The sequence below is a fragment of the Desulfoluna sp. CLI2B genome, from assembly GCF_056847375.1.
The window spans coordinates 1950300-2007970 of record NZ_CP186557.1 but is presented as its reverse complement, the minus strand read 5'-3'; the positions used below and the strand labels follow the sequence as shown (position 1 = coordinate 2007970).

Sequence of the window (57671 nt, the reverse complement as noted above, 5' to 3'; positions counted from 1 at the left end):
TTTCACAATGGCTTCGGGGAGCTTGGCCATGTCTGTGAAGGAGGCGTCCAGGGTCAGGGTGGGCATGGTCAGGGAAGAGCCTTCGAATTCAAAGGAGCCGTCCACCTTAAGCTCGAACCCTTTGGGATCGACGGAAAGGGCAAGGTCTGTGAGAAACCCGACATCGAGGTGGATCGTGCCCAGGTTCACCCCGAGGACAACCAGGGGGCCGATGTCCGCCTTCAAGGCGAGGTTGAATCCGGCCGATGCGGAAAAGCCCGAGGTGGATTTCAGGGAACATGCCAACTTGAAATCGGCGATGGCGCCGATGGTGTACTCCAACTCGAAGCTCATCCCCTTGTCCGAGATCTCCACGTCGATCTCTTCGCTGTACAGCCCCAGGAGATTGGCCCGGATGCTCGCCGCAAAATACGGTGAGCGTAAGGTATTGAACTGCAAAAAGGGACCGCCCGGAGGAATCAACCGGTAGGTCCGGGTCTCACGGGGCGACCGATCGGTGCTCGGCGGGAACCGGTCCACGGTCTCCCACTGGCCGTTGACGTAGACCTGATTGACCGTAACCCCTTTTCCCCGCCCCGTGATGGAGACCCCCGGCAGGTTGATGGGCGGCATCTCCGCGTCCCCGGAGATCCCCTGGGAGGCCTTGACCATAAGCCCCGCATGGGCGGCAAACCCGTAGATATCGATAAAACCGTTGAATCCGAAGCCCTGGGAGGCCAGGGTCCCGTCCGGCAGATACTGATCGCTTTCGGACCAGTAGATCGTCAGGTCGGACATCTGGATGTCGTTGATAAACGGAGGAAGGCTCACGCTGGTATCCAGGCAGGCGGTGACCAGATCTTCCATGGAGAGTTCGGCGATGTGGCAATACAGAAGGGTCGGGTTGGGCACCTCCCCTTCAAGGTCGAGCACCACGGCGAATTTGTCGTCCCCCACAGGCTCGCCACCGATGTGGAACTGACCTTCGAGCCCCAAGTCAATGCCCGGGGGTTCCCATATGGCCCCAAACTCCACGGCCATGGCGTCCAGCTTGATCCCGGGGAGCCCCATGGGAGCGTCAAGGGATGCCGGAACCGGTGTGCCGTCCGGTCCGGGAAGGCTTGCGGAGACGTCCAGCATGGCCTCGATTTCCGCGTCGGTAATGCCGATGCGACCGATGGCGTAAAGGGTCTCTTTTCCCGATGAAATGGAAAAGGGAATCTGGATATCCCCGGAAACAGAAAACGAAAGCGGGCTGCTGGTAAGCTTAACGGCCGCATCGCCAAAGGCAAGCTTGGAACCCCCATGGCCAGCGATGACAACATCGCCCTGGAGCTTGGCCTCAAGATCCACCGCATCGCGGGTTTCATCGATCTCGCAAGCCAAGAGCAACTTAGGCTCCGGCAGGATGCCCCCCAGGTGTTTCACCCGTGCATCACCGGTGTGCTGGTTGAAATCGATGGTGCAGCCCAGGTTGATCCCTTTCACCAGCGTCATGCCTTTGTTGGTGCCGTTGGCCGGAGCAAGGGCAAAGGTTTTGTTTTTCGGCAGTCCGGGAATGGTGAAATTGTTGAGGGCCAGGCTGGAGACGATGAGGCATCCATGCTCAAAGTCCAGAAAATCGAAGGGTGCCATCAGCTTGCCCACTGTCCCGGGGATGTCGCTAAATCGCCAGGCATCGGGCAGCATGAGCCCGAAGATCACCTCCCAGGACTCGGACACGGTCTGACTGGCTTCCCTGGCCGTGTTGTCGAAGATCTTCCCGACCTGAATAAACCCTTCTCCAAGAGAACAACTGTCCACAACTGCCGTCAGCACCTCTTTGGTGGCGTTGTAAGCAAAGGAAACCGCCTTGAGGGAAAGGTCGATGCCTTCCGGAAGGGTGAGGGAGTCGGGTACGCCCATGGTCGACAGAAAATCATTGATGGAAAGGGGCTTTCCCGTGCCCTGACGCCACTGCCCCTCGATGACATGCTCTGCCTTTCCAAAGGCGTAGCTCAGCTCGAACACGGCATGGGTCACCTCAAGGTCTGCGGAAAAACGCCCGCTGAATCGGCGTTTCCCTGTCTGCGGGTCCACAACAGACGAGCACGCCACCCGGGCATCCAGGTCCAGATTGACGTTGCACAGGGGCACGGAGGCCTTGGTGAGGCACTCTCCGGAAAAATCAAAGGCCTTGCTCTCCGTATGGAAGGTCAGATCCAGGTCCTTTAAGTCCACCTCCGGCACCGAGGCCGGCAGGGTCGGAAGGCCGAATGTGGTGAGGAGACCGTCCACAAACGCACTGAGATTGATTTGGCTCTGCCGGGCCGCGCTGCCGCTGAACACCCACCCCTTGGTGTCGGTATCGTGGGTTGCCTCCAGGTCGAAATCGATGCCCGCCAGGATCAGCTGGCCGTCGAACCAGGCATTGGTTTGATCTTCGTGGTGATCGATGGAAAAGCCGATGCCTGTCAGGGCCACGGGAAAATGGGCATTTACCAGGGGCCAGTCCCCCTTGGCGATGCACTTTACCGCGTAATGGTCAGAGGCCACATCCATGTCCAGGCCGTAGATGTCTATTTCGGGGATCTCGTTGTCGGTGCCGAGAAACAGGTTCGTCAACTCGCCCAGATTGAGAACCGTCCCCCCCTTGAGATATGCCTGGGCCTCCCATGCCGGGTAGTGGGCATGGATACACACCGTTCCCCTTGCTGAGATAAAATCCCCGGACACGGCAACAAAGGGGCTCTTTTCCCCAAAGGGATCTCGAATGGCAAAATCAAACGCCACATTCGCCGCCTGGATCTTCTGCTTTGTCTCCGGCAATGAGAGGACGGTCCAGGGGTTGGTGCTGTTCACCTTGATGGAGATCAACACTATTTTTTTCTGCCGGAGGTCGTAATCAAAGGCAAATTGCGACACCTTGACCACCTCTTCGATGGAAAACCCGTGCTTTGGAAGCAGCCCGGAGAGCCCCGCATGGTTGACCAGCACCTCCAGTTCATCCAGGGCCGCATCGATTCCGTCGTTGATGTCCGCGCTGAACCGAATGGGCGTGTCCACATTGGAGATCTCCACGGAGAGCGGAAGGGTATGCTCGACGCCCCGTGCCTTAAAGGGAATGGTCGTGGTGAGACGGAGAAAAGGCACCGACACCGTGGTGTTGTCAAAGCCGTTTTCATATTGATGGATCCCCACGGCGCACCCCACCGTGCACGACTTGGCGATCAACAGGTCCACAGGTCTTATCTCAGGCCCTTTAAACACCACATCGCTGAGCTTCGCGCCGTTTTTCGCGTAGCCAAGGGTCCCGTCAAGGGCAACGGAGGATTCCCCCAAAAGCTCCGCCAATGACGGCTGGGTGGCCTTCAAGTCCATCAGAGCGTGAAAAGCCATGGCAGGTGCCTCGGGGTTGGTTTGGTCCGAGGCCAGGGTCAGGATGGGTGCAGATGTTTGCTCCAGCGTGATGCGGTCCCCCAACGTCCCTTTCAGATCGGGAATGACCCCGGACAGGGCCACCCCTTGATCTACCTTGGCGGTGAGTGCCACGGAGGCGTTGCCGCTGCTGTCCAGCCCAAAGGTCACCTCCAGGAAGAACGGGTGAAAAGGCGCATCGATTCCTTTGCCCGCAACGGTGATGCCCTTGTCATCTTCCCGGACACTTTCCGTTGAAGAGTCCAGGGTTAGTTTGAGGACGCTCTCTTTGAAATAGGCGGAAGCCAAACGAGAAACCGACTCTGAGTGAAGCAGGCTTGTGTCCAGATTAAATGCGCCCGGTGTGATGCTTTTTCGGACAATGTTTTTCAGGTCTTGGATATCCATCACATACGTTCCCTAATCAGGATATTTCATGTGAAAGCAGTTAGCCAAAACGGCAACCACATAATTTCGTATAGTTACACGAAAACTGTCAGCTATTTTTGCAAATACAAAATGTAAATCAGCGTTTGCTGTTCTAACCCTTCGGGCGAGCCGTGCTAAGGCAAGGTATAACCAATGGTTCCGTACACACCGGTTTCCGCGATCTCTTTGGATGAGGTTGTCCTGTACAGATAAAACCCGTTACTGGTTACACCGTAAAAATTGTTGGCTCCGGCTTTGGCAGGCTTGTCCAACCAGAAAAACGTGCCGCTGTTGTTGTTATGCACTGTAAAATGACTCTTCCAGTGAGCGACGATTGCGCTGATATCGCTATAGGTCAGGGGGTTGGCCAATTCATGGTTGGACAACCAGTAGTCAATCACGATTTTGCTTGGATTAAGCTTTGGACAGCTCAGCCAATTGCTCAGGACGCTGTACCTGGGAAGATGGAAGGTATCGTTGAGCATGCCGACGCTAACGTAAAGATTCTCCGGGTTGACCAGCTGCCTGAAGGCGGGCCTCGAATCACATTCCGCACTGCCGTGGTGGGGTATCTGGAAGAGTTCGAGGTCGGAGATTGTCTTGGATTTTTGAAAGGTCGTACCGAGATAATCCTGTGTGGAAAGGGTTGCGTCCCCGGTAAGCAGAATTTTCCTGGTATCAAACTCAATGAGGGTCACAAGGCTGGCCGAGTTGGTCTTGTCCGCATCACTTTTGGAATACGGAGGCACATTGCCCGCGATCACAGAGACGGCCCATTTTTTCTTCTTTGGGGTGATGCCTGAGATAACCGGATAGCCCGACGTGGTGAGCGCCGTTGTCACAGGGACCGGGGTCGGATGGGACAGGTCCCAGGTTTTGCTCTGTTTGGTTGCCGCGTTGAGGGTCACCTCCACCAACTTGGGGTAACCAAAGCAATACCCATAGATATGGCCGCTGACGCTGTTTTCCTTGTACCTGGCCAGGGGGCTCTGATCGTTGTAGCTCATGCTGAAAACCACCTGGTTGACCGCCAGGAACGTCTTGGATTTGTAGTTGTAGAGCATGTTGACGACCTGATTGTAATGGTCTCGGTCAGGATGCGTCAAAATAAGTGAATGCAGAGGGTTGCCCTTCAGGGCAGCATTCAGCGAGCTATTGGCCTTGTTGAAGGCGTCCACCTCCAGATGGGCGCTGCACCCGCAGTCCACCATGACGACATTGCCGTCCGGGCACTTGATGATGGCGCAATCCCCCTGCCCCATATCCACAAACTTGATTTGAAATTTTTCCATGCCGTGTGTTCCGTATTAACCGTTGATACCAAAGAGCCTCATGGCCCGGATATCCGCAAAAACAGCCGAACAAGTAAAAAATCAATGATCACAGAAAATAGCTATCAAGCCATTTATTCGGATCAAAAAACAACATATCGCCTGTTTTGCTTTCACACTTCGGATGGGTTAAATGAACCCAACCCTGTGTTATCGGAGCCTTGCCCATAGGCAAATCCGGCCCGTGAAATATCCGGGTTCGTCAGGGCCGCAGGTGTTTACTCAAAAAAGACCTGCGCATCCCCCATGGTCACGAGCTGCCCTGCGCTGGTGTGCTCTTCCGTAAGGTTAAAGGCCTCCCGGGGCTCGGCGTGGAGGGCAAGGAGCTTATGGTTTGCCTCCTGGGCATCATTCAAGTTGTCCCCGCCGACAATTTTCATGTAATTGGGCGTCACACTTCCCCCGGACGGCCAGGGCACGTTTTCAGGCAGGGTAATGGTCACCACCAGATTGCCTTCGAAGTTGGCCGGGAGCGTGGATTCGGTGTAGAGAAACTCCATCTCATCGCCGGAGAGCACCTTGGTGGCGTTGATCTGCGGATACGGTCCCGTGGCCCCGCAAGCCAGGTTGACAACCGTCCCCTTGGGCATTTTTGCGCACTTGGCCATTACCGCGTACTTCTCCTCAAACCCATCGAGATTGGCAAACGTGAGCAGGTAGGTCGTCGTCGGGATGGTCTGGGGTTTCTGGATAAACACGTTTCGCCAGGCAATGGCCGGATTGTTTCTGACCCAGTTAACAAACCCGCCGGACGAATGAAAATCGTCGGGAATGGGGTTGGGGTGTTTTTCCGTCACGATCTGGGACACAAGGCAGTAGTGCCAGCCCCGGGGCTGCGGGGGAGCATTCCATAAAAAAGTGTTGTCCCCGAGCACCCGCTCGTTGTGGATCCGTGCTGAAAATTTTGGCTGTGAGCCTCCCGAAGACGGCAGGCTGTTGTAACGCCAGTCCTGGGGACGCAGTAAAATGGAACTCGGCGCATTATAGAGGTAGACCTCCCCTTCGGCCACGTTGGGGGCCTTGTTCGTGCCACGGACGTAGATGTAGTTGTAACTGCCCTGAACGATCTCCCCCCCTCTGTCGCGATCCCAGTCGTTTTGCACAAGGTCCAGGGGCTCGGCCAGGGGTTGTGTGCCCACGGGCACGATATCGGGCGACATGCATAAGCATCGGTCGGAAGATGGGATGAACCCCTGGTCGTCCATGGTATCTCTCATGAATAAATCGTTGTAACCACCCATGTACTTCTCCTTACATCTTGGAATATTGCAACATCACGACAAAAAACGGCTTGTCCTCTTATTTCTCATTTTATCATTGCGCATACCCGTTTATCCCGGATATTTCACGAGTTGAGTTCACCCATATTCAAGGCATCAGAGCTGCAGATGTAGTGGTTTACCTCAAAGCTCTGATAGCGCAGAAGATGGGTTCACCCGGCTCGCCCGAAGGGTGAGAAAATCAAACAGCAAACGTCGATTTACATTTTGCATTTTCAAAGTAGCTGACATTTTTATTGTAGCCATCCAAAATCATAGTATTTTCTTTTTTACCGATTGTTTTCTCATGAAATATCCGGGTTATCTCCGGCGCGGTGTATCCATGATTGATTTCCCCATCCCAATAATGATCGCATGAACGACAAGGCTTCAGACCGCCTATACCCTTGGAAGTATGGTTCGATTTGCTCTGTATTTAAAAGAAGGTAGATTTTTGTTTTCTCACCTTTTCGGACATGATGGTTGCACAATCATCGCAGCAGTGTATTTCGGCCCCACAACAAAGGCATCCTACACGGATTCATTGAAGGAAAGTTTTTCTTACATCGTCAGAAGAATAATTACAAGAAGACAAGCACAAAATATCTAACTTAACAAATCCAACCCAACATTCTTTAGCCTCTCTGCATGGAGGGTTAGGGTCAAATCTTATCTAATCCCAACCCATACGACGCGCTTCAGAGAGAGCCCATCCCTAAGCCAAATAACAAACCACCCTTCTCACCAATCAAACCGACAAAAAAGGTAGTCAAGCTACGTTACGCGTATTCCTTTAAAGCCAGCACCTGTACCTTGGTACATTTTTTTATCCATAAAAATGAAATACAACGGGTATACCTGTGAAAGGCTTATGCCCACGCAGGCTGGACAAGCAAGCAACGCTTCAGCGTATTTATATTTGTGTTATCGGAGGACAATATGGCTCAAGTCGGTATCATCACATCCCTTTCCGGATCTGCTACAGCAAAGACACCCCAGGGAGACACACGTATCCTGGCACCCGGGGACACCCTGCATGAAAATGAGGTCATTGAGACCTCCGAAGGTGCCGTGCTGTCCATTCGCCAGAATGACGGAACCCTTCTGGAGCTTTCTGAAAACTCAACCCTGGTTCTGGATGAGACCGTCACAGAGACCGTTGACCCTCTGGATGCCGTCATCAGCGAAGCCGAGGCCATGCAACAGGCCCTTGAAAGCGGCGACGAGATCGATGACATCGAGCAGGACACCGCCGCGGGTGAAGAGATCCCCGACACCCATGATTTTGAACTGGCATCCCTCGATGGCGACCAGTCCAGCGGAGAAATCGGGAGTTATCTCATCGACTCCGACACCGACACAAACACTGCAGCAACCACCTACGACCCGTTCAATGTCGACGACGAGAACCTGCCTCCCCTCGTTGCCCCGACATTGAGCCTGTCCACCGACATCACAGCCGACGACATCATCAACGCCTCCGAGGCAGCCTCCACCCTGACCATCACAGGCACCGTGGTCGGTAATTTCCCCACCGACGCCACCGTAACCCTCACCGTCAACGGCACCGACTACCAGGGAACGGTCAATGCCGACGGCACCTTTGCCGTGGATGTGGCAGGCTCCGACCTCGTCCAGGACCCGGACCACACCATCGACGCAAAAATCACGGTAACGGATTCAGCGGGGAATACGGCGACTGCGACGGCGAGTGAGGGGTATGAAGTTGATACCGTCGCTGACGCTTCCGAGGTTCGCATCGCAGATTCCGGTAACGACGGTGTGATAAGCTCCACGGATGACCTGGGCCACACCCAGCTGTCCGGTTCCATCGAGGCCGGCGGTCGTATCACCGGGCTCACCATCTCCGACGGCGACACCACCATCACCCTGCACGAGGGCGACTACACCCTTCTGCCCGACGGCACCTGGACCGCCAACGTGGATGTCTCCTCGTTCAACGACGGCACCCTGACCGTGACCCTCGATGCCGAAGACGCAAGCGGCAACACCGCTGAACAAGCCAGAGGCACGATTATTAAAGATACCGTCACCGAGGTTGCCGTTGACACCATTGCCGACACAAGCGACAACACGCCTCAGATCACCGGCACAGGCGAGCCCGGATCCACCATCACCATCATGGACGGCGACACCCAGGTTGGCACCGCCACCGTGGGGTCCGACGGCAAGTGGACCGCGGAGCTCGATACCCTGACCGACGGCTCCCACACCTTGACGGTCACCGCCGAGGACGCCCTGGGCAACACCAACACCACCAGCTCCGGGGCCTTTACCGTCGATACCGTCACCGAAGTGGCCGTTGATACCATTGCCGACACCAGCGACAACACGCCCCAGATCACCGGCACCGGCGAGCCCGATCTCACCATCACCATCATGGACGGCGACACCCAGGTTGGCACCGCCACCGTGGGGTCCGACGGCAAGTGGACCGCAGAGCTGAGCACCCTTACCGATGGCTCCCACGCCCTCACGGTCACCGCCGAGGACGCCCTGGGCAACACCAAGACCACCAGCTCCGGGGCCTTTACCGTCGACACCGTCACCGAGGTGGCCGTCGATACCATTGCCGACACCAACGACAACACGCCCCAGATCACCGGCACCGGCGAGCCCGGTATCCACCATCACCATCATGGACGGCGACACCCAGGTTGGCACCGCCACCGTGGGGTCCGACGGCAAGTGGACCGCAGAGCTGAACACACTCACCGATGGCTCCCACACCCTCTCGGTCACCGCCGAGGACGCCCTGGGCAACACCAAGACCACCAGCTCCGGGGCCTTTACCGTCGACACCGTCACCGAAGTGGCCGTTGATACCATTGCCGACACCAGCGACAACACGCCCCAGATCACCGGCACAGGCGAGCCCGGGGATCACCATCACCATCATGGACGGCGACACCCAGGTTGGCACCGCCACCGTGGGGTCCGACGGCAAGTGGACCGCAGACCTTGATACCTTGACCGACGGCTCCCACACCTTGACGGTCACCGCCGAGGACGCCCTGGGCAACACCAAGACCACCAGCTCTGGGGCCTTTACCGTCGATACCGTCACCGAGGTGGCCATTGATACCATTGCCGACACCAGCGACAACACGCCCCAGGTCACCGGCACCGGCGAGCCCGACGCCACCATCACCATCATGGACGGCGACACCCAGGTCGGCACCGCCACCGTGGGGTCCGACGGCAAGTGGACCGCAGAGCTGAACACACTCACCGATGGCTCCCACACCCTCTCGGTCACCGCCGAGGACGCCCTGGGCAACACCAAGACCACCAGCTCCGGGGCCTTTACCGTCGACACCGCCACCGAAGTGGCCGTTGATACCATTGCCGACACCAGCGACAACACGCCCCAGATCACCGGCACAGGCGAGCCCGGATCCACCATCACCATCATGGACGGCGACACCCAGGTCGGCACCGCCACCGTGGGGTCCGACGGCAAGTGGACCGCAGACCTTGGTACCTTGACCGATGGCTCCCACACCCTGACGATCACCGCCGAGGACGCCCTGGGCAACACCAAGACCACCAGCTCCGGGGCCTTTCCAACCTCCACCACCCAAGCTGGCCGTTGATACCATTGCCGACACCAGCGACAACACGCCCCAGATCACCGGCACAGGCGAGCCCGGATCCACCATCACCATCATGGACGGCGACACCCAGGTCGGCACCGCCACCGTGGGGTCCGACGGCAAGTGGACCGCAGACCTTGGTACCTTGACCGATGGCTCCCACACCCTGACGATCACCGCCGAGGACGCCCTGGGCAACACCAAGACCACCAGCTCCGGGGCCTTTACCGTCGACACCGTCACCGAAGTGGCCGTTGATACCATTACCGACACCAGCGACAACACGCCCCAGGTCACCGGCACAGGCGAGCCCGGCGCCACCATCACCATCATGGACGGCGACACCCAGGTTGGCACCGCCACCGTGGGGTCCGACGGCAAGTGGACCGCAGAGAAGCCGATACCCTCACCGATGGCTCCCACACCCTCACGGTCACCGCCGAGGACGCCCTGGGCAACACCAAGACCACCAGCTCCGACGTCTTTACCGTCGACACCGTCACCGAGGTGGCTGTCGATACCATTGCCGACACCAGCGACAACACGCCCCAGATCACCGGCACCGGCGAGCCCGGATCCACCATCACCATCATGGACGGCGACACCCAGGTTGGCACCGCCACCGTGGGGTCCGACGGCAAGTGGACCGCAGACCTTGATACCCTCACCGACGGCTCCCACACCCTCACGGTCACCGCCGAGGACGCCCTGGGCAACACCAAGACCACCAGCTCCGGGGCCTTTACCGTCGACACCGTCACCGAAGTGGCCGTTGATACCATTGCCGACACCAGCGACAACACGCCCCAGGTCACCGGCACAGGCGAGCCCGGCGCCACCATCACCATCATGGACGGCGACACCCAGGTCGGCACCGCCACCGTGGGGTCCGACGGCAAGTGGACCGCAGAGCTCAATACCCTCACCGACGGCTCCCACACCCTCACGGTCACCGCCGAGGACGCCCTGGGCAACACCAAGACCACCAGCTCCGGTGCTTTTACCGTCGACACGGCCACCGAAGTGGCCGTTGATACCATTGCCGACACCAGCGACAACACGCCCCAGATCACCGGCACCGGAGAGCCCGGCGCCACCATCACCATCATGGACGGCGACACCCAGGTCGGCACCGCCACCGTGGGGTCCGACGGCAAGTGGACCGCAGAGCTGAACACACTCACCGATGGCTCCCACACCCTCTCGGTCACCGCCGAGGACGCCCTGGGCAACACCAAGACCACCAGCTCGGGCCTTTACCGTCGATACCGTCACCGAGGTGGCCATTGATACCATTGCCGACACCAGCGACAACACGCCCCAGGTCACCGGCACAGGCGAGCCCGGCGCCACCATCACCATCATGGACGGCGACACCCAGGTTGGCACCGCCACCGTGGGCTCCGACGGCAAATGGACCGCAGAGCTGAATACCCTCACCGACGGATCCCACACCCTCCGACGGTCACCGCCGAGGACGCCCTGGGCAACACCAAGACCACCAGCTCCGGGGCCTTTACCGTCGACACCGTCACCGAAGTGGCCGTTGATACCATTGCCGACACCAGCGACAACACGCCCCAGGTCACCGGCACAGGCGAGCCCGGCGCCACCATCACCATCATGGACGGCGACACCCAGGTCGGCACCGCCACCGTGGGGTCCGACGGCAAGTGGACCGCAGAGCTCAATACCCTCACCGACGGCTCCCACACCCTCACGGTCACCGCCGAGGACGCCCTGGGCAACACCAAGACCACCAGCTCCGGTGCATTCACCGTCGACACGGCCACCGAAGTGGCCGTTGATACCATTGCCGACACCAGCGACAACACGCCCCAGATCACCGGCACCGGAGAGCCCGGCGCCACCATCACCATCATGGACGGCGACACCCAGGTTGGCACCGCCACCGTGGGGTCCGACGGCAAGTGGACCGCAGACCTTGATACCCTCACCGACGGCTCCCACACCTTGACGGTCACCGCCGAGGACGCCCTGGGCAACACCAAGACCACCAGCTCTGGGGCCTTTACCGTCGATACCGTCACCGAGGTGGCCATTGATACCATTGCCGACACCAGCGACAACACGCCCCAGGTCACCGGCACAGGCGAGCCCGGCGCCACCATCACCATCATGGACGGCGACACCCAGGTTGGCACCGCCACCGTGGGCTCCGACGGCAAATGGACCGCAGAGCTGAATACCCTCACCGACGGCTCCCACACCCTCACGGTCACCGCCGAGGACGCCCTGGGCAATACCAAGACCACCAGCTCCGACGTCTTTACCGTCGACACCGTCACCGAGGTGGCTGTCGATGCAATATCCGACACCAGCGACAACACGCCCCAGGTCACCGGCACCGGCGAGCCCGGATCCACCATCACCATCATGGACGGCGACACCCAGGTTGGCACCGCCACCGTGGGGTCCGACGGCAAGTGGGCCGCAGAGCTGAATACCCTCACCGATGGCTCCCACACCCTGACGGTCACCGCCGAGGACGCCCTGGGCAACACCAAGACCACCAGCTCCGGTGTCTTTACCGTCGACACCGCCACCGAAGTGGCCGTCGATACCATTGCCGACACCAGCGACAACACGCCCCAGATCACCGGCACCGGCGAGCCCGGGTCCACCATCACCATCATGGACGGCGACACCCAGGTTGGCACCGCCACCGTGGGCTCCGACGGCAAGTGGACCGCAGAGCTCAATACCCTCACCGATGGCTCCCACACCCTGACGGTCACCGCCGAGGACGCCCTGGGCAACACCAAGGCCACCAGCTCCGGGGCCTTTACCGTCGACACCGTCACCGAGGTGGCTGTCGATGCAATATCCGACACCAACGACAACACGCCCCAGATCACCGGCACCGGCGAGCCCGGCGCCACCATCACCATCATGGACGGCGACACCCAGGTTGGCACCGCCACCGTGGGGTCCGACGGCAAGTGGGCCACAGAGCTGAATACCCTCACCGATGGCTCCCACACCCTGACGGTCACCGCCGAGGACGCCCTGGGCAACACCAAGGCCACCAGCTCCGGGGCCTTTACCGTCGACACCGTCACCGAGGTGGCTGTCGATGCAATATCCGACACCAACGACAACACGCCCCAGATCACCGGCACAGGCGAGCCCGGCGCCACCATCACCATCATGGACGGCGACACCCAGGTTGGCACCGCCACCGTGGGCTCCGACGGCAAGTGGACCGCGGACCTTGATACCTTGACCGACGGCTCCCACACCTTGACGGTCACCGCCGAGGACGCCCTGGGCAACAACAAAACCACCAGCTCCGGGGCCTTTACCGTCGACACCGTCACCGAGGTGGCTGTCGATGCAATATCCGACACCAACGACAACACGCCCCAGATCACCGGCACAGGCGAGCCCGGCGCCACCATCACCATCATGGACGGCGACACCCAGGTTGGCACCGCCACCGTGGGGCCTGACGGCAAGTGGACCGCAGAGCTGAATACCCTCACCGACGGCTCCCACACCTTGACGGTCACCGCCGAGGACGCCCTGGGCAACACCAAAACCACCAGCTCCGGGGCCTTTACCGTCGACACCGTCACCGAAGTGGCCGTTGATACCATTACCGACACCAGCGACAACACGCCCCAGATCACCGGCACAGGCGAGCCCGGGTCCACCATCACCATCATGGACGGCGACACCCAGGTTGGCACCGCCACCGTGGGCTCCGACGGCAAGTGGACCGCAGACCTTGGTACCTTGACCGATGGCTCCCACACCCTGACGATCACCGCCGAGGACGCCCTGGGCAACACCAAGACCACCAGCTCCGGGGCCTTTACCGTCGACACCGTCACCGAGGTGGCTGTCGATGCAATATCCGACACCAGCGACAACACGCCCCAGGTCACCGGCGAGCCCGGCACCATCACCATCATGGACGGCGACACCCAGGTTGGCACCGCCACCGTGGGCTCCGACGGCAAGTGGACCGCGGAGCTGAATACCCTCACCGACGGCTCCCACACCTTGACGGTCACCGCCGAGGACGCCCTGGGCAACCCAAGGCCACCAGCTCCGGGGCCTTTACCGTCGACACCGTCACCGAGGTGGCTGTCGATGCAATATCCGACACCAACGACAACACGCCCCAGATCACCGGCACCGGCGAGCCCGGCGCCACCATCACCATCATGGACGGCGACACCCAGGTTGGCACCGCCACCGTGGGGTCCGACGGCAAGTGGGCCGCAGAGCTGAATACCCTCACCGATGGCTCCCACACCCTGACGGTCACCGCCGAGGACGCCCTGGGCAACACCAAGACCACCAGCTCCGGTGTCTTTACCGTCGACACCGCCACCGAAGTGGCCGTCGATACCATTGCCGACACCAGCGACAACACGCCCCAGATCACCGGCACCGGCGAGCCCGGTCACCATCACCATCATGGACGGCGACACCCAGGTTGGCACCGCCACCGTGGGCTCCGACGGCAAGTGGACCGCAGAGCTGAATACCCTCACCGATGGCTCCCACACCCTGACGGTCACCGCCGAGGACGCCCTGGGCAACACCAAGGCCACCAGCTCCGGGGCCTTTACCGTCGACACCGTCACCGAGGTGGCTGTCGATGCAATATCCGACACCAACGACAACACGCCCCAGATCACCGGCACAGGCGAGCCCGGCGCCACCATCACCATCATGGACGGCGACACCCAGGTTGGCACCGCCACCGTGGGCTCCGACGGCAAGTGGACCGCGGACCTTGATACCTTGACCGACGGCTCCCACACCTTGACGATCACCGCCGAGGACGCCCTGGGCAACACCAAAACCACCAGCTCCGGGGCCTTTACCGTCGACACCGTCACCGAAGTGGCCGTTGATACCATTACCGACACCAGCGACAACACGCCCCAGATCACCGGCACAGGCGAGCCCGGGTCCACCATCACCATCATGGACGGCGACACCCAGGTTGGCACCGCCACCGTGGGGTCCGACGGCAAGTGGACCGCAGAGCTGAATACCCTCACCGATGGCTCCCACACCTTGACGGTCACCGCCGAGGACGCCCTGGGCAACACCAAGACCACCAGCTCCGACGTCTTTACCATCGACACCGTCACCGAAGTGGCTGTCGATGCAATATCCGACACCAACGACAACACGCCCCAGATCACCGGCACCGGCGAGCCCGGCGCCACCATCACCATCATGGACGGCGACACCCAGGTTGGCACCGCCACCGTGGGCTCCGACGGCAAGTGGACCGCGGACCTTGATACCTTGACCGACGGCTCCCACACCTTGACGGTCACCGCCGAGGACGCCCTGGGCAACACCAAAACCACCAGCTCCGGGGCCTTTACCGTCGACACCGTCACCGAAGTGGCCGTTGATACCATTGCCGACACCAGCGACAACACGCCCCAGGTCACCGGCACAGGCGAGCCCGGATCCACCATCACCATCATGGACGGTGACACCCAGGTCGGCACCGCCACCGTGGGGTCCGACGGCAAGTGGACCGCAGACCTTGAGTACCTGACCGATGGCTCCCACACCCTGACGATCACCGCCGAGGACGCCCTGGGCAACACCAAGACCACCAGCTCCGGGGCCTTTACCGTCGACACCGTCACCGAGGTGGCTGTCGATGCAATATCCGACACCAGCGACAACACGCCCCAGGTCACCGGCACCGGCGAGCCCGGATCCACCATCACCATCATGGACGGCGACACCCAGGTTGGCACCGCCACCGTGGGCTCCGACGGCAAGTGGACCGCAGAGCTGAGCACCCTCACCGATGGCTCCCACACCCTCACGGTCACCGCCGAGGACGCCCTGGGCAACACCAAGACCTCCAGCTCCGGGGCCTTTACCGTCGACGCCGCCACCGAAGTGGCCGTCGATACCATTGCCGACACCAGCGACAACACGCCCCAGATCACCGGCACAGGCGAGCCCGGCGCCACCATCACCATCATGGACGGCGACACCCAGGTTGGCACCGCCACCGTGGGCTCCGACGGCAAGTGGGCCGCGGACCTTGATACCTTGTACCGACGGCTCCCCCACACCCTGACGATCACCGCCGAGGACGCCCTGGGCAACACCAAGACCACCAGCTCCGGGGCCTTTACCGTCGACACCGCCACCGAGGTGGCTGTCGATGCAATATCCGACACCAGCGACAACACGCCCCAGGTCACCGGCACAGGCGAGCCCGGATCCACCATCACCATCATGGACGGCGACACCCAGGTCGGCACCGCCACCGTGGGCTCCGACGGCAAGTGGACCGCAGAGCTGAATACCCTCACCGACGGCTCCCACACCTTGACGGTCAACGCCGAGGACGCCCTGGGCAACACCAAGACCACCAGCTCCGGGGCCTTTACCGTCGACACCGTCACCGAGGTGGCCGTTGATACCATTGCTGACACCAACGACAACACGCCCCAGATCACCGGCACAGGCGAGCCCGGCGCCACCATCACCATCATGGACGGCGACACCCAGGTTGGCACCGCCACCGTGGGCTCCGACGGCAAGTGGACCGCGGACCTTGATACCTTGACCGACGGCTCCCACACCTTGACGGTCACCGCCGAGGACGCCCTGGGCAACACCAAAACCACCAGCTCCGGGGCCTTTACCGTCGACACCGTCACCGAAGTGGCTGTCGATACCATTGCCGACACCAGCGACAACACGCCCCAGATCACCGGCACTGGCGAGCCCGGATCCACCATCACCATCATGGACGGTGACACCCAGGTCGGCACCACCCTGGGGTCCGACGGCAAGTGGACCGAGAATCTCGCGACCTTGACCGATGGCTCCCACACCCTGACGATCACCGCCGAGGACGCCCTGGGCAACGCCAAGACCACCAGCTCCGGCCTCTACCGTCGACACCGTCACCGAGGTGGCTGTCGATGCAATATCCGACACCAGCGACAACACGCCCCAGGTCACCGGCACAGGCGAGCCCGGATCCACCATCACCATCATGGACGGCGACACCCAGGTTGGCACCGCCACCGTGGGCTCCGACGGCAAGGACCGCGGACCTTGATACCTTGGCCGACGGCTCCCACACCCTCACGGTCACCGCCGAGGACGCCCTGGGCAACACCAAGACCACCAGCTCCGGGGCCTTTACCGTCGACACCGTCACCGAGGTGGCCGTTGATACCATTGCTGACACCAGCGACAACACGCCCCAGATCACCGGCACCGGCGAGCCCGGATCCACCATCACCATCATGGACGGCGACACCCAGGTCGGCACCGCCACCGTGGGGTCCGACGGCAAGTGGACCGCAGACCTTGATACCCTCACCGATGGCTCCCACACCCTCACGGTCACCGCCGAGGACGCCCTGGGTAACACCAAGACCACCAGCTCCGGGGCCTTTACCGTCGATACCGTCACCGAGGTGGCCGTCGATACCATTGCTGACACCAGCGACAACACGCCCCAGATCACCGGCACCGGCGAGCCCGGATCCACCATCACCATCATGGACGGCGACACCCAGATCAGCACCGCCACCGTGGGGTCCGACGGCAAATGGACCGCAGAGCTGAGCACCCTCACCGACGGCTCCCACACCCTGACGGTCACCGCCGAGGACGCCCTGGGCAATACCAAGACCACCAGCTCCGACGTCTTTACCATCGACACCGCCACCGAAGTGGCCGTTGATACCATTGCCGACACCAGCGACAACACGCCCCAGGTCACCGGCACAGGCGAGCCCGGCGCCACCATCACCATCATGGACGGCGACACCCAGGTTGGCACCGCCACCGGGGTCTGACGGCAAGTGGACCGCAGAGCTGAGCACCCTCACCGATGGCTCCCACACCCTCACGGTCACCGCCGAGGACGCCCTGGGCAACACCAAGACCACCAGCTCCGGGGCCTTTACCGTCGACACCGTCACCGAGGTGGCCGTTGATACCATTGCTGACACCAGCGACAACACGCCCCAGATCACCGGCACAGGCGAGCCCGGCGCCACCATCACCATCATGGACGGCGACACCCAGGTTGGCACCGCCACCGTGGGGTCCGACGGCAAGTGGACCGCAGACCTTGATACCTTGGCCGACGGCTCCCACACCCTGACGGTCACCGCCGAGGATGCCCTGGGCAACACCAAGACCACCAGCTCCGGGGCCTTTACCGTCGACACCGCCACCGAAGTGGCTGTCGATACCATTGCCGACACCAGCGACAACACGCCCCAGATCACCGGCACCGGCGAGCCCGGCGCCACCATCACCATCATGGACGGCGACACCCAGGTCGGCACCGCCACCGTGGGGTCCGACGGCAAGTGGACCGCAGAGCTGAATACCCTCACCGATGGCTCCCACACCCTCACGATCACCGCCGAGGACGCCCTGGGCAACACCAAGACCACCAGCTCCGGGGCCTTTACCGTCGATACCGTCACCGAAGTGGCTGTCGATACCATTGCCGACACCAGCGACAACACGCCCCAGATCACCGGCACAGGCGAGCCCGGCGCCACCATCACCATCATGGACGGCGACACCCAGGTCGGCACCGCCACCGTGGGGTCCGACGGCAAGTGGACCGCAGAGCTGAATACCCTCACCGATCTCGACACCCTCACGATCACCGCCGAGGACGCCCTGGGCAACACCAAGACCACCAGCTCCGGGGCCTTTACCGTCGATACCGTCACCGAAGTGGCTGTCGATACCATTGCCGACACCAGCGACAACACGCCCCAGATCACCGGCACAGGCGAGCCCGGCGCCACCATCACCATCATGGACGGCGACACCCAGGTTCAGCACCGCCACCGTGGGTTCCGACGGCAAATGGACCGCAGACCTTGATACCCTCACCGACGGCTCCCACACCCTGACGGTCACCGCCGAGGACGCCCTGGGCAACACCAAGACCACCAGCTCCGGGGCCTTTACCGTCGATACCGTCACCGAAGTGGCCGTTGATACCATTGCCGACACCAGCGACAACACGCCCCAGGTCACCGGCACAGGCGAGCCCGGCGCCACCATCACCATCATGGACGGCGACACCCAGGTTGGCACCGCCACCGTGGGCTCCGACGGCAAATGGACCGCGGACCTTGATACCTTGGCCGACGGCTCCCACACCCTCACGGTCACCGCCGAGGACGCCCTGGGCAACACCAAGACCACCAGCTCCGGGGCCTTTACCGTCGATACCGTCACCGAAGTGGCCGTCGATACCATTGCCGACACCAGCGACAACACGCCCCAGATCACCGGCACCGGCGAGACCGGATCCACCATCACCATCATGGACGGCGACACCCAGGTTGGCACCGCCACCGTGGGGTCCGACGGCAAGTGGACCGCAGACCTTGATACCTTGGCCGACGGCTCCCACACCCTGACGATCACCGCCGAGGACGCCCTGGGCAACACCAAGACCACCAGCTCCGGGGCCTTTACCGTCGATACCGTCACCGAAGTGGCCGTTGATACCATTGCCGACACCAGCGACAACACGCCCCAGATCACCGGCACCGGCGAGACCGGATCCACCATCACCATCATGGACGGCGACACCCAGGTTGGCACCGCCACCGTGGGGTCCGACGGCAAGTGGACCGCAGACCTTGATACCTTGGCCGACGGCTCCCACACCCTGACGGTCACCGCCGAGGATGCCCTGGGCAACACCAAGACCACCAGCTCCGGGGCCTTTACCGTCGACACCGCCACCGAAGTGGCTGTCGATACCATTGCCGACACCAGCGACAACACGCCCCAGATCACCGGCACAGGCGAGCCCGGTCACCATCACCATCATGGACGGCGACACCCAGGTTGGCACCGCCACCGTGGGCTCCGACGGCAAGTGGACCGCAGACCTTGGTACCTTGACCGATGGCTCCCACACCCTGACGATCACCGCCGAGGACGCCCTGGGCAACACCAAGACCACCAGCTCCGGGGCCTTTACCGTCGACACCGTCACCGAGGTGGCTGTCGATGCAATATCCGACACCAGCGACAACACGCCCCAGGTCACCGGCACAGGCGAGCCCGGATCCACCATCACCATCATGGACGGCGACACCCAGGTTGGCACCGCCACCGTGGGCTCCGACGGCAAGTGGACCGCGGAGCTGAATACCCTCACCGACGGCTCCCACACCTTGACGGTCACCGCCGAGGACGCCCTGGGCAACACCAAGGCCACCAGCTCCGGGGCCTTTACCGTCGACACCGTCACCGAGGTGGCTGTCGATGCAATATCCGACACCAACGACAACACGCCCCAGATCACCGGCACAGGCGAGCCCGGCGCCACCATCACCATCATGGACGGCGACACCCAGGTTGGCACCGCCACCGTGGGGTCCGACGGCAAGTGGGCCGAACAGCCTGAATACCCTCACCGATGGCTCCCACACCCTGACGGTCACCGCCGAGGACGCCCTGGGCAACACCAAGACCACCAGCTCCGGTGTCTTTACCGTCGACACCGCCACCGAAGTGGCCGTCGATACCATTGCCGACACCAGCGACAACACGCCCCAGATCACCGGCACCGGCGAGCCCGGGTCCACCATCACCATCATGGACGGCGACACCCAGGTTGGCACCGCCACCGTGGGCTCCGACGGCAAGTGGACCGCAGAGCTGAATACCCTCACCGATGGCTCCCACACCCTGACGGTCACCGCCGAGGACGCCCTGGGCAACACCAAGGCCACCAGCTCCGGGGCCTTTACCGTCGACACCGTCACCGAGGTGGCTGTCGATGCAATATCCGACACCAACGACAACACGCCCCAGATCACCGGCACAGGCGAGCCCGGCGCCACCATCACCATCATGGACGGCGACACCCAGGTTGGCACCGCCACCGTGGGCTCCGACGGCAAGTGGACCGCGGACCTTGATACCTTGACCGACGGCTCCCACACCTTGACGATCACCGCCGAGGACGCCCTGGGCAACACCAAAACCACCAGCTCCGGGGCCTTTACCGTCGACACCGTCACCGAGGTGGCTGTCGACACCGTGGCCGATACTAACGACAACACGCCCCAGATCACCGGCACCGGAGAGCCCGGCGCCACGATTACGATCTTCGATGAAAATGGCAATAACGTCGGCACCACAATAGTCAACGATCAGGGATCCTGGAGTGCAGAACTTTCAGGCTCCCTGGCTCACGGTGACCACACACTCACTATCACGGCTGAGGACGCCCACGGCAACACTAACCAAGCCGAATCCAATGAGTTCTCGGTGGACCTTGAAGCATCGGCCACAATCGCTGTCAACCCCATCACCAACGACGATGTCATCAACGCCTTGGAAATGGAAAGCACCATCGAAGTTACCGGCACCGTCGGTGGAGACGCCGCCGAGGACGACGTGGTCACCTTTACCGTTAACGGCAACGACTACCGGGGCACGGTGAACGCCGACGGCACCTTCACCGTAAACGTGGCAGGTACTGACCTGGCCGCGGATACTGAGTTCACCGTAACGGTCACCGGTACCGATGACGCAGGTAATCCCTTTACCGCCTCTACTGAATCCACCCACACCGTGGACATAACGGCAATCGCACCGTCCGTGGAGACAACCGATGTCACAGGCAATGAGGACGCAGAGATTCCTCTGGACATCTCTGCCGCCCTCACCGACACCGACGGCAGCGAGACCTTGTCGGACATCACCATCGGCGGCGTGCCTGAAGGGGCAACTCTCAGCGCAGGCACCAACAACGGCGACGGCACATGGACCCTGACTCAGGACCAGCTTGACGGCCTCACCATCAAGCCGCCGGCCGACAGCGATGTGGATATTGACCTGACGGTTACAGCTACGGCCACGGAAATCGGAGGCGATACAGAAACTGTCACGAAATCTCTCCATGTTACAGTAACGCCTGTTGCGGATGCGCCTGTGATCGATTTTCAGGTAAGCAGCGACAATGTGGTGAGTGACGGACTGGTGGGACATTGGGTCTTTGAAGAGAATGGTGCCCCCGGAGGAACAACCCACGACCTTGTGAATGACCAGGAAGGCACCTTGACCGGTGATGCGCATTCTGCTGGGTCGAACCACAACAACGGTGCCCTGGTCTTGGACGGTGACGGGGATTACGTGGATGTCTCCGGGGATTACACCGAGCCGCTTTCCGGCACCGCGACTCTTTCTGTCTGGGTCAAGCTCCCGGACGGGTATACGGGAGGAGACGGGACCAACACCATTGGGTGGAACTCTCCGAGCATCATCGGCTCCGAGAAACACGGGGGCACAGACGATATCCAATGGGGATGGATCGACGACGACGGGCAGATCAACATGGGGGTTGGGGACAGCACCGGAGCCGGATCCACCACGGCCGTAAACGACGGGCAGTGGCACCATGTGGTCATGACCCGGGATCATGAAACCGGTGAGACCAAGATGTACGTCGACGGTGTTCTTGAGGACACCAGAGTAACAGAACCCGGCATCAGGGATGGCATGGATCTCAGCGGATTCGGTGCGACCTTCGGATCCGACGGCAACCACACGTACCTGGAAGGCCAGCTCGATGACATCCGTGTGTACGACAGGGTATTGACGGATGAGGAGATCTCCCAGATCCACACCTATGAGTCCAATCAATCTCAGTATGACCTGATCGGCATGGAAGGAGACCCGGTTTCCATTACCCTTGGTGCCCAGCCGACAGACACGGACGGATCTGAGTCCATCACCTCCATCGTGCTCTCGGGTATCCCCACAGGTGCGGTTCTCACCGACGGGACCCACACCTTTACCGCCACGGATGCTCTCCACGAAATGGATGTCACCGACTGGGACCTGTCCAACCTGACCATCACCGCCTATGCCAACTCAGGAGGTTTCGGTGAATCCTATACGTTGACCGCAACGGCAACATCCACCGAAGCCGACGGGGGAGCCTCGGCATCAACCTCCTCATCCCTGGAAATTTACGTCATGGACTCTGCACCCGTTGCCGTGGATGACACGGACAGTGTCGGCTTCAGGGGCACAGCCACCGGTAATGTCATCCTGGGTGAAGGGGGCGAGGACATGGGTGCCGACGATGTCGATGCCGATGACGTGACTCTCACGTCCATCACCTACAGAGGGGAGACATATACCTTTGCCGAAGACGGTACCCTGATGCAGGGATCCCACGAGATTCCGGACAACACCATCTCCGGCCGACACGGCGACCTGCAAATCTATCAGGACGGAAGCTACACCTACACGTCCTCAGAGCACTGGCATCCCCACTGGTGGAACCTCGAAGACAGCTTTGACTACACCATCACCGACTCGGACGGAGACAGCTCCACGGCTTCCGTCACCATCCGCCATGATAACCTGTCTACGGTCGCCGACAGCGCCGTTGCCCACGAGGCAGGCCTGCCCGAAGGAACCGAGGCAGCCACTGATTCGGAAACCGTTACCGGCAACCTCTTGGACAACGACATGGGTGTGGACGGCGATGCCTTCATCTCAAGCATCACCAGCGGAGCCCACAGCGACACGGAGGCATCCGGCGGCCAGCTGAGTATTCAGACGGACTACGGCACCATCACGGTATACACCGAATCCGACGGCCTTCACCGAGCAGGGGATTACGAGTACACCCTCGAGCATCCGTCCCAGGGTGACGATGTGGTGGACACCATAAGCTACACGATCTCGGATTCCGACGGAGAACGACTGACCGGATCCCTTACGGTAAACATCCAGGATGACGCCCCGACAGGTGAGACTGTAACGGCAGATATCCATGAGGACGCGGCGGACGTAAAAACCACCAACCTTATTATAGTGCTGGACCGATCCGGCAGCATGGCCTTCGACATGGATGGAAATGAATATGGGGAGGATGACTTTGATCCGAACAACGTCCGAATGGATGTTGCCAAGGAAGCTCTTTCCGCCATGTTCGATTCCTACGACAACCTCGGCAACGTCAACATTCAGTTTGTCCGATTCGAGAACTCTGCCGTGAAATCAGAGTGGTTCATGGACGATAAAAACGGGGCCAACACATATCTGAACAATATCCACGCCTGGGGCGGAACCGACTATGACGGTGCGCTGGACACGGTCAGGGAGGATTTCGATCCTCCTAAGGCAGACAGCACACTGCTTTACTTTATCTCTGACGGAGAACCCAACCAAGGCGATGAGTGCGACCAAACCGAATGGGAGACCTTTCTCAAGGGCGAAGGAAGCAGCATCGACACAGTCTTTGGAATCGGCATCACCGAGTCTTCAGACCTCGAAGAACTGAAACCCATCGCCTGGCCCAACCCTGCAAACTCGAACGACCCCGACCCACACGTTGTTCAGGTCCACAACGCCTTTGACCTGAAGCAGACCCTGCTTGAAACGGTCTCAGAAGGGATCGTCAAGGGCGATGCCACCCTCCTGGCCACCGAAGGAGACGACGGAATCCACCTGGGCGCGGACGGCGGTCACATCCAGTCCATCCTGGTGGACGGTGAGCTCCACACCTACGATCCGAACGGGTCTGCCACGGAAAGCATCTCCACGGCCCGAGGGGGAACCCTCGACATCAACTATGAAACAGGGGAATATTTCTACACCATCAACCCCAAAGACACCATCTCCGGAGAGCAAGAGTCCTTTGTCCTCACAGCCGTTGACGGCGACGGCGACACCACGTCTGTGGACCTCATCATCAATCTGGACTACGTGGCCGCCATTGATGCCAACCACGACACCATCATCACCAACGCGGCCCTGGGGGATGACCTGGCCATCGACTTTTCCGCCCTTCTGGCAAACGACTCCGGGGCAAACAGCATCGATGACGGAAGCATCCATGCCGAAGGCAGTACCCAGCTGACCCAGTCATCCGATCAGGTGACCCTGCACGATCTTTCCGACGGTGATGCCTTCACCTACGACATCTCTTCGGGGGACGTCTCGGACACGGCCAAGGCCGAGGTTGTGGTAGAGGATAGTGCAAATCTTTACGGCACCATCGGCGACGATATCCTTGTGAACACAAGGTCCAATTCCGGTACGTTTTCTATCCAGGCTGATGTCGAAAGGGGCTGGACCGGTGATTCATCAAATCAAATGGGCATCCAGTTTACGAGCAATACGTCCCTGTCCATCCTGGCTGTGACTATCGACCTGCGCGCCGGAGGCGATTTGAATGCGGTGTTTGATCCATCCGACTACTATGATTTCGATAGTTACGGTCCGTTTATTGGAGATGAGACCAGGGGGATCTCCTCCAGCGATGTGAACTTTTCGCTATCCGATGATCACTCAAAAATGACCATCACCTTCGAACCGGGGACCTTTACTTCGCAGGACCAATTCCGGTTTGGTATCGACACAGATTTTCTAAGTAGTAACCAATTTGATAAAGGCAATGCTTTCGGCAAGCAGGATGTCGGCATCACGGTCTCTTTGAGTGACGGCAGCGAGGTGTCCGGTACCTATAACCATCATGGCAAAACGAGCAGCGTCACCCTGGAAGGCACCACCGACAACGCCCCTGTCCATCTCTACGGCAACGAGGGAGATGACGTGCTGATAGGAAACGACGCCGATGAGATCTTCGATGGCGGCCAGGGCCACGATACCATCCACGCTGGCGGAGGGGACGATACCATTGTCTTTGATGCCCAGGACGCCCATGTGGACGGAGGGGAAGGCACCGATACCCTGAGGATCTCCCAGCAGGTCCTGGACTTCAGCGCCCTGGACAAGGGCGCTGTCACCAACATCGAAGCCCTGGATCTTACCTCGGACAGTGCTCAGACCGTCTCCCTGACCTTGGAGGATGTGCTGGACATGACCGGACCTGAGAACGTGCTCCACGTCTCGGGTGGTGACGGCGACCAGGTCACCGTGGACCTCTCCAACTCCGGCGACGGGTGGACCCACGACGGCAACGGGCTCTTCTCCAACTCCGACGGCACCCAGGTTCAGATCGTCTCCGTGGACGATGCGGACAAGCACATCCCCATCTTCACCGACGACGGCACGGCCATCCAATAGAGCCGTACCTGTCCAACGTGTCTCCGGTGGGTCGTTTTTCAAAAGCGGCCCACCGGAGTCAAAACCTCCCGTCGAACGGGAGGCTTGAATGTTAAGCCTGTCTCTGCGCCTAAAGGCCCCATACCCCACTACCGGTTAGGTTTCTTTTTGACCTTGGTCATCGTTTCGACCATCGGCGTATTTTCATCACCATTTAGTCCCCCAATCCCCTGGGCGCTGCATCCGGCGCCAGGCTGCACCCAAAAAGCCGCACAGGAGTGCGCTCCGTTTCAGTTCGTCTCGCTTAGCCCGGATATTTCACGCGCCGAGGGGTGAGAAAATCGATCAGAAAACCGTGAATTACATTTTGTATTTTTAAAGCACCTAACTTTCTATCAATAAGCAATTGTAATAGTTCATCATTGTCACACCCAGCCCGTTTCCTCATGAAAGACCCGGGATAGCGCGATGAATCGTTAATATTTACAAGAAGTTATCTACTCTTATCTGGTAAGACTGTCGAACTTGGGGAGCCCCCCTGCCCCCTCTTGTGACATCATGACCACACATGCTCAACGTGCCTTTCGGTATAACGGATGCCCCGGGCCCCTGAACATTGACCTGCCGCCAGCCCCTATAGTATTGTGGTGCTTTTGAAAACACAAAGCAGCGACAGGATGACGATGAATAAACCAGAGGTTATTAAGAAACGAACGCGCACGGCTCAAAAGAAAAGCAAGGGACAGGTGGAAGCTGAAATAAGCAGTGCGCTGCTCACGTTTGAAAAAGAGCATATGGGACGCGGTCCGGTGGATGTGAGGAGCCATATCATCGAGGACATGGTGCTGATTCGCTTGAAAGGCGTATTAACACCGGCTGAGCGACATCTTGCAACGGATGACGCCGGTACGCAGCTCATCAAGCAGGTCCGGGCAAAACTTCTGGAAAATTCCTGCGACATTCTGGGGGATGTCATCACCGGCATTACCGGCATCAATGTGGTCAGCTTTCATACAGACATCAGCACCAAAGCGGGAGAGCGGATTATTGTCATTACCTTTGAGCAGGATGTGGAAGAAAAGTTTTCTTACAGCTGATGGTGGCAGTATATAAATAAAAAAACTGCGATGACAGGCGCCCACTGACGCAACTCATTCGTACTAAGGGTCCATGGGGCCTCCGGCCATGCAGATAAAATAAGAATGACACCAAAATGAATCTTCCATATGCTCTGGTCAGAAAAATTAAAGGTAGTTTGGTAGACAAAGATACTGTACCTTCTTTAAAGGGGATCGAGCTTCCAACAGGCGTAACAGTGGTCGCTGTTGGCCTTTTTTTATGCGTAAACCAAAGGCTTCTACTTTACCGGAGGGGCTTGCGAAAGCCTCAAATATATTGAATAATTAACAATAAACAAACCCGAGAACGTAGAAGCAGGATAATTTCCCTGCCCCCTTTGGACATAAACCGGTTGGCCCTGATGTACAGGGAAATCCCTTGCGCACCTTGGCCCTTTGAATACATGGCTCCCCAGCCCGGATATTTCACGAGTCGAGTGCGCCCATATTCAAGGCATCAGATCTGCAGATGTCGTTGTTTACCTCAAAGCTCTGATAACGCAGAAGATGGGTGCACTCGGCTTGCCCGAAGGGTGTGAAAATCGGGCAGAAAACCGTGAATTACATTTTGTATTTTACAAATGCTTTAATTTTTCACAGTAACCACCTGCAATAACGCTTTATTGCTTTAGCTCAAATCGTTTTCGCATGAAATATTCGGGATAGACGAAACGGGAAGGTTAACCAATGGCCGATACAATTTTGTGGGGCACCGGCATAGAGGATGTTGCCGAAGGCATCGGCCCCGGTCAATTGCGGGACATGTCCCGTGTCTGCGGGCCGGATGTTGAATCCCCCTTGCACTGGAGCTCGGCATGCCTCGTTTCGGAAGGCCCCGGAAGCAGATGCTGGGTCTCAGGAAAAAACGAAAACCTGCCTGTGTTTGTGACCGGCCCCTGTGCCTCCAGCATGCAGCTCGCCTGGTGTTTCCACAGGAAAAACCTGTTGCCTGAATGGGGATCGGTACTGGCAGCAAGCCAGTGGGCCGGCAAGGGGCAGCTGGGAAGGCAGTGGCATTCACCGACGGGAAATATCTACGGCACAATACGCCTGCCCTCATCGGCCTTGCTGGAGGTGGACTGCCTCCCGCTGCTTGTGGGGTATTCGCTGGTCACAGCCCTTGGAGCCATTGGCGTGACAGTGAAGCTGAAATGGCCCAACGACCTGGTCATGGGCAACAAAAAAGTAGGGGGAATCCTCATCGAAGAAAAGGGGGGCGTGAGGATGGTGGGCGTCGGTATCAACCTCACCTCAAGCCCGCCCGAAGAGAGGCTTCGCAGCGACAACGCCCTTGCCGCTGCGTGCTTGAAGGACGTTGGCCATAAGGGCCTGTCCCCCCTTTCCCTCTGGCGACACCTCGTGACAACGACACGGGATAGTTTACGTACGTTCACTTCATCCGATCTGCCGGAACTTATGGCAAAGATCCAGCCACATCTGGCATTTGCGGGAGACAAGGTGCGGGTTGAAGACTACGCAAACCCGCCTTATGAAGCGAAGATACTCGGTTTATCATCCAACGGCGGCTTGAAGCTGCTTACACGCAGCGGAACAACCGTCGTCCGGTCAGCAAGCATCTACCCTCTTTGTATGTTTGACGCAGAAAAGGAGAATCACGTTGAAAGAAACGACATTTAAGCAGGTTGTCCAAGATTTGAAAGGCATGAAAATATTGGTGGCAAACCGGGGAATCACGGCCAGGCGCATCGCGCGCTCCATACGGGAGCTCGGAGCCATCCCGGTGGTAACGGCTACGGATGTGGATAAGACCGCCCCCTTTACCGCCGGCGCCCAGGAACTCATTTTGTTGGGTGAAAACCCCAGGGCCTACCTCAATATCGACCAGATCATCGCCGAAGCCAAAGCCAGAGACATCACCGCGATTCACCCCGGCTGGGGCTTTGCCTCGGAAGATGACATCTTTCCCAGAAAATGCGCCCAGGCGGGCATCCTGTTTATCGGTCCGGAAACCGATGCCATGCGCCTTCTCGGCAACAAGGTGGCGGTGCGAAAGCTCGCCCGGGAACTGGGAGTTCCCATCGTGCCCGGCTCCGATGGCGCCGTGACCATCGAAGAGGCAAAAACCATTGTTAAAACCATCGGGCTGCCCGTCATGCTCAAGGCAGAAGGCGGCGGCGGGGGCCGGGGGATCTATGAGATCACCCGTGAGGACCAGCTTGACAGCGCCTTCGAAAAGGCCACTGCCCTGGCCCACGCCACCTTTGGAAACCCCCGCCTGTTTGTAGAAAAAATGTTGACCCAAGTGCGCCATATCGAGATCCAGGTGATCGCGGACAAATACGGAAACGTCTTCGCCTTTGACGAGCGGGACTGCACGGTCCAGCGAAATCACCAGAAGCTCATCGAGATCACCCCCTCTCCCTGGGCAGGAATGACCCCTGAGATTCGAAGCCAGCTCAAAGAGTACGCCCGAAAGCTGGTCCGGGAAATCGGCTATCACTCACTGGCAACGGTGGAGTTCCTGCTGGATGCCGACGGCACCCCCCACCTCATCGAGGTCAACACCCGCCTTCAGGTGGAGCACGGGATCACCGAGTGCCGGTACGGGGTCGACCTGGTGGAGGAACAGATCGCCGTGGCCTTCGGGGCCCCCCTGCGCTTAAATGATGAGACGTGCAAACCCAACAATTACGCCATGCAGCTTCGGGTCAACTGTGAGGATCCCCAGGATAACTTTGCGCCCAACGCCGGAAAGATCACCCGGTACATCTCCCCGGGGGGCCCGTCCATCCGCCTGGACTCCTGCATCTCATCCGGCTATGAGTTTCCTTCCCAGTATGACTCTGCGGCGGCACTGCTCATCGCCTACGGCCAGAGCTGGCCCAAGACCCTGGAGGTGATGAACCGCGCCCTCACCGAGTATATTGTGGGCGGCTTGAAAACCACCCTGCCCTTCCACGCCAACATCATCAATCATCCCACGTTCAAGGCCGGAGAGTGTGACACCAAATTTGTACTGAACACACCGGAGCTGCTTCACTACAAAGACAATGAGCAGGAATCTGTCAGGCTGAGCCGACTTGTCTATCTTCTGGCCTTCGGACACAACCCCTTTGTCGAGCTGGGAGACTACAGAGGGCGCGAAGACAAACGCCTTGGTAGCTTCTCGCCGGTGTTGCCGGACGTCAGGCCAGGCAATGCCCCCTCCCCCTATCCGAGGTGTGACCGAAAGGCTCTGCTGGATTACGTCAGGGACACCGATCATGTTCACTTCACGGACACAACGGCCCGGGACATCACCCAGTCCAACAGCGGCAACCGGTTCCGCCTTGCCGAAGACATGATCATGGGCCCCTATCTTGACGAGTGCGGTTTTTTCTCCCTGGAGAACGGAGGCGGCGCCCACTTCCACGTCGCCATGCTGGCCAACATGACCTACCCGTTCAACGAGGCCCGGGAGTGGAACCGCTTTGCGCCCAAGACCCCCAAGCAGATCCTGGTCCGCTCCACCAACCTCCTCGGGTACAAGCCCCAGCCCCCCAAACTCATGCGGCTGACAGGCGAAATGATTTGCGAGGACTTTGATGTGGTCCGCTGCTTTGATTTTCTGAACCATGTTGAAAACATGCGCCCCATTGCCGAGGTGGTCATGAACTCCCCGGGCAACGTCTTCGAGCCCGCCATCTCCCTCTCCTGGGCCAAAGGGTTCGACGTTCCCCACTACATGAACGTCCTTGAAGAGATCATCGCCATGGTCTCCTCCGTCAGCGGCCTGACCAAGGCCCAGGCGGTCAGGAGCTTTATCATCGGCTTAAAGGACATGGCCGGTGTGTGCCCGCCCAGGTTCATGCGGCAACTCGTTACGACCATCAAAGAACGGTACCCCGAGCTGGTGATCCATTACCACAGGCATTGCACCGACGGCCCGTCTACTCGCTGTGGGCGAGGCAGCCCTTGCCGGAGCCCATATCGTCGACACCGGCATCGGCGCCGCAGTGCGGTGGTACGGCCAGGGAGAGGTCTTGTCCACGGCCGCCTACATGGAAGGCGAGCTGGGCCTGAAAACCAATCTAAACAAAGAGATGATCCGTGACACCGGCTTTGTCCTCAAACAGATCATGCCGTATTATGACCGCTACACAGCCCCCTACTTCCAGGGAATCGACCATGACGTCGTCTCCCACGCCATGCCGGGCGGTGCCACCTCCTCCTCCCAGGAAGGGGCCAGACAGCAGGGCTACATCCACCTTCTGCCCTACATGCTCCGTTTCCTTGCAGGAACCCGCAAGATCGTGCGCTACCACGACGTGACGCCGGGGTCCCAGATTACGTGGAACACCTCCTTCCTGGCGGTGACCGCCGCGTTCAAGCGAGGTGGCGAAGCAGAAGTGCGGCATCTCATCGATATCATGGATGCCGTGGCAGGCGTCCCCGAAGAGGAGATCGACGAAGTCTACAAAAAAGAGCGCCTGATGCTCTACAGGGAAAGCAACGATGCCTTCCGCAACCTCCTGTCCGGAGGCTTTGGCCGCCTGCCCCTGGGATTCCCGCCGGACTGGGTGTATGAAAGTGCCTTCGGTGCGGGCTTCAAGGACGCCCTGGAAAAACGCACCGAAGACTCCCCCCTGGCGTCCATTGCGGACATCGATATCGAGGAAGAGACCCGGCAGCTAAAGGCCCACCTGAAGCGAAACCCCTCCAGGGATGAGCTGGTCATGTACCTCAACCACCCCGGAGACGCCCGACAGGGTCGACGCGGTTCCGGCCAACAGTTGAAACCCCACAGGCTGCCCCTAATAATTTGGTTTGAGGGCCTCAAGGTGGGATCAGAGCTGAACTTCAAAGACAGCGACGGCAAACCCCACCAGATGTCCGTCATCGACATCTCCGAGCCCGATGACCAGGGCTTGAGTTTTGTGCGCTACACCCTGGATGCCGAAACCTACAGCTATCCGGTGAAAGTCGGTGAAGCCGTCAACGGTAAGGCAGGCGCCGTGGAGATGGCCGACAAAGCCAACCCGGCCCAGGTCGCCTCCCCCACCAGCGGCGACTTGTGGATCGTCTACGTCCTCCCCGGAGACATCGTCAAAAAAGGGGAAGAGCTTTTCAACATCACCATCATGAAACAGGAAAAGGCGGTTCTCTCCCCCATGGACGGCGTGGTCAAACGAATCGTCAAATACGCCGACTACAAAGAAGACAAAAAAATGGTGCCGGTACGGGAGGGAGAACTCATCGTCGAACTTGGCCCTGTGCAGAGCACCTGCCCCAACTGTTCGGAACCCGTCACCGGAGACGGATTCAACTTCTGTCCTGCATGCGGGCAGAAGTTAAGCTGATCCCCCTGACCCGGATATGTCTAAAATGCAAAATACAATGTAACTGTTTAGCACTTGAAAAGCTGCCTCCGGCGGCAAGGGTGGCGAAGCCACGGTAGCGAAAACACATTGAAAGCAAATTGCGAATGCGCTTTGCCCCCATGTCACGGCGTAGCCGCAGGCGAAGACGGATTGCCTGTCGCGCCGTAGCCCATTGGTGATGGTCGAATGGGGACGCATCGACATGGGCGTAGGCGGATTTCGCGGGTCATAGCGCATCCGCCTTTCAATCAAACGTCGACCTTGGTCATCGTAAGGCCACAGGTCTGTTCACATTCCCCCAAGCACCCTTATCCTCTGGAGCGCTGCACTCCAGTGCGGCTCGGGTAGCGACGGACTAAAAAGCCGTCCCATGGTTTCATGGGGCGGCTTTTGTTATTTTTAGCGGCCTTAATCATCGTTTGGGCCGCAACCTGCAAAGAGCCGATTTGTCGGCATTCGCCGTAAAAATCAACTGATTCCTGAACAGCCAGTGCGTATTTCTTATGAATTGATGAAGTGGAGCGACACCTCCGTCAGCACGGTTAGCTGTCGCGCCACTTTTTATCTGAAAGGCTTTAATATCGGATACAAATTTGATTTCAAGCCCATTGTTATAGCAAAACGCCAGGCCTCACAAATACCTTCTTGCAATTATACGACCCAAAGAGTAAGAATTTAACAGCTTGGCTATAAACGGACAGTCGCCTTTGTGTTCAGCATACAGCTGAATGCCCGAGAAAATGATGTGTGAATTTAAAAGTAACACTATTAATAACAACAAACACCGATGACATCCTGTAAGGATGTCTAAAAATGCCAGAAATATAAGAATATGCGACAAGTCAGTCCCGTATTCCAGCATATGGTGGATTATGGGACAACGTTGTCGGTTTTTACCTTTGAGAAGGTATTATGGGACAGATCGGTTCCCAATAAATGGAATACGGGACATGCTGGTCCCATATTCCCGAGGATCTATGGAATATCGGACAATATTGTCCATATTTACCCCTGAGAGGGTGTTATGGGACAAAAATGTCCACTAATAATTGTTATGTATCTTCATGTAACTCTCAAATTGATTTGAAAGTAGATAACTATGCTCACACCAGAAGAAATTAAAATATATAACGAATCCCTTAAAATTGTAAAAAATTATTCCGACGCAATTTTATTAGGCCCATTAAACCAGCTTGGTGGAATTCTTAGTGAAACAATTGGCTTCTGGAGGCTCAAAAATCAAGTTCGCATAATGCTCAAGACCAAAGAATTGTTAGAGGAAAAAAATATAAAACCCGAACATATTTCTCCGAGTATATTTGTACCACTACTTGAAAATGGTGCAAATACAGATGAAGAAAACCTTGTGAATATGTTTTCTTCATTAATGGCGTGCCACCTTGACCCTGAAGCTCAAAACAAAGTACATCCTTCTTATACAAAAATTCTGAGCGAAATGTCTCTGTTGGATGCTCAAGTCATGATTGAGTATCGAAAAACAGCATCGGCAAAACAGTATCGTGACCTGGGTCTTCGAGGTGCGCCATTAGTTGTGTCTTACGTTGCAAAACTTGTAAATAAATCAGCGGAGCAAATATACCTTTCTTGTCTAAATCTCGAGCGCTTAGGTGTAATAGTTAAGACTGGGTTTCGACCACCAGATGATCATTCTGTACCTAAAATTTTTGAGGAAAGTACAGAGCATCAAGAATTTAGAATAACAGAGTTTGGTATTTCATTTTGTGATGCTTGCCATCACAATAAAGAAGATACGAATGATATTTATTGGAAAAAAATACATAACAAATAAATTCAGGGGACGCAAAAAGCCGCGCCCCTGATTTAAAACGTTAGAGGCACAAATACTATTATGAATTGTCCACACTGTAATAAGCCTGGAGTAAGTGTTTGGTCAAAAGCTATGGCAGGTACATCCCTTGCTGCTAAGTGTAGAATATGCGGTAAACCATCATCTATTAGTGGCGGTATTTTATGGGGAGTCGGTGCATTATCCCACTTCATTTTCATTGGTGCTGCGATAGCATCATTATATTATTGGAATTGGTTGCCGCTCATAGCCGCACTGGTAGTGTACGTTTTGTTTCACATTTTCTTGGTTAAGTTTGCACCACTTAAGGCAATAGAGGATAAACAAACGTCAAAAACTCAAAAATTCTTTTGGTTATCTGTAATTGCTTTAATTTTCGTGATTTTTTTATTGCGTATGACCTGATAACTCAGTCCTCTAACAAGCGCTTCCACGCCGACCGGGCGCAAGCGCCGTTTTTCTTGCTGTTTCGCCTTTTGTCGGTCGCCATATTTCAAACACTTTCGCGCTTCGGCGCCCGTCGGGTGAAGCGCGGCGTTAAATTTTTATCGAGAGAACTATGATTGTTTATCATTACACGTCAGTAGATGGTTTGTTGGGTATTTTAAATTCTCAAAAGCTATGGGCGACTCACTTTGAATATTTAAATGATAGTACTGAATATACATATGCAAAAGACATCATAAGAGAATCCGTTGATCAAATTGATAATGCTCTTGTCCATAGACACAGAGAAATATTTGATATTTGCGTAAGACAAATCTACGATATTTATGATGTCTATACATGCTCATTTTCTAAAAAATCAGATACTCTTAGCCAATGGCGAGGATATTGTCCTTACGAGGGTGGATTTTGTATCGGCTTTGACAGCCAAAGTATAAATACTATTTTTCAAAACTCACTCATGGAATGTGTATATGATTATTCCGAACAGAAAAAAATAGTTGAAAATTTGGCTATTGAATTTTGTTCTAATGTAGAAAAATTAACAACTGGTGTTAAGCTAACATTTCCAGATGAATGGGAATCCATTTTTAAAGTTTTACCAATCAAATCTTATTCCAATGTTCCAACGAAACATCCTTTAGATTTAGAAAAAAATCATATCTTTGTAAGATACGAACTCGCAAAACTATCGGCAAGACTAAAGCATCCAAGTTTTAGTGAAGAATCCGAGATTAGGTATATCAATATTAAAGAGAAAGATGATAACGCAAATGTAAAGATTCGATCTAAAGGTAACTTACTTATTCCATATATCGATTTGTCATTTCCATCGAATTCTATTAAGGAAATACTGATTGGGCCAAGTGTAAACAAAAACTTGAATATAATGCCTTTGAACATATTGAAAAATCATAACAAATATGATTTCAACATTTTAAAATCAACCATACCCTTTAAAAACTGGTAACAATCACAAATTTAACAAATCATTACACCGGATCGGGCTACAGCTGCACTTCGTTGAGCGACTTCGGTTTTCGAACGATTTTTACCTATCCACCGTTGTCGGCCTTCGCCGCCCTCACCGGTGAATTCAATCGTTAAATGACTTAATTTGCATATGAATATAGCCTCAAAAGAAGAAGCTTTAGAGTTTGTAAATCCATATTTCGGTAAACCCGTTAGCCGTGTCTGGCAGGGCTATGGAAGTGCAATCTTCTTAGAAGTTGGGAACCTTACGAATGATAAAGGCGAACTCACTATCATGATCCAGTGGAGTTGGCGAGTAGAAAAAGGTCATGAAATTGCATTTGGTAGTTGGTCCTCAGACTCTGATTTTTCTGAGTACCTTAAGCAGTTAAATGGCCTATCCTAAGATGATTCATTCGAGTCCCGGTTACCAGAAATTGTCGTTGAACTAACCAATGATATATGGGTTTGTTCCTTTTCAACGGTAGAAGGTGATCCAGAATGGGCATTGATGAACCGAAAGCAAACATTAGTGTCTTCAAAAGGTAAGCTTGTATTTGAATAGCGGCATTTAACAATTGCTTTCACGCCGACCGGGTGCAAGTGCGGTTTTTTCAGTCTGCTTCGTCACCCGATTGTTGTCAAATATCAAGCACTTTCGTGCTTCGGCACCCGTCGGGTGAAGCACGCGTTAGCCATTGGATCTCATCATTATGGATTACAAAATTGGTTCCAGAGACTATTTAAAAAGAGCAAAAATATGTATAGATGCAAATAAACTTGAAACTCTATTTTATGCAGCATTCGAACTTCGTTGTGGCGTCGAAGCGAGAATGCAACAATATCTTGAAGTTCAGAAACATATTTCAAAAAAGAAAAAACAAGGTTGGCAAGTTGCCAAACTGGCAAAGAACATTGAGTCCGTTTTTAGCACTGGAGAAAAAGAAGCTATTTTAGATATTTATAACTTTGATAAAAGCGAAATCCTATTACAAACAAAATATACCCCTGTAAAAAAATCTCTTCGAAAAAAAGCCGAAATGCTTGGAAACTATCTACACAATGCAAAAAAATACAATAATCCTACGTCTGAATACTGGATTGAGTTTCGCAAATTATTGAATCAAGCAGTCTCTGAATTAGAATATGCGAACTCCGGTCGTCTTTTAGGCCCTGTATTAATGCATAAAAACAAAAAATATATAGATGTAAAACTGGAAGTTCCAACGCAAAAAGAACAAGATTTTGCTCAGTCAGTTCTACTGAATAACAAAAAAATAATCGCTAACATTCGATACGAATAAGTGGCTAACATGTCATTTCACCGGACGGGCTTACAGCTGCTCTTCGGCGAGCGACTTCGGTTTTCAAACAATTTAACCTATTCACCGGTGTCGGTCTGCGCCGCCCTCGCGGTGAATTCAGCGTTAGGTTTCAATCGGTAATGGAAAAATCAATTAGAAAATATGAAATTGGCAAAGGTTTTAGCCAAGACAATTCGATCTTTCCTTATGGAATTCGATATGTTCCAGATATGGAAAAGCCTATATATTTTTGGAGTGGTTACACTTGGCTTTTGAATGGATGTTATTGTTCCGCCAAAAAGGCATTATTTCCTTCATGGAAAGAGCATTTCGTATTGTCAAAATCCGTATGGTTTATTCCAATAGTTGAAAAAATTGCTTCTGGGCAACACGTTTCTATTGATGAAATCGAGAAAGCTAAAGGCAATAAACTCAAATACTTTGATGAAACATTAAAAACCTAACAAACGCATTGTAAGGGATCGCTGGCGCTCCGCGCCAGTGCCCTCGCTTCGCTCGGCGGCCCCACATGCGTGGCGTTAAATGACCAGGGAATCTAAACATTGCCGTATTACATAGATAAAATAAGCCAGTTTCTTCCTTTAGCCATAGAACAATGCCTTTGGGAAAATGAATGCTTTAGCGTATCGGGGAAAAATTGGTTATTTTCAACCTCATCTTCTTGGCGAGTCAGCTCACAACAAGGTATCGAATTTGGAGCAGAGTCATATCCAAATGGTGCAGAACTTAACTCACTTATAGGATTAAAGATCATTCGCGCAAGAGCCTCTGGTTTTGTAGCTTTAGATATTCAATTGGTTTTAGAAAATGGGAAAGCCATCGAATGTTTCTCGGCAACTCATTTTGAGCCATGGGAATTACGCCTGCCAGATGAAACATTTATAGTTGCTGATGGTAATGATTCATAAATATAGCCATTTAACAAGGCTATTTCAGCCGACGCAAAAAGCCGCGCGGCTGAATAGAAACGTTAGCTTTCATTCTCAATATGGAAACAAATCACATAAAATACAAATACGCATTATCCGAATTTGGTGCTGTACTATGTATTGATTCCATAACTAAAAATGACAGAAAAGATTATTCGTGTATCGGATGTGGAAAACCGCTAATACCTGTTTTGGGTGAAATTAGAAGATGGCATTTTAGACACAAGCACATTCAAGATTGTAATTTTCAATCATATTTACACAGGCTTGCAAAAAAACTCTTCATAGAGCGTTATAATAAATGTCTTTTTAGCAATTTGCCATTTTATATTGAATACGAAGTACCAGTAATCTTCATTATTTAGAACACAAACTTTATGTGAAAAAAGCAAAGAACTAAAAACTTACGATCTTACAAAACAGTTCATTTCAATATTTGAAGAAAAAAAGGATGGCTTCTTAATTCCAGACTTACAGTTACATACAGCAAAAGGTATTAAATTGTATATCGAGATCGCTGTTACACACCAATCTACAACTGAAAAAATAAATTCTGGTGTTAGAATTATTGAATTTTCAATAGAGAATGAGCAGGACTTAGAAATTTTAAATTTGGATCCAATATCGGTGACTCATGACCAAATTAAATTTTATAATTTCAATCCAAGACCCATAAATCAAAACTTAAAAGATAGTTGTCCCTATTATGTTACTTATTTCTCAGTTTTTTCAAATGGAAAATGCATAATTGGAAATGTTCCAATTTTTGAGTTTGAAAATTTAAAAAACAACCCAAGTAATTACATTACTCAAATTCAAAAAGCATCTTCATCTGTTTTTGTAGAAGAAACAGAAAGAGCCTTTTGTAATGGAATCAGAGTAAAAAACTGTTTTCTCTGTCGTTACCATGCAATAAACACAAGCCTTAAAAAAGACAAACAGAAACCAATATTTTGTAAATATTTCAAAACATCAAAAAGTTCAAATTTCGCTGCAAATTGTGAAATATATTTACCTGACAAAAAAGTATTTAAATTCAACCCAAAAAGCTAACAACGGCATAAAGGGCGACGGCAAAAAGCCGCCGCGCCTTATGCCAAGCGTTATGCATGTAAATAAGGACACATGGAACACAAGTTAAGCAGAGATCCGTTATTTATTAGTTGTTTTTGGGGAGGCCTCATTCTTGGAGGCCTTATATCTCTAATCTTAATTCTGAATAACAACCTTAGAGTTTGTTTTGAACTACAATGCTTTAGCACATTCTTGGAGATATTTTCTCTTCCAATCCGTACGGTAGCGGCAGGTATGGCTCTTGCGGCGTTTAGAGCGACTATTTTCAGAAGTAACCAAACTAAATTGCAATTAGAAGAAACTATAAGGCAAAATACATTTAAAAATTTTATAGAGCATAAAAAAGAATTCATGAACGTCTTAGATATGCTTGAGTCTGCACACGCTATTAAAATCGATGATAAAGGATATTTATATAAAAGTGTTTTCCCTGAAAACAATCCTGTTTGTGTTAAGTTCAACTCACAGGAACTTGATTGTGATAGATCTTGGTTAGACTTTAAGTTAGATAAATTTAACATACTAATTGAAACATATAATAAAATCGGTTCCAGAATCTGCTTAGATGACAAATCTCTTACTCCACAGGGAATTGCTCGATGGTTGGGAGATTATATTTTTTTAATACAAATACTTGATATAACGTTCCCAGAAAGCAATGTAGTTTCAAAAAAATACAAAGGCCTATTTTTCGATTCTGACGAATTCAATATGATTCCATCAAATATAAGCAAAAGTTTTTATACAGTATCTGAATACTTTAATCAGCTCTTTGCATTTTCATTACCAAACCGAGATGAAAAAATTAAAATAGCTGGAATAAGAACTTTTGATTCAAGATTTGATGAACAACTCAAAGTTTTTACTACAGATAGCGCATAACAAGGCTATTTCAGCCGACGCAAAAAGCCGCGCAGCTGAATAGCAGCGTTATGTGGTCAAGCCGCTATTTTCTATGGGAAAGACATGTCCAAATTAAATGAAGACGAAATACAATTTGATTCTTGTACGAATGAAAAGGGTTGGTCAAGATGAAAAGCCTCTTTTCGATTTTTGGCCATACTTTGATTCAATTCCAATAGAGGATTTTGATGGTTTTGACTGTGCTGAAGGCTGTGTAAGCTATGTTTGGCGCGACTCGACGAGAGCCTTTGATCATGTACTGATTAATTCCGATGTCAAGAATGTATTTATGGTTCTTGTTTTAGACATCAATCACAAAAAAGTTGTTGGCCATCGTCTCCTAAATTTGAATAAAGAATACGCAATCGGCACATAACAATTGGCTCATGGCCGACCCCAAAAAGCTGGCCACGTCTTTTGTAATTTCAACCGCTGTCCCTATCAGCTTTTTGGGTCGGCATAGCCATGCGTTAGGCAAAAGGGTAACTATGATTCGAAAAGTCTTCCATTTTTTTAAACCTCGTAAAGTTTTCGAAAATGTACTACTTGTTAGAATCAAGTACATCATCAAATTACTCTTTAAATCATACAGCTATGGTGCAATTAAAATCATTGGGACACAATATTCTATTTCGATACTGAAAGTTCCAACTGGAAAGAACCCTATAGTTGTAAAACCGGTACAAGACAAAGATATATTTGCTGAATTCTTGAATACATACGAACTCGAATACTTCTTTGTAAAAGATTCATGTAAAATTTACATTCACTACTCCGTGCGTGAGCGTGGAAACTCAAATTACGTATCAGTTCAAGATTTTGTAGAAATGATAATTGCAAAGCTTTTAACCAAGCAAAGTAGCTATCAAGTTTTTGTAAAAGTATTTGATATTGAAACAGAATCTAAAATAATACAAAAATTGGGCTATGCCTAACAAATGCATGGTAACGGACCGCCCTCCGCTGCGTTCCGGGTTCCCTCGCTGACGCTCGGCGGCCCCACATGCATAGCGTTAGACAACTACCATGAAATCTATGAAAATAATTAAGATTTTTTTACTTATTTTATATTTCTTACTTAGCCAAGTAAGTCATTCTGTGGCCAATGACTTTTGGATTCGATCTGATGCCTATGTTACTGGGGCATATACAGTTGTCGTGGAAATTGAGACGAACATACCTGATTCTTCAATTTTATCAGCAAATATCGGTCTTAAAGGGCTTAACCCTGAAGGAGTTTTTATCGGCACGAACTACTCGGAGGTTCCTGTCGTGAACAGTCAAGCTAAGGTGATTATCGATGGAGCCAACAGGCCATTTCCAAAAGGTTCTAAGCTGCCTACGGGTGATTATGATGTATCAGTAGTCTTCTTTCCATCATTGCCTGAAAATCAGGATATCGCTTGCGAAGCTAAAATTAATGATCCAATAAGAGCATTATCATCTGTTTTTCTTGAAGCATCAGGAAAGAGCTCTGATGATGCAAAAAGAGCAGCTGAAGCTTTAGGGTGGGCCAAAGCAAATTTATATTATGGCTGCCCATGGGAACCTACTTTTTGGCGTAATAAATATGGCGGCTTTGAACAAGCGGATTGCAGTACAAAAAATCCCGAAGTACTTAAAGTATATTATATTAAATCAATTGATATGTCGCTTTTGGTTGATGTCGTAAAAGGAGAGATTTTGGAGTATGGAACTGGCCTACAATGCAAGCCGTAGAGTGAAACGGTTTTTTGTCTAACAATTACTTGCACGCCGACCGGGTGCAAGTGCGGTTTTTCGGTCGTATTCGTCGCCCAGTGGTTGTCAAATATCAAACACTGTCGTGCTTCAGCACCCGTCGGGTGAAGCATGCGTTATGTTTCAAAAGGAGCACACAATGGATCCAATCATAATCAAACTAATAGCAGCTCTTTTTTGGGCAGTGGTCGTTGGCCTTCTTGCCAAACGTAAAAATCTAAACCCTATCGGCTGGGGAATAGCGGGAGCATTATCTTGGCTAATTGCCCTCATTATATTGGCATTTATGCCGTATGTGTGTCCTAAGTGTGGTGGTAAATTATCAAATGCTGACGCTAAATCTGGCTCATGTCCAAGCTGTAACGCTCCTGCCGAAAATGAAGCAGGAGCGCAAAGTTAGGTTGTGAAAAACATAAGAGGAAAAATTTCTTTAGTGGTAAGCATTATAGCCTTTGGTTTCATTTATTTCGGCCTTGATACGACTGCCGACGCAATTGGTGTTCCTACGTATATTGACTTTGATGAAACTATTACAGTCACAAGAGGGTCAGGTCGGTATTCCTAAGTGGAGGACATAGATGGCGAAAGTACAGACGTAGGTATCTATATTACGATCGCAAGCATTATGCTTGCGTGGTGAATTTATCACTGGGTACTGACCGAGAAAGTTAATGGTGAAATATCGAGAGAAAGCCATATAACTTGAATGCATTGGTTGTTAGGAATGATGGAAGTAAGCCATGGTGGTTTCGAGGTTGCTATGCCCCATGTAACGTTTCACGACCCTCGGGTTGACTCCAGCCTCAAGCAGGTGGGTGGCATAACAATGGCGCAATGTATGGATGGATACCCTGCATTTCTTGATGCCCGCTGCATATCGGGCCTTTCGGAAGGCGCCCTGCACGCCTTCGATGGACATGACCTTATCGGTGGTGGGGGCTTCTGTGTTCCCACGTCGCCGAGCAGGGAAAATCAGGGTGGGGTTGCGGTGGTTGCGCCAGTATTGCCTCAGGACACCCAGTGTGTGTTTCGGCAAAGGCACATAACGATCCTTGGCCCCCTTGCCGCGATGGACGTGAAGCATCATTCGGGCGCTGTCGCTATCTGAAACTCGGAGATTGAGGCCTTCGGATAACCTGAGGCCGCATGCATAGACCGTATGATAAAACGCCAGGTTGTGTGGGGTTGTCACATGATTCAATATGCGGAAGACCTCCTCACGGCTGAGGATACACGGCAGGTTTTTTTCCCGCCTGGCCTTCAGGTAAGAAAAGAGATGGAAGTCTTGCTTTAACACATTGGTGAAGAAGAACTTGATTCCGTAATGGGCGATACCCATGGTGGAGGCGGACCACCCGTCAACGTTTCGACGATGAAGAAAGTAGGCTTCAATTTCTTCTTCCGTGATTTTGTCAGGCGTCTTGCCACAATAATCGACAAGCTTGCGAACAGCGCGTGTGTATGCCCTTTGGGTGCTCTTTCCCAAACCTGCCAGTTGCAAAGCGCGCATTGATTTTTCATAATAGTCGTGCATCGTAGTCTCCATTGGTTAGAATTGGTTGAGTTACCGGAAGGCTACGATGTTTTTCTTTCGTTTTAAATATGCTGGTATGCAGGGATATTGATTTTTGATATGCAGGTTGAGGAATGATTTGCCGCGTAGCGGCTTTCTTGAACAAACGATTGAACACCGATCGAGCACAACTCAGTCGGCCGAAGGCTTTCACATTTCAAGCTCAGTCGTGCTACCCGCCCGCTGGGTGAAGCGCGGCGGGCGCTATATAAAATATGATTTTCAAACGACATAAAATAATAAAAAAATTTGGATCGAGTATGAAGAGCCCCTTGAAATTGACCATATGCGATCTTAATTCATCAGTCCTCGATACATTTAGTGCGGAATTTCAGGATATAAATGAAGTTTCAGTTGTTGAGGGGGATATTACCAAGTTCAAGTGCGATGCTCTTATAACTGCTGGAAACAGTTTCGGGGATATGGGTGGTGGAGTCGATAAAGCAATAGATGATAGTTTTAATGGGGAGGCTCAAGAATTAGTCCAGAAAAACATTACAGATACTTTCTTTGGAGAGTTACCCGTTGGAACGGCTCTAACAGTTTATCCAAATAAAAAAAGGCCAGCATTGATATATGCTCCGACAATGCGTATTCCAGGCCATATCCCCAATACTATCAACCCGTACTTGGCATTGCGAGCTGCGTTGATTGTTGCAATACAAAATAATTTTGAACATGTTGTTTGTTCAGCATTTGGTTGTGGTATTGGTGGGGTTTCTCCTGAAGATTCCGCTGAACAAATGAGGACGGCATTTATTATTATAGCATTCAATCAATGGAGAGAAATTGTTCACCCAGCTCAAGCACCATATGCTATGAGGCAATGTTAGCGGCAAGTAGATCTGAGGTTTTGTTATATTGAAAAGTCGATCGCTAAATGAACAGCTCGAGATAGGTAATCTCTCTGAAGTTATCAATATCGACTTCGATACTGAGACGTTGGTGGTTACAATATCAGTTGATAATTATAGGTTCGATATTGCCTTTTATAGCACCCTCGGCTTTAGAGTCCTTGACGAAGGCGATTTATTAGAATTTTGGCCGCATTGTTCCACAACAAATGGATGGCTTTTTGAAATTGAGAGTGGTGGATGGTTCGACCAAGAAAGCCAACGAAAAGGTTTTTTATCAATGGAGAACGTGAAGTGGCGCAAAACTTTTCATTGGAGGTGACGGTACCATCGCTGTTAACGCGCTTTGTTTTGAAAAACCTGACGTGACGGAAAGTATCCGGTAACAAGCACGTGCTCACGACCGGGCGCACGTGCTGCTTTTTCGGCCTTATTCGTTATCTGAAGTATTCCAAATATCAAGATATCGTTCCGTATTCATAGTCCAATATTCGTCATCTTTCCTTACATAAATCGGCGAGATGAGTATGGCACGACACACAAGTGACTCTCAATTCCAGTCGCTTTATATCCTGTCCGCTTTGACGAGCAAATCATTCCAGCCATATTGAGTTCATTTCCTTCAGGAGAAACAGTTTTTTACGTAGGCAAATTACCCCTTCACAAACCCGATAGACCAATCATCCCTTTTTCATCTTCACAGCCAACTCCAGGCGATCACGAAAGCCCGTTTTAGCAAAAATCGAGGTGAGATGGGCCTTTACCGTGCGCACGGTGATGACCATCTTTTCGGCGATCTCCTTGTTGGAGAGGCCTTCGGCTACAAAGCCTGCCACCTCTTCTTCCCGTCTGCTCAAGGGCTCCAGGGTATCGGGCAAGGCCTTTTCGGGCAGTGTCGGTGTAAGGGAGGCGATCATCCGGGTCACGAACTCAGGGGGCATCCAGACTTGGCCTTCCTTGACGGCCGTAATGGCCTGGGCCAGGTTTTCGCGGTGCATGTGGCGGTTTCCGTAGCCGCGGACCCCGCGCCGCAGAAGCCTCATGCCCTGGTCGTACAGGGGCCTTTCGGCAAGGGCAATCATGGGGGGGACAACCGAGTCCAGATTGTCCTCGCCGCAGGATTTCAAGTCGATGAGAAGCAGGCTCACAGAATTCGGTTCCACATCGGACAGCCCCTCAAGGCCGGTCACATGCACGAGATTGTCGTCATCAAGGGGAAGACCGGCAAGGGATTTCACCCACCGGCTATCGCTACTGCACACACAAATCATGAACTACCTCTCCCCCAACGCATTTTCTTTGGCCCTTAAAATCGGTTTCAACAGATAGGCCATCACGGTTTTGCTGCCCGTGATGATGTCCACCTGGGCCGTCATTCCAACTATAATCTCTTTTTTGTTCTCGTCCGTGCCGAGGTAGTTCCGGTCCGTCTCGATGCGGACCAGGTAGTACTCTTCCCTTCGGTCATCGGTGATGGTGTCCGCGCTGATGTGGGTCACCTGGCCGTCAAGGCCGCCGTAAATGGCAAAATCGTAGGCCGTGATCTTTACCACAGCCTTCAGGCCGGGGTAGAGAAAGGCGATGTCCGAGGGCTTGATTTTCGCTTCTACCACCAGGGATTCTTCATCCGGGACGATCTCCAGGATGTCCATGCCCGGCTTCACCACTCCGCCCACGGTGTTGATGAGGATCTGCTTGACCGTGCCGTTCACGGGGGACCGAACGCTTGTGCGCTGAACCCGGTCCTCAATGGCCAGGCGGCTCTGATTGAGGCGTTCGATCTCTGCCATCACCTTGTTGTACTCTTCCTGGGCCTCGCTTCGAAACCGCGCCTCCAGCTCACTGTTCTGCTCTTTGGCCTCCACAATACGGGAGTTGAGGGTTTCGACCTTTTTCCGCGCGCTTTCCAGCTCGTGGTTCCTGTCCAGGGATTTTTGCTTGAGCTGAATGTACTCCAGCTCAGAGACCAGCCCTTTCCTGTACAGAGGACGCGTGAGCTCCATCTCCCGGGCGATCATCTGAGTGCTGCTCTCCAGCATGCGGATGTTCATCTCTGCTTCGGCCAGCTCGATCTCGCGCTGGCGAAGCCGTTCGCGCATCACCTCGATTTCGCTTTGCTTGCGCCGGGTGTTGGTCTCGTAGAGGCGCTTCTCCTTTGCAAGCAGGTCCTTGACCTCCTGGGCTTCGGCCACGCCCTCCTCAAAGGAGAGAATTCCGGCTTCGGCCGCCAGACGGACGGAGCGGGCCGTGAGCTCATTGATGACCGAACTGCTCTCAGCGTAAGAGCTGCCCACGCCCGTGTCGTCGATGGCGATGAGCACCTCCCCTTTGGTCACCTTGTCCCCTTCCCGGACCCTGATCTCCTTGATGATGCCCCCTTCAAGGTTCTGCACCACCTGGATCTGGCGGGAAGGAATCACCTTGCCGATGCCGCGGGTCCGCTCATCCAGGCGCGCAACGCTCATCCACCCGAGAAGGGAAAACACCAGGGCGGCAATGATCCACAAAAAGAAATTTGATTTTTTGGGGTTTCCCGCAAGTACAGCAGCGCTCAAGCTGTTCATGAACTCAATGTCCTGGCTGCTGTATCGCCCGGACCGCCCCGACAGACGGCGCCCCTGGACGCCTTGTTTCCGCACACTCTTTTCGGTTGCCATTTACTGCGCTCCCCCCAGCTTTGCCAGCACCTCGGCCTTGGGGCCATCCATGGCAACGGACCCGTTGTGCATCACGATGATCCGGTCCACCACCTCCAGTATCGAGGGTTTGTGGGTAATGATGACCGTGGTCTTGCCCTGGGTCACCTGCTTTAAGTTGGAAATCACCTGAAGCTCCGTATTGAAATCCATGGCGTTGGTGGGTTCGTCCAGCAGGACCAAAGGGGTGTCGTCGATGAAGCAGCGGGCCAGGGCCACGGACTGGCGCTGCCCTCCCGAGAGGCTGGCGCCCCGCTCTCCCACCTGAAGGTCCATGCCCAGGGGGTGACGGTCCGTAAAGGTGTTCACCCTGCCGATTTCAGCCGCCCTGATGATGGCCCGATCGTCCGCATGGGGAGATTTCAGGGTCATGTTGTCCCGCACCGTACCGGAGAACAGAACCACATCCTGGGGCACGTAGCTGAAATGGTGCCGCAGGTCCACGGGATCGATCTGCCGGACATCCAGGCCATCCACAAAAACCGAGCCCTGATCCTGCTCGTAAAATCCAAGGAGGATCTTGCTGATGGTGGATTTACCCGAACCCACCTGACCGATGATCCCCACCCGCTCGCCAGCCTTGATGCGAAAGTTCACGTCCGACAGGGCATTGATCTGCTCGCCCGGGTAGGCAAAGCTCACGTCCTTGAACTCAATGTCGCCCTTGATATCCTGACGCCGGACAAACTGCTTGGTTGCGGGACGTTCCACCTCCTTGTCCATCAACTCGTTGAGGGATTTGAGCCCGGCGCGCATCTGCTCAAACCCGGAAAGCAGCGCTACCACCTGGGACATGGGGGCAATGGTGCGGGAAGAGAGCATGTTGATGGCAATAAGCCCGCCCATGGAGAGTTCGCCGGCTTTGATGAGGTAGACCCCCACCACGATAATGGCAACGGAGCTGAACTGGGTCAGAAAGGCGGAAAAAAACGGAGATGAAGAAGAAACCGGACATGATCGGGATCGAGGCCTTTTGTCGCAATATCCCCGGTGCTCTCCTCCCAGTGCCACTGCATGGAGCTGCCCGCGTTGAAGGCCTTGATGGTCTCCAGGTTGGCCAGGGCCTCCACCAGGATCCCGTTTTTCCGGGCCGCGGCTTCATGGGTGCTTTCCACGATCCTGTAGATGGGCTTTTTCAAGCAAAGACTCGTCAAAAGGATCAGGACCATGACCGTAAGCGGCACTCGGGCCATCACCGGATGGATCGAGTAGATGACGATCATGAAGAGAACGGCAAAGGGCACCTCGATGAACGCGGTGACCGCGCTGGAAGTAAAAAAGGAGCGGATGCTTTCAAAATCTTTGATGTTGTTGGCAAAGGAGCCCACGGACCGGGGCCTCTCCTTCAGCTTCAGGTTCATGGCCTGTTCAAAAAGAAGGGACGAGAGGATGATGTCGCTCTTCTTGGCCGCTGTTTCAAGGAACGAGGTACGGATACACTTGATGACCAGGTCAAAGAGATAGACAAGACAGATCCCGGACGCCAGGACCCAGAGGGTCTCCACGGCGTTGTGGGGAATGATCCGGTCGTAGACGTTCATGGTGAACAGAGGCCCTGCCACCACAAACAGGTTCACCAGGAGCGTGCCCAAAAGCACCCGCGCATAGATCCCCTTAAAGCGCTTCATGGTCCCGAAAAACCAATGCCCGTCCGAGGGGCGTCTCACCTCTTCATCATCCCCGGAAGCCCCGTCATAGGTGCGCTTCAGAAAAAAAACATAGCCCAGGTACTCCTCGGCCAGACGCTCGATCTCGATCTCCCGGGGGGTGTCGTCCACCTCCGGCACGATGATCTCGGCCATGCCGCTGCCGTGGGAAATCCGCGTCAGCACACACGCCTTGTCATCTTTGAGCATCAGGATCACGGGCAGGACAACGGCCGGGATTTCGGAGAGGGACCGCTTCTGGAGACGAGACTGAAAGCCTGCCTTGGCTGCGGCCCGGGAGACGTTGGACTTGCCCTTGTCCAGACTGAAGAGCCGCTGCTTCTCCACCGTGGGATCAAAGGGCAGCCCCTGAGCCAGGGCTTCTGCCGAGGCGGGTTTGTTGTTTATCTTTGTCAGCACGACCAGGCACTGCATCACCGGGTCTGTGGATATATCGTAACTCATGACGGATTCCCCAACGGTTCGACCTCGGCGATGGCACGGCCCTGGAAGAAACGAATGTTCCTCCTCTCCAGCATCTCCCGTTGGTCCTCTGATTCAATTTTCGATGCCACGAGCCTGATCCCCAGGCTGTCCGCAATGGTGGCAAGGGCATTGAGGGCAACATCCGACACCCCACCCTGCTCCGGATCATCCAGATAATCGGCATCCACTTTCATGTAGTCGGGCTTCAGGTCTTTCAAAAGGGTCAGGGTGGCATCCTGCATCGTGCACTGGTCCAGGCCGAACCCATAGCCCATGCCCCGGAAAAGCCCGGCAAGGTCCATGCAGATCTCCGGAGAGCTCAGAAGGGTCGCCTCCTGAAGCTCGAAGACAACCCGATGCCGCACGGGCCTCTGGGCAGACAGAAACTGCCGGAGCCACAGGAACGACTCCCGGTCCCTGCAGAATTCACGGGTCAGGTTGACGGCGAAAACCCCGTGGCGATCCCGGGCGATCTGCTCTGCCACGGCATCAAGCACAACCCGATCCAGTCGGGCCGCATACCCCAGGGTAATGATCATGGGCATGAACTCCCCTGCCTTGTGGAGCACCCCGTCCCCGTCCATCATGGAGACATACACCTCCCGATGAAGCTCGCCGTCGGCCGACACAACGGCCTGGGAGTCCACAGGAAACCGCCCGCTGTCAAAGGCATCTTCGATCATCCGCTTCCACTCGTATTTCCCCGAGAGGCAGGGAGCGGACCGGCCGCTGTAAGTTTTCACCATCCAGGGGGCCCCGGATTTGGAGACAGAAAGGGCGTAATCGACTTTGGACAGGATGCTGCCCACGCGCTCTTCGGCACCGTAGGCTGCCAGCCCTCCGCTGACGGTCACCTCGCCCTTGAAGGTTGGATGGCCGGAGGTCAGGGCATGGGCCCCTTTGATGATGGCATCAGAGACGGCCAGGGCATCTTCCCGAAGGCACCCTGGAAGGGCCACACCGAACTCCTGGTGGGACAACGGGCGACCCGCGTGCTTCAGGGACCTTTGCGGCACGGACTGATCATCTCCGCAGCCGCTGTCGAGCAACGCACCGGATGCCCACCGGACAGGCCGAGGCGCTCCATGCCGTCGAGGCTGAGGATCATCACCGCCCCCACCGAGCCCCCGGAATCGCTCTCCAGGAAATGCCCCAGCTGCTTTACGAAATAGGAACGGTTGTACACCCCGGTATCGGGGTCCTTGAAATGAAGAGCCTGATAGTCCCGAATGGTTTGGGCTCCGTGAGAAGATGGCCTTCACTTTTTCCACCATGGTGTTCATGGCAAGAACCACCTCTTTGAGTTCCGGGGTACCGGGAAGATTGCTGTTGATGATGAACTCGTGGTTGCTGATGGCCTCGGCCTGACGCCGGATGTCCGTCAGGGATCTCATGAGATACCGCAGGATAACCCAGCAGACGAAAAGGGCTGCGCCGCCCACCAGCACAAAGGTGAGGCAGAGCTGCTTGAAGGTGTCCCAGAGCCGCAGATAGGCGTGCCCCGGATGCCCTTTCACCTTGAGGGTTCCGAAGACGGACCACCCGTTCATGACACGGGCCTCGGCCACCGGCGGGTCCAGGGCCACCATGCGGATAAACAGCTCGGGCACCCCTTCCACGCGCACGGCCTCATGCCGCTCGTAGACCGGCACGCCGTTTGACCGGACGAGCTCGATGCGTTCGTAATACCCCCCGTCAAACATGGCGTTCACAGCCGACTTCGTGAATCCCGCGTCGGAAGGTGCGGAACTCAGGGACAGGGCCAGGACATTGGCGGTGTTTTTCGCGCCGGTATAAAGCTGCATGCCGGTAAAATCACGGGCACGGTCAAAATTGATCTTCATGACAATGCTCAGCATCACCACAAGGACCACGGTTATCAACACCTGTATCTGTTTGAAAAGACTCATGACCTTCCCCTTTCACGGATCTCCGGATCAACGGCTTTCAGCTTCTTCTGGTTTTTCAAGGGTTTCCTGTTTATCCGCTTGCCCAGGCCCTGCTGTTTCTGAAGGTACAGGTCATCGGCTGTAAAACTGTAGACCGGGATCAAATCGGGACGTTCGGTGGCGGGTTCGATGGTGGTCTTGTAGTTGTCCAGAACGAGGGGAACGGCGCCGGGCGCGGCGTCGTTGACGACAGGGCGCGAACCGATGGCCTTGGCGTCCAGTAAAGACCTTCTCCTCGGGCACCCCCACCTGGACCATGGTCAGGTACTTGGCCACCGCGAAATCCTCGCAGTCGCCCCGCCCCTTTCCCAAAAACTCAAGGCGGCTTGCCCAGTAATCGTCACGATTCCACACGGTCCTGTCCGTGGCGTAGGTTACCTGGTTGAAAAACCGGTTGATCTCGGCCACCTTCTGCTCTTCAGTGGCGTTCACCAGGCTTTCCATTAGGGCAAGAAGGCCGTTGAGGCGTTTGGTGGCCTGCTCTCCGTAGGTCTCCCTGTAGCGTGCGGCTGCATTCTCGGGCACATAGAAACGATTGGCCTCCCGTGCAGCCACAAGCTGTGAACACACCAGAAGTATCAAAAAGGCTCGACGCACGAAGCCTCCGGTGGGGAAAGGACTCCCCGCCAATTTACGAACGGACCTTTCGGGTCAGTTTGAACTCGGTCCGTCGATTTTTTCGTTTGCCGTCCCCGGTGGCGTTGTCCGCCACGGGCTCGCTCTCCCCTTTGCCGGACCAGGAGAGGATCTCACGATTCACACCCAGCCCCACAAGGGCATCACACACACTACGGGCCCTTTTCCGGGAGAGTTTGAGGTTGTAAGCCTTGGAGCCATCGGAATCGGTATGCCCGACCACTTCAACGGAAAACCCCTCTGTGGCCTTGAGCTGGTCCGCAACGTAGGTGAGCTGCTTTTCAGCCTCTTTGGTCAGTGAACCTGAGTTGCGCTTGAAGCTGATCCCCTCAAGGGCGATGGTCTGCTCCTTCCGGGAAGTATCGATCTTCAGGTCAAAGGCGTCCGGTGTCCCGGTCACGATGTACGGGGCCACGACGTCTGTCTCCTCGAACCCCACGGTCTGCATGGCGTCCCCGGCGCAGCCCGATGCCGGTGTGCTGCTCTTCGGAACGGAGTTGTCGCACTGATCACAGGGGTCGTCCACGGAGTCCTGGTCCCGGTTGTGCTCCAGGTCGTCATCCCCGGCGCATCCCAGGGATGCCTCCAGGGGAAGCCCCATGGCCTTGCGAAGGCCGGGATCGTATTCCCGGAGCATCAGCCCGGTTGTGCCTGCGATCCTGTAGGTGGCCGTCAGGCAGGAGTACACGGACTCCACCAGGGCGGTTTCCGCCGAGTTGTATTCGTTTTCCATGTTGAGCAGGTCAAGGAGGGTACGGCGGCCTAAGTGGTACTCCTCTTTAAAGGCGGACAGGGTGTCCAGGGAGAGCCGAACATGGTCACCGAGGTATTTTTCCCGCTGCTTTTCAGCCTGAAGGATATTCCAGGCCAGCCTCACCGACTCATTGACGTTTCGCCGTTCCAGGTACGCCCGGTAATTTTCCCCATGAAGGTTCCTGTTGCTCTTCAGGGTTTCCCCTTTTCTTACGCCGCCGTCAAAGAACGTGTAGTTCAGCTTCAGCATGGCCGAGGCCTGGTCTGTGTCCCCTTCGTCTCCACCGGTATCGGAACGACGCTGGGCCTTGAGCTCAAGGTCCAGGGAGGGCCAGTACGCGGCCTTTGCTTTTTCCACGGCCTGCTTTCGAACCTGAATATTGGACTGGGAGACCCACAGGGCCGGATGGTTTTTCAACGCGATATCCACCGTGCCCTCTACGGTCTCGGGAACGAGAAAGGACGGAGCAGGACGCACCATGCGATCAGGGGAGACAAAGCGGCCGAACTGCCTGTGGAACTTGACCACCGCCTGATTCAGGTTCTGCTGCCTGGAGATGTAGTTGCTCTGGGCCAGGGCAAACCGGGCCTCGGAGTTTTTGAGGTCGGAGACCCTGTTGAACCCGGACTCGGCCTTTTCCCTGACCTGGCGAAGAATCTGCTTCTGGGTGGCCACGTTCTTTTTGGCCAGGGCCAGCATCTCTTTGGCCTGGAGCACACCGAGGTAAGCCTCGGCCGTATCCAGATAGACCCGGTTGCTGACATTGAGCACTTCGTAAGCGGCCGAGAGGATCCGGGCGTCGGTCTCCCGCACGGTGGCCCGAGTTCTGCCGCCGTTGAATAAATTCATCCGCGCATAGACCGTTGCCGTTGCTGCCGTCAACTCCTCGCGCTCGTCGTTGGTATCTTCCCCGTCCGTGACTTCCGGACCGGCGGCAAGTTCTGCGCCGATGGTGGGACGATACCCGCTTTTTGCGATGGCTCGCTCAGCAAGAACGCTTTCGTACCTCTGCCTGGCCTCCAGAATTTCCGGATTTGTGTTTGTAACAATTTCGAGCGCCTGACGCAGTGTCATGGCCTCAGAGACAACCCGCTCGCCTTCTGCCAAAGCGACGGTCGTCAACGATAAAACAAAAACAGCCATCGGGATCACCCGACGGAACAACCTGTTGCGCATGCCTGAACATTCTCCCACCACAGTTTAACTTATTGATTTTAAGACCATCGAACTCCGCTCCAAATCATCACGGAGTATCGCTAGTTTTAAAACCAGCGAACACATATTCAATAAAACAGCACCTGTCAATAGACACATTTACAGCAGTTACGTAACCCCTCGAACCTTTCTTTATTTTTCTATAGTATTAGAAATATCCTTTTAACAATTTCACACAAAAGACTCAAGTCAAAGAGTCATCTAAACAGGAACCTCACAACAAAACCACTGCCGCGGCAAACGGCCACATCACATCCAGACGCCGCACCCGCACGCCGCAATCACCTGCCACCCCTCAGCTACGCTGGAAAACAACAGAAAATGCTTATCCGGCAGCCCTCATCCGGCTGCGTCGCGAAGGCGACAAATCATGGATTTTTTGATATGCAGCCTTTAATCGCCTTGCCGTATCCCACGGACCCGCGTGAGGTTTTGACATTCCCCCGGTCGGCATGTAAAGTAGAAAAAAATCGACCGCATCTCCGCAATCCCGCCATCTTTAACAGATGCTTAAAAAAAGCCTCCCCCCAACCACCTGCAAACGAGAAGGTAATGACCCATGTCCATGATCTTCCCAGATACGTTTACGCGTCTTTCCGGCACCAAGGTACCCATTTATGTATCTCCGGACACCCCTCACTGGTTCGTTCCCAACACGGCCGGGGACCGGTTGCTTCAGGCTTTGGGCGAGGCGAAAAGCGCCCCCCGGGACAACAAGACAAAGGGCCCCCTGGAGCAGCTCAGGACAGAACAGTTTTTATCCCTTATGCCCCGAGGCAAGCCCGCCCCCTACTCCGGGCGCGGAGAGATTCTCTCCCTGAATCGCCTGTCCGAATGCTGGATTCACCTGACGGATCACTGCAACCTGTCGTGTCGTCATTGCCTCTTCTCCTGCTCCCCAAAAACAAGGCAAAGCCTCAATTTTGAGGAGATCGAGGCTTTGTACCGGGCAACCGAGCCCTTAGGCACGGAGACCTATTACATCACCGGGGGCGAGCCCCTGCTCCACCCAGATTTTCAACGCATCTGCCGCCTTCTCCTGAGCAAGGAAAACACCCGCCTTGCCATCCTCACCAACGGATTGCTTATTCCGAAGCACCTGGATTTTCTCACCACGCTCCCCACAGACCGACTCCACTTCCAAATCAGCGTGGACGGCCTTGAGGAGAACCACGACGCCATGCGCGGCCAGGGGGTCTTCAACAAATTACTCGCCGTTTTTGACATGCTGTCCCAGGCAGGACTCAACGCCTCCCTTGCCATGGCCGTTCACAAAGGCAACGTCCACCAGATGACCGATATCGTCGCCCTTGCCGGTCGGTTCGGCATTGCCGACGTCCATTACCTCTGGCTCTTTGCCGCCGGAAAGGCGCGAGACACCGCCCATGTCCCCCCGGAACAGCTTTTTTCCCACCTTATGGAGGCTGAAAAAGCCGCCGCATCATTGGGAATCACCATCGACAACCTCAAGAGCATGGAGGCCCGTGTCTTCTCCTCACCGGGCATCCGCCACGACCTGGGTAACGCCGGGTGGGAATCCCTTGCCGTGGGTCCCGACGGGCACATCTACCCCACCCCGGCCCTCATCGGCAACAAACCCGCATGCTGCGGTCACCTCCGGGACGGCATCGAGAAGGTGTGGAGACACAGCAAAGCGCTCAGCGACTTGCGAGGACTATCCGTTGTGAATGACGAAAGCTGCCGCACAAGCCCTTTTCGCTACATCGTGGGGGGCGGCGATATCGACCACAGCTACTATGCAGGCCAACACTACATCGGCCACGACCCCTACATGGCGCTCTACGAAGCCATCGCCGTTCACCTTATTGAAAAGGCGGCGGGTACGGTTGCTGATACCCATGGCGTGCCCGGCATGCGAATCCAGATGGGCGACCGCCTCACCGAATGCAGCCACGCCGAGGGTGATGTGGCCCTCACCCACTCCAACTGTGTGCTCTCCCTTGCCGGTACCCGGGGCACGGTGGGCGCCTTTTATGCCGATGCGGCCGACGCCCCCAACACCGACATCACCAACCCGGTCTGTTACGAAGAGGAGCTGATCCACCACATCCCGGAGTCTGCCAGGGTGCGTTCCTACGGATGCGGAAGCCCGGTACCCGGTGCGCGGACCTTGACCGGGGCTAAGCTTATGAGGACTTCCAGCTCCGGGGCCGGGGTGGAGTGCTTTATCGCCGCCAAGATCACCGGTGCGGCGGGGAGCGTCTACGGTATCGACATGCTCGACGACATGCTCTCGCGGGCCCGTAATGCAACGGACGAAGTGGGAAGGCGGCTGGGTTACCGGAACGTGGAGTTTAAAAAGGGATACCTGGAAAGCATCCCCCTGGACCGTGAGACCGCCGACGTGGTGATCTCAAACTGCGTGGTGAACCTCTCCGAGGACAAGACAAAGACCTTTGCGGAAATTTTCCGCATCCTGAAGCCCGGGGGACGAGCCGTCATCTCCGATGTGACCACCGACGCCCCCTTCCCCGCTTCCATCCAAAACGACCCGACCCTTCGGGGAGAATGCATCGGCGGGGCCATGGTGCAGTCCCGCCTCATGGCCATGCTGGAAGCCACCGGTTTTATCAACATCCGAATCATCAAACGCTTCTTCTATCGCGAGGTCCAGGGGCACACCTTTTATTCCCTCACCTACCAGGCCGTCAAGCCCGATGAGACCCGCACGGCTGTTCTCTATCCCGGCCCCTTTGCAGGGGTCATCACCGATCAGGGTGAAATCATCCCCCGGGGCGGTATTCTGGATGCCCCCTGGCCTTCGGCCACCCACTCCGACCCGTCCGCCTTTGTCCTGGACAACGACGGCAACATCACCAACCAGGACGCGGAAAACAGCTGTGCCTGCTACCAGCCTGTGGAAAAGGAACAGAAGCCAGCCCAGCCCGCCGGTGCCACCATCCTGAGCACAGGAAAAAAAGCGTCGGGCTGCATGCGCTGCGGCAAACCCCTTGCCTATCTCGACATGGAGCAGGAAGAGACCTGCAGCTTCTGCGGAGAGACCGCCATGGCCAACGCCCTCTGCGAAAACGGCCATTTTGTCTGCGACCTCTGCCACAGCGAGGACGCCCTCTCCGTGGTCAAGCACCTCTGCCTGACCACCAGGGAGACCGACATCATCACCCTCTTTGACAGAATCAAAAAACACCCGGCTGTGCCCCTCCACGGACCGGAGCACCACTTTATCGTTCCGGGTGTGATCACCGCAGCGTACCGCAACGCCGGAGGCGCCATCGGAGACGAGGAGATCCTCTCGGCCATCCGACGCGGCGCGGATATCCCCGGCGGCACCTGTGCTTTCTGGGGAGGCTGTGGCGCGGCCCTGGGGACAGGAATCGCCTTCGGCATCATCCTGAAGAGCAACCCGGTGAAAGCCACGGAGCGACAGATCATCCAGAGGGTCACCGGCCGGATCATCACAGCCTTAGGTGAGCTGGAAGCAGCCCGCTGCTGCCGCAGGGAGACCCTCACCGCCTTCAAGATCGCGTCGGGCCTCTCCACGGATCTGCTGCCCATCCCCTTGCAGGCAAACGGCACCACCCACTGTTTCCAGTTCAATATTAATAAGGAGTGCATCAGGTCCGGGTGTCCCTGGTACGTGGCGGGAAAAAGCGATATCAAGGGAGAATGGCTGAAGGTGAAAGGATAAAAAAGGCCGCCCCATGCGACCCTTTGGATTCGCAGGCAAACCTGAAGGAACCAGCATACTTGAAAACCGGATTCGTGCCGATGCTGAGAGCAGCATATCCCAGCGGACTGTGCTAAGCGATATCACCCTCAAACATAGAAATCGCCGGTGGCCGAATTACCCGGAACCCTATCAATCCATCCCTCATGCATATGGCATGAATCAACCGCAAACAAGCTGACACCGTGATGACGGTAAAAACGAAGAGAATCACCGCGTATCGTCTTTTCATGGTTCCCCCAGCCCAATTCCGCGTGAAAACCGAACAGCCGCCAGGTGGCGGCTCATACCTCATTCAACATAGCAAAAAGCAATCATGGGCGTCTACTCAATCTCGCTATCCCGGGTATTTCATGAGAAAACGGGCCGGTTGTAATAGTGGAAAATGTAATTCACGGTTTTCTGCTCGATTTTCTC

The 57671-nt window shown here is 55.1% G+C and carries 36 protein-coding genes and 9 pseudogenes (1 of these 45 only partly in view); 34 read left to right on the top strand and 11 right to left on the bottom strand.

From position 1 onward, the window contains the following. The 3 genes from ACOYW2_RS09620 to ACOYW2_RS09610 all read right to left on the bottom strand — a co-directional run. Window positions 1-3783: the 5' portion of a hypothetical protein gene (locus tag ACOYW2_RS09620; RefSeq protein ID WP_482770252.1), read on the bottom strand. Its footprint begins 696 nt before the window's first position; only the first 3783 of its 4479 coding nucleotides appear in the window; it begins with the start codon at window positions 3781-3783; its stop codon lies beyond the left edge, outside the window. A 155-nt stretch (window positions 3784-3938) separates the two neighbouring features. Then, on the bottom strand, window positions 3939-5096 hold the full coding sequence (locus ACOYW2_RS09615; RefSeq protein ID WP_482770251.1) for a ComEC/Rec2 family competence protein: 1158 nt from the start codon (window positions 5094-5096) through the stop codon (window positions 3939-3941). Between the two features lie 257 nt (window positions 5097-5353). Next, on the bottom strand, window positions 5354-6376 hold the full coding sequence (locus ACOYW2_RS09610) for a hypothetical protein (protein ID WP_482770250.1): 1023 nt from the start codon (window positions 6374-6376) through the stop codon (window positions 5354-5356). Window positions 6377-7333: 957 nt separating this feature from the next. Here ACOYW2_RS09610 and ACOYW2_RS09605 point away from each other — a divergent pair. The 32 genes and pseudogenes from ACOYW2_RS09605 to ACOYW2_RS09450 all read left to right on the top strand — a co-directional run. Beyond that, window positions 7334-8947: pseudogene (locus ACOYW2_RS09605) on the top strand (retention module-containing protein); the annotation flags it as partial. After that, window positions 8874-9158: pseudogene (locus ACOYW2_RS09600) on the top strand (Ig-like domain-containing protein); the annotation flags it as partial. The pseudogenes ACOYW2_RS09605 and ACOYW2_RS09600, both read left to right, overlap by 74 nt. Before the next feature lie 85 nt (window positions 9159-9243). Beyond that, window positions 9244-10011, top strand: a complete 768-nt coding sequence (locus ACOYW2_RS09595; RefSeq protein WP_482770249.1) for an Ig-like domain-containing protein — start codon at window positions 9244-9246, stop codon at window positions 10009-10011. Continuing rightward, window positions 10001-10351, top strand: a pseudogene (locus ACOYW2_RS09590) (Ig-like domain-containing protein); the annotation flags it as partial. The gene ACOYW2_RS09595 and the pseudogene ACOYW2_RS09590, both read left to right, overlap by 11 nt. Window positions 10352-10392: 41 nt before the next feature. Continuing rightward, on the top strand, window positions 10393-11301 hold the full coding sequence (locus tag ACOYW2_RS09585) for an Ig-like domain-containing protein (protein WP_482770248.1): 909 nt from the start codon (window positions 10393-10395) through the stop codon (window positions 11299-11301). Continuing rightward, a pseudogene (locus tag ACOYW2_RS09580) lies at window positions 11198-11410 on the top strand (hypothetical protein); the annotation flags it as partial. The gene ACOYW2_RS09585 and the pseudogene ACOYW2_RS09580, both read left to right, overlap by 104 nt. Window positions 11411-11424: 14 nt before the next feature. After that, window positions 11425-14067 (top strand): annotated as a pseudogene (locus ACOYW2_RS09575) (Ig-like domain-containing protein); the annotation flags it as partial. A 137-nt stretch (window positions 14068-14204) separates the two neighbouring features. Next, window positions 14205-14309, top strand: a pseudogene (locus tag ACOYW2_RS09570) (hypothetical protein); the annotation flags it as partial. A gap of 40 nt (window positions 14310-14349) precedes the next feature. Beyond that, window positions 14350-16911 (top strand): annotated as a pseudogene (locus ACOYW2_RS09565) (Ig-like domain-containing protein); the annotation flags it as partial. Between the two features lie 53 nt (window positions 16912-16964). Next, the gene (locus ACOYW2_RS09560; protein WP_482770247.1) at window positions 16965-17852 is read left to right on the top strand and encodes an Ig-like domain-containing protein; all 888 of its coding nucleotides are present in this window, start codon (window positions 16965-16967) and stop codon (window positions 17850-17852) included. Further along, window positions 17830-18906, top strand: coding sequence for an Ig-like domain-containing protein (locus ACOYW2_RS09555; protein ID WP_482770246.1), 1077 nt, complete (start codon window positions 17830-17832; stop codon window positions 18904-18906). The genes ACOYW2_RS09560 and ACOYW2_RS09555 overlap by 23 nt, the downstream gene beginning before the upstream one ends. Continuing rightward, window positions 18872-19765, top strand: a pseudogene (locus tag ACOYW2_RS09550) (Ig-like domain-containing protein); the annotation flags it as partial. The gene ACOYW2_RS09555 and the pseudogene ACOYW2_RS09550, both read left to right, overlap by 35 nt. Beyond that, window positions 19725-20387: pseudogene (locus ACOYW2_RS09545) on the top strand (Ig-like domain-containing protein); the annotation flags it as partial. The pseudogenes ACOYW2_RS09550 and ACOYW2_RS09545, both read left to right, overlap by 41 nt. A 16-nt stretch (window positions 20388-20403) precedes the next feature. Continuing rightward, window positions 20404-26100 (top strand): Ig-like domain-containing protein, encoded by a 5697-nt coding sequence (locus ACOYW2_RS09540; RefSeq protein ID WP_482770245.1) that lies wholly within the window; start codon window positions 20404-20406, stop codon window positions 26098-26100. Window positions 26101-26762: 662 nt separating this feature from the next. Then, a complete protein-coding gene (locus ACOYW2_RS09535; RefSeq protein ID WP_092214495.1) occupies window positions 26763-27176 on the top strand; it encodes a Na-translocating system protein MpsC family protein in 414 nt (137 codons plus the stop codon). A gap of 708 nt (window positions 27177-27884) precedes the next feature. Beyond that, a complete protein-coding gene (locus tag ACOYW2_RS09530) occupies window positions 27885-28835 on the top strand; it encodes a biotin--[acetyl-CoA-carboxylase] ligase (RefSeq protein WP_482770244.1) in 951 nt (316 codons plus the stop codon). A gap of 25 nt (window positions 28836-28860) precedes the next feature. Beyond that, the gene (locus tag ACOYW2_RS09525) at window positions 28861-31251 is read left to right on the top strand and encodes an ATP-binding protein (RefSeq protein WP_482770243.1); all 2391 of its coding nucleotides are present in this window, start codon (window positions 28861-28863) and stop codon (window positions 31249-31251) included. Beyond that, on the top strand, window positions 31181-32497 hold the full coding sequence (locus ACOYW2_RS09520) for a zinc ribbon domain-containing protein (protein WP_482770242.1): 1317 nt from the start codon (window positions 31181-31183) through the stop codon (window positions 32495-32497). Before ACOYW2_RS09525 ends, ACOYW2_RS09520 begins: the two co-directional genes overlap by 71 nt. A 1120-nt stretch (window positions 32498-33617) precedes the next feature. After that, window positions 33618-34328 (top strand): Abi-alpha family protein, encoded by a 711-nt coding sequence (locus tag ACOYW2_RS09515; RefSeq protein WP_482422713.1) that lies wholly within the window; start codon window positions 33618-33620, stop codon window positions 34326-34328. 111 nt (window positions 34329-34439) lie between these two features. Next, window positions 34440-34751, top strand: coding sequence for a hypothetical protein (locus ACOYW2_RS09510; RefSeq protein ID WP_482422712.1), 312 nt, complete (start codon window positions 34440-34442; stop codon window positions 34749-34751). A gap of 154 nt (window positions 34752-34905) precedes the next feature. Continuing rightward, a complete protein-coding gene (locus ACOYW2_RS09505; protein WP_482422711.1) occupies window positions 34906-35763 on the top strand; it encodes a DUF2971 domain-containing protein in 858 nt (285 codons plus the stop codon). Between the two features lie 153 nt (window positions 35764-35916). Then, window positions 35917-36171: a hypothetical protein gene (locus ACOYW2_RS09500; RefSeq protein ID WP_482770241.1), complete on the top strand. Its 255-nt coding sequence runs from the start codon at window positions 35917-35919 to the stop codon at window positions 36169-36171. 307 nt (window positions 36172-36478) lie between these two features. After that, on the top strand, window positions 36479-37069 hold the full coding sequence (locus ACOYW2_RS09495; protein WP_482770240.1) for a hypothetical protein: 591 nt from the start codon (window positions 36479-36481) through the stop codon (window positions 37067-37069). A 140-nt stretch (window positions 37070-37209) separates the two neighbouring features. Then, window positions 37210-37533: a hypothetical protein gene (locus ACOYW2_RS09490; RefSeq protein ID WP_482770239.1), complete on the top strand. Its 324-nt coding sequence runs from the start codon at window positions 37210-37212 to the stop codon at window positions 37531-37533. A gap of 99 nt (window positions 37534-37632) precedes the next feature. Next, on the top strand, window positions 37633-37998 hold the full coding sequence (locus tag ACOYW2_RS09485) for a hypothetical protein (RefSeq protein WP_482770238.1): 366 nt from the start codon (window positions 37633-37635) through the stop codon (window positions 37996-37998). A gap of 80 nt (window positions 37999-38078) precedes the next feature. Then, entirely contained in the window at window positions 38079-38384 is a 306-nt protein-coding gene (locus ACOYW2_RS09480; RefSeq protein ID WP_482770237.1) for a competence protein CoiA family protein, read from the top strand. A 136-nt stretch (window positions 38385-38520) separates the two neighbouring features. Continuing rightward, window positions 38521-39072 (top strand): hypothetical protein, encoded by a 552-nt coding sequence (locus ACOYW2_RS09475; protein WP_482770236.1) that lies wholly within the window; start codon window positions 38521-38523, stop codon window positions 39070-39072. A gap of 72 nt (window positions 39073-39144) precedes the next feature. Further along, on the top strand, window positions 39145-39975 hold the full coding sequence (locus tag ACOYW2_RS09470) for a hypothetical protein (RefSeq protein ID WP_482770235.1): 831 nt from the start codon (window positions 39145-39147) through the stop codon (window positions 39973-39975). Window positions 39976-40072: 97 nt separating this feature from the next. Continuing rightward, the gene (locus ACOYW2_RS09465) at window positions 40073-40372 is read left to right on the top strand and encodes a hypothetical protein (RefSeq protein ID WP_482770234.1); all 300 of its coding nucleotides are present in this window, start codon (window positions 40073-40075) and stop codon (window positions 40370-40372) included. 10 nt (window positions 40373-40382) lie between these two features. Then, a complete protein-coding gene (locus tag ACOYW2_RS09460) occupies window positions 40383-40931 on the top strand; it encodes a hypothetical protein (protein ID WP_482770233.1) in 549 nt (182 codons plus the stop codon). A gap of 91 nt (window positions 40932-41022) precedes the next feature. Further along, window positions 41023-41715 carry a hypothetical protein gene (locus ACOYW2_RS09455; protein WP_482770232.1) on the top strand — a complete coding sequence of 231 codons (693 nt, stop codon included), beginning with the start codon at window positions 41023-41025 and terminating at the stop codon, window positions 41713-41715. Between the two features lie 160 nt (window positions 41716-41875). Next, a complete protein-coding gene (locus ACOYW2_RS09450) occupies window positions 41876-42136 on the top strand; it encodes an FmdB family zinc ribbon protein (protein ID WP_482770231.1) in 261 nt (86 codons plus the stop codon). Between the two features lie 318 nt (window positions 42137-42454). On the opposite strand, the gene ACOYW2_RS09445 is transcribed toward ACOYW2_RS09450, so the two are convergent. Next, complete coding sequence (locus tag ACOYW2_RS09445) at window positions 42455-43270, bottom strand: site-specific integrase (RefSeq protein WP_482770230.1); 816 nt, start codon at window positions 43268-43270, stop codon at window positions 42455-42457. 299 nt (window positions 43271-43569) lie between these two features. Between ACOYW2_RS09445 and ACOYW2_RS09440 the strand changes: the two genes are divergently transcribed. Continuing rightward, the gene (locus ACOYW2_RS09440; RefSeq protein ID WP_482770229.1) at window positions 43570-44142 is read left to right on the top strand and encodes a macro domain-containing protein; all 573 of its coding nucleotides are present in this window, start codon (window positions 43570-43572) and stop codon (window positions 44140-44142) included. 701 nt (window positions 44143-44843) lie between these two features. On the opposite strand, the gene ACOYW2_RS09435 is transcribed toward ACOYW2_RS09440, so the two are convergent. The 7 genes from ACOYW2_RS09435 to ACOYW2_RS09405 form a co-directional block, all read right to left on the bottom strand. Then, window positions 44844-45434: a helix-turn-helix transcriptional regulator gene (locus tag ACOYW2_RS09435; RefSeq protein ID WP_180141376.1), complete on the bottom strand. Its 591-nt coding sequence runs from the start codon at window positions 45432-45434 to the stop codon at window positions 44844-44846. A 3-nt stretch (window positions 45435-45437) separates the two neighbouring features. After that, window positions 45438-46820 carry an HlyD family type I secretion periplasmic adaptor subunit gene (locus tag ACOYW2_RS09430; protein WP_180141374.1) on the bottom strand — a complete coding sequence of 461 codons (1383 nt, stop codon included), beginning with the start codon at window positions 46818-46820 and terminating at the stop codon, window positions 45438-45440. Next, window positions 46821-47744, bottom strand: coding sequence for an ATP-binding cassette domain-containing protein (locus ACOYW2_RS09425; RefSeq protein ID WP_482770228.1), 924 nt, complete (start codon window positions 47742-47744; stop codon window positions 46821-46823). It lies immediately after the preceding gene. 26 nt (window positions 47745-47770) lie between these two features. Next, window positions 47771-48970 carry an ABC transporter transmembrane domain-containing protein gene (locus tag ACOYW2_RS09420; RefSeq protein WP_482770227.1) on the bottom strand — a complete coding sequence of 400 codons (1200 nt, stop codon included), beginning with the start codon at window positions 48968-48970 and terminating at the stop codon, window positions 47771-47773. Then, window positions 48967-50901 (bottom strand): bifunctional diguanylate cyclase/phosphodiesterase, encoded by a 1935-nt coding sequence (locus ACOYW2_RS09415; protein WP_482770226.1) that lies wholly within the window; start codon window positions 50899-50901, stop codon window positions 48967-48969. The genes ACOYW2_RS09420 and ACOYW2_RS09415 overlap by 4 nt, the downstream gene beginning before the upstream one ends. Before the next feature lie 111 nt (window positions 50902-51012). Next, window positions 51013-51537, bottom strand: a complete 525-nt coding sequence (locus ACOYW2_RS09410; RefSeq protein WP_482422690.1) for a transglutaminase-like cysteine peptidase — start codon at window positions 51535-51537, stop codon at window positions 51013-51015. Window positions 51538-51571: 34 nt separating this feature from the next. Continuing rightward, the gene (locus ACOYW2_RS09405; protein WP_482770225.1) at window positions 51572-53404 is read right to left on the bottom strand and encodes a TolC family outer membrane protein; all 1833 of its coding nucleotides are present in this window, start codon (window positions 53402-53404) and stop codon (window positions 51572-51574) included. A gap of 700 nt (window positions 53405-54104) precedes the next feature. Between ACOYW2_RS09405 and ACOYW2_RS09400 the strand changes: the two genes are divergently transcribed. Continuing rightward, window positions 54105-57215: a DUF5714 domain-containing protein gene (locus tag ACOYW2_RS09400; RefSeq protein ID WP_482770224.1), complete on the top strand. Its 3111-nt coding sequence runs from the start codon at window positions 54105-54107 to the stop codon at window positions 57213-57215. The last annotated feature ends 456 nt before the right edge of the window (window positions 57216-57671 follow it).

Coding starts and splice junctions, on each gene's coding strand:
- ACOYW2_RS09615 (WP_482770251.1), bottom strand. CDS start 5,096: ATGGAAAAATTTCAAATCAAGTTTGTGGATATGGGGCAGGGGGATTGC.
- ACOYW2_RS09610 (WP_482770250.1), bottom strand. CDS start 6,376: ATGGGTGGTTACAACGATTTATTCATGAGAGATACCATGGACGACCAG.
- ACOYW2_RS09560 (WP_482770247.1), top strand. CDS start 16,965: ATGCAATATCCGACACCAGCGACAACACGCCCCAGGTCACCGGCACAG.
- ACOYW2_RS09535 (WP_092214495.1), top strand. CDS start 26,763: ATGAATAAACCAGAGGTTATTAAGAAACGAACGCGCACGGCTCAAAAG.
- ACOYW2_RS09530 (WP_482770244.1), top strand. CDS start 27,885: ATGGCCGATACAATTTTGTGGGGCACCGGCATAGAGGATGTTGCCGAA.
- ACOYW2_RS09525 (WP_482770243.1), top strand. CDS start 28,861: ATGAAAATATTGGTGGCAAACCGGGGAATCACGGCCAGGCGCATCGCG.
- ACOYW2_RS09515 (WP_482422713.1), top strand. CDS start 33,618: ATGCTCACACCAGAAGAAATTAAAATATATAACGAATCCCTTAAAATT.
- ACOYW2_RS09510 (WP_482422712.1), top strand. CDS start 34,440: ATGGCAGGTACATCCCTTGCTGCTAAGTGTAGAATATGCGGTAAACCA.
- ACOYW2_RS09505 (WP_482422711.1), top strand. CDS start 34,906: ATGATTGTTTATCATTACACGTCAGTAGATGGTTTGTTGGGTATTTTA.
- ACOYW2_RS09500 (WP_482770241.1), top strand. CDS start 35,917: ATGAATATAGCCTCAAAAGAAGAAGCTTTAGAGTTTGTAAATCCATAT.
- ACOYW2_RS09495 (WP_482770240.1), top strand. CDS start 36,479: ATGGATTACAAAATTGGTTCCAGAGACTATTTAAAAAGAGCAAAAATA.
- ACOYW2_RS09490 (WP_482770239.1), top strand. CDS start 37,210: ATGGAAAAATCAATTAGAAAATATGAAATTGGCAAAGGTTTTAGCCAA.
- ACOYW2_RS09480 (WP_482770237.1), top strand. CDS start 38,079: ATGGAAACAAATCACATAAAATACAAATACGCATTATCCGAATTTGGT.
- ACOYW2_RS09470 (WP_482770235.1), top strand. CDS start 39,145: ATGGAACACAAGTTAAGCAGAGATCCGTTATTTATTAGTTGTTTTTGG.
- ACOYW2_RS09465 (WP_482770234.1), top strand. CDS start 40,073: ATGAAGACGAAATACAATTTGATTCTTGTACGAATGAAAAGGGTTGGT.
- ACOYW2_RS09460 (WP_482770233.1), top strand. CDS start 40,383: ATGGCCGACCCCAAAAAGCTGGCCACGTCTTTTGTAATTTCAACCGCT.
- ACOYW2_RS09455 (WP_482770232.1), top strand. CDS start 41,023: ATGAAATCTATGAAAATAATTAAGATTTTTTTACTTATTTTATATTTC.
- ACOYW2_RS09450 (WP_482770231.1), top strand. CDS start 41,876: ATGGATCCAATCATAATCAAACTAATAGCAGCTCTTTTTTGGGCAGTG.
- ACOYW2_RS09445 (WP_482770230.1), bottom strand. CDS start 43,270: ATGCACGACTATTATGAAAAATCAATGCGCGCTTTGCAACTGGCAGGT.
- ACOYW2_RS09440 (WP_482770229.1), top strand. CDS start 43,570: ATGAAGAGCCCCTTGAAATTGACCATATGCGATCTTAATTCATCAGTC.
- ACOYW2_RS09435 (WP_180141376.1), bottom strand. CDS start 45,434: ATGATTTGTGTGTGCAGTAGCGATAGCCGGTGGGTGAAATCCCTTGCC.
- ACOYW2_RS09430 (WP_180141374.1), bottom strand. CDS start 46,820: ATGGCAACCGAAAAGAGTGTGCGGAAACAAGGCGTCCAGGGGCGCCGT.
- ACOYW2_RS09420 (WP_482770227.1), bottom strand. CDS start 48,970: ATGAGTTACGATATATCCACAGACCCGGTGATGCAGTGCCTGGTCGTG.
- ACOYW2_RS09415 (WP_482770226.1), bottom strand. CDS start 50,901: ATGAGTCTTTTCAAACAGATACAGGTGTTGATAACCGTGGTCCTTGTG.
- ACOYW2_RS09405 (WP_482770225.1), bottom strand. CDS start 53,404: ATGACACTGCGTCAGGCGCTCGAAATTGTTACAAACACAAATCCGGAA.
- ACOYW2_RS09400 (WP_482770224.1), top strand. CDS start 54,105: ATGTCCATGATCTTCCCAGATACGTTTACGCGTCTTTCCGGCACCAAG.